Annotated in this window: 48 protein-coding genes and 2 pseudogenes (1 of these 50 running past the window's edge); 23 read left to right on the plus strand and 27 right to left on the minus strand. The window is 69.3% G+C overall.

Annotation, left to right across the window (positions count from 1 at the left end):
- From QM772_RS00005 to QM772_RS00025, 5 genes and pseudogenes are all read left to right on the plus strand, one after another.
- Window positions 1-626, plus strand: a pseudogene (locus QM772_RS00005) (P-type conjugative transfer protein TrbL); the annotation flags it as partial.
- 12 nt (window positions 627-638) lie between these two features.
- A complete protein-coding gene (trbF, locus tag QM772_RS00010) occupies window positions 639-1,343 on the plus strand; it encodes a conjugal transfer protein TrbF (RefSeq protein WP_415132913.1) in 705 nt (234 codons plus the stop codon).
- Window positions 1,340-2,335: a P-type conjugative transfer protein TrbG gene (gene trbG / locus QM772_RS00015; protein WP_415132915.1), complete on the plus strand. Its 996-nt coding sequence runs from the start codon at window positions 1,340-1,342 to the stop codon at window positions 2,333-2,335. The genes trbF and trbG overlap by 4 nt, the downstream gene beginning before the upstream one ends.
- 2 nt (window positions 2,336-2,337) lie before the next feature.
- On the plus strand, window positions 2,338-3,606 hold the full coding sequence (locus QM772_RS00020; protein ID WP_415132917.1) for a TrbI/VirB10 family protein: 1,269 nt from the start codon (window positions 2,338-2,340) through the stop codon (window positions 3,604-3,606).
- Window positions 3,603-3,845, plus strand: coding sequence for a DUF2274 domain-containing protein (locus QM772_RS00025; RefSeq protein ID WP_415132919.1), 243 nt, complete (start codon window positions 3,603-3,605; stop codon window positions 3,843-3,845). Before QM772_RS00020 ends, QM772_RS00025 begins: the two co-directional genes overlap by 4 nt.
- Before the next feature lie 353 nt (window positions 3,846-4,198).
- On the opposite strand, the gene cphA (QM772_RS00030) is transcribed toward QM772_RS00025, so the two are convergent.
- Both cphA (QM772_RS00030) and cphA (QM772_RS00035) read right to left on the minus strand, forming a co-directional pair.
- Window positions 4,199-6,886, minus strand: a complete 2,688-nt coding sequence (gene cphA, locus QM772_RS00030; RefSeq protein WP_415132921.1) for a cyanophycin synthetase — start codon at window positions 6,884-6,886, stop codon at window positions 4,199-4,201.
- Window positions 6,887-6,935: 49 nt separating this feature from the next.
- Window positions 6,936-9,092, minus strand: a complete 2,157-nt coding sequence (gene cphA / locus QM772_RS00035) for a cyanophycin synthetase (protein WP_415139404.1) — start codon at window positions 9,090-9,092, stop codon at window positions 6,936-6,938.
- Window positions 9,093-9,326: 234 nt separating this feature from the next.
- On the opposite strand from cphA (QM772_RS00035), the gene QM772_RS00040 reads away from it, so the two are divergent.
- The 6 genes from QM772_RS00040 (at window position 9,327) to QM772_RS00065 (ending at window position 16,052) form a co-directional block, all read left to right on the plus strand.
- Window positions 9,327-11,621 carry an ABC transporter ATP-binding protein gene (locus QM772_RS00040; RefSeq protein WP_415132923.1) on the plus strand — a complete coding sequence of 765 codons (2,295 nt, stop codon included), beginning with the start codon at window positions 9,327-9,329 and terminating at the stop codon, window positions 11,619-11,621.
- The gene (locus tag QM772_RS00045; RefSeq protein WP_415132925.1) at window positions 11,618-12,088 is read left to right on the plus strand and encodes a DUF1854 domain-containing protein; all 471 of its coding nucleotides are present in this window, start codon (window positions 11,618-11,620) and stop codon (window positions 12,086-12,088) included. The genes QM772_RS00040 and QM772_RS00045 overlap by 4 nt, the downstream gene beginning before the upstream one ends.
- A gap of 113 nt (window positions 12,089-12,201) precedes the next feature.
- On the plus strand, window positions 12,202-13,308 hold the full coding sequence (locus QM772_RS00050; RefSeq protein ID WP_415132927.1) for a PA0069 family radical SAM protein: 1,107 nt from the start codon (window positions 12,202-12,204) through the stop codon (window positions 13,306-13,308).
- A 195-nt stretch (window positions 13,309-13,503) separates the two neighbouring features.
- Complete coding sequence (locus QM772_RS00055) at window positions 13,504-14,832, plus strand: dicarboxylate/amino acid:cation symporter (protein ID WP_415132929.1); 1,329 nt, start codon at window positions 13,504-13,506, stop codon at window positions 14,830-14,832.
- A 16-nt stretch (window positions 14,833-14,848) separates the two neighbouring features.
- A complete protein-coding gene (locus QM772_RS00060) occupies window positions 14,849-15,784 on the plus strand; it encodes an amino acid ABC transporter substrate-binding protein (protein WP_415132931.1) in 936 nt (311 codons plus the stop codon).
- Window positions 15,785-15,893: 109 nt separating this feature from the next.
- Entirely contained in the window at window positions 15,894-16,052 is a 159-nt protein-coding gene (locus QM772_RS00065; protein WP_415132933.1) for a hypothetical protein, read from the plus strand.
- Between the two features lie 104 nt (window positions 16,053-16,156).
- Here the strand turns inward: QM772_RS00065 and dnaJ are convergent, their stop codons facing one another.
- From dnaJ to QM772_RS00125, 12 genes are all read right to left on the minus strand, one after another.
- Window positions 16,157-17,296, minus strand: coding sequence for a molecular chaperone DnaJ (gene dnaJ, locus QM772_RS00070; RefSeq protein ID WP_415132935.1), 1,140 nt, complete (start codon window positions 17,294-17,296; stop codon window positions 16,157-16,159).
- Window positions 17,297-17,384: 88 nt separating this feature from the next.
- On the minus strand, window positions 17,385-19,328 hold the full coding sequence (dnaK, locus tag QM772_RS00075; protein ID WP_415132937.1) for a molecular chaperone DnaK: 1,944 nt from the start codon (window positions 19,326-19,328) through the stop codon (window positions 17,385-17,387).
- Window positions 19,329-19,496: 168 nt separating this feature from the next.
- Complete coding sequence (grpE, locus tag QM772_RS00080; RefSeq protein ID WP_415132939.1) at window positions 19,497-20,060, minus strand: nucleotide exchange factor GrpE; 564 nt, start codon at window positions 20,058-20,060, stop codon at window positions 19,497-19,499.
- A 130-nt stretch (window positions 20,061-20,190) separates the two neighbouring features.
- Complete coding sequence (locus QM772_RS00085; protein WP_415132941.1) at window positions 20,191-20,535, minus strand: FKBP-type peptidyl-prolyl cis-trans isomerase; 345 nt, start codon at window positions 20,533-20,535, stop codon at window positions 20,191-20,193.
- 66 nt (window positions 20,536-20,601) lie between these two features.
- Complete coding sequence (locus QM772_RS00090) at window positions 20,602-20,910, minus strand: winged helix-turn-helix transcriptional regulator (RefSeq protein WP_415132943.1); 309 nt, start codon at window positions 20,908-20,910, stop codon at window positions 20,602-20,604.
- 160 nt (window positions 20,911-21,070) lie between these two features.
- Entirely contained in the window at window positions 21,071-21,526 is a 456-nt protein-coding gene (locus QM772_RS00095; RefSeq protein WP_415132945.1) for a MarR family winged helix-turn-helix transcriptional regulator, read from the minus strand.
- Window positions 21,527-21,610: 84 nt separating this feature from the next.
- Window positions 21,611-22,747 carry an ABC transporter substrate-binding protein gene (locus QM772_RS00100; protein ID WP_415132947.1) on the minus strand — a complete coding sequence of 379 codons (1,137 nt, stop codon included), beginning with the start codon at window positions 22,745-22,747 and terminating at the stop codon, window positions 21,611-21,613.
- Window positions 22,748-22,799: 52 nt separating this feature from the next.
- Window positions 22,800-23,213 carry an acyl-CoA thioesterase gene (locus QM772_RS00105; RefSeq protein ID WP_415132949.1) on the minus strand — a complete coding sequence of 138 codons (414 nt, stop codon included), beginning with the start codon at window positions 23,211-23,213 and terminating at the stop codon, window positions 22,800-22,802.
- A gap of 7 nt (window positions 23,214-23,220) precedes the next feature.
- Complete coding sequence (locus tag QM772_RS00110; protein WP_415132951.1) at window positions 23,221-23,985, minus strand: SDR family NAD(P)-dependent oxidoreductase; 765 nt, start codon at window positions 23,983-23,985, stop codon at window positions 23,221-23,223.
- 69 nt (window positions 23,986-24,054) lie between these two features.
- Window positions 24,055-25,305, minus strand: a complete 1,251-nt coding sequence (locus QM772_RS00115) for a thiolase family protein (protein WP_415132953.1) — start codon at window positions 25,303-25,305, stop codon at window positions 24,055-24,057.
- Between the two features lie 150 nt (window positions 25,306-25,455).
- Window positions 25,456-27,345, minus strand: coding sequence for a feruloyl-CoA synthase (locus QM772_RS00120; RefSeq protein ID WP_415132955.1), 1,890 nt, complete (start codon window positions 27,343-27,345; stop codon window positions 25,456-25,458).
- A 90-nt stretch (window positions 27,346-27,435) separates the two neighbouring features.
- A complete protein-coding gene (locus QM772_RS00125; protein ID WP_415132957.1) occupies window positions 27,436-28,227 on the minus strand; it encodes a crotonase/enoyl-CoA hydratase family protein in 792 nt (263 codons plus the stop codon).
- A gap of 139 nt (window positions 28,228-28,366) precedes the next feature.
- On the opposite strand from QM772_RS00125, the gene QM772_RS00130 reads away from it, so the two are divergent.
- The 5 genes from QM772_RS00130 to QM772_RS00150 all read left to right on the plus strand — a co-directional run bounded on the left by QM772_RS00130 (window position 28,367) and on the right by QM772_RS00150 (window position 33,485).
- Window positions 28,367-29,326, plus strand: a complete 960-nt coding sequence (locus QM772_RS00130; protein ID WP_415132959.1) for a Bug family tripartite tricarboxylate transporter substrate binding protein — start codon at window positions 28,367-28,369, stop codon at window positions 29,324-29,326.
- Between the two features lie 100 nt (window positions 29,327-29,426).
- Entirely contained in the window at window positions 29,427-30,326 is a 900-nt protein-coding gene (locus QM772_RS00135; RefSeq protein WP_415132961.1) for a LysR substrate-binding domain-containing protein, read from the plus strand.
- A 108-nt stretch (window positions 30,327-30,434) separates the two neighbouring features.
- Window positions 30,435-31,133 carry an RraA family protein gene (locus QM772_RS00140; protein WP_415132963.1) on the plus strand — a complete coding sequence of 233 codons (699 nt, stop codon included), beginning with the start codon at window positions 30,435-30,437 and terminating at the stop codon, window positions 31,131-31,133.
- The gene (locus QM772_RS00145) at window positions 31,130-32,494 is read left to right on the plus strand and encodes an MmgE/PrpD family protein (RefSeq protein ID WP_415132965.1); all 1,365 of its coding nucleotides are present in this window, start codon (window positions 31,130-31,132) and stop codon (window positions 32,492-32,494) included. Before QM772_RS00140 ends, QM772_RS00145 begins: the two co-directional genes overlap by 4 nt.
- Window positions 32,495-32,510: 16 nt before the next feature.
- Window positions 32,511-33,485: a Bug family tripartite tricarboxylate transporter substrate binding protein gene (locus QM772_RS00150; RefSeq protein WP_415132967.1), complete on the plus strand. Its 975-nt coding sequence runs from the start codon at window positions 32,511-32,513 to the stop codon at window positions 33,483-33,485.
- A gap of 92 nt (window positions 33,486-33,577) precedes the next feature.
- Here the strand turns inward: QM772_RS00150 and QM772_RS00155 are convergent, their stop codons facing one another.
- The gene (locus QM772_RS00155; protein WP_415132969.1) at window positions 33,578-34,189 is read right to left on the minus strand and encodes a TetR/AcrR family transcriptional regulator; all 612 of its coding nucleotides are present in this window, start codon (window positions 34,187-34,189) and stop codon (window positions 33,578-33,580) included.
- A 169-nt stretch (window positions 34,190-34,358) separates the two neighbouring features.
- On the opposite strand from QM772_RS00155, the gene QM772_RS00160 reads away from it, so the two are divergent.
- Window positions 34,359-34,988, plus strand: a complete 630-nt coding sequence (locus tag QM772_RS00160) for an SRPBCC family protein (protein ID WP_415132971.1) — start codon at window positions 34,359-34,361, stop codon at window positions 34,986-34,988.
- A gap of 151 nt (window positions 34,989-35,139) precedes the next feature.
- Here QM772_RS00160 and QM772_RS00165 read toward each other — a convergent pair.
- Together QM772_RS00165 and QM772_RS00170 are read right to left on the minus strand one after the other, a co-directional pair.
- Window positions 35,140-35,220 (minus strand): annotated as a pseudogene (locus tag QM772_RS00165) (toxin-antitoxin system protein); the annotation flags it as partial.
- Window positions 35,221-35,312: 92 nt separating this feature from the next.
- A complete protein-coding gene (locus QM772_RS00170) occupies window positions 35,313-37,631 on the minus strand; it encodes a penicillin acylase family protein (RefSeq protein WP_415132973.1) in 2,319 nt (772 codons plus the stop codon).
- A 346-nt stretch (window positions 37,632-37,977) separates the two neighbouring features.
- Between QM772_RS00170 and QM772_RS00175 the strand changes: the two genes are divergently transcribed.
- Entirely contained in the window at window positions 37,978-38,997 is a 1,020-nt protein-coding gene (locus tag QM772_RS00175) for a class I SAM-dependent methyltransferase (RefSeq protein WP_415132975.1), read from the plus strand.
- Window positions 38,998-39,128: 131 nt separating this feature from the next.
- Window positions 39,129-40,370 (plus strand): MFS transporter, encoded by a 1,242-nt coding sequence (locus QM772_RS00180; RefSeq protein ID WP_415132977.1) that lies wholly within the window; start codon window positions 39,129-39,131, stop codon window positions 40,368-40,370.
- Between the two features lie 106 nt (window positions 40,371-40,476).
- Here the strand turns inward: QM772_RS00180 and map are convergent, their stop codons facing one another.
- The 10 genes from map to QM772_RS00230 form a co-directional block, all read right to left on the minus strand.
- A complete protein-coding gene (map, locus tag QM772_RS00185; protein WP_415132979.1) occupies window positions 40,477-41,223 on the minus strand; it encodes a type I methionyl aminopeptidase in 747 nt (248 codons plus the stop codon).
- Between the two features lie 43 nt (window positions 41,224-41,266).
- The gene (locus QM772_RS00190) at window positions 41,267-41,590 is read right to left on the minus strand and encodes a hypothetical protein (RefSeq protein WP_415132981.1); all 324 of its coding nucleotides are present in this window, start codon (window positions 41,588-41,590) and stop codon (window positions 41,267-41,269) included.
- Window positions 41,591-41,626: 36 nt separating this feature from the next.
- Window positions 41,627-42,082, minus strand: a complete 456-nt coding sequence (locus QM772_RS00195; RefSeq protein WP_415132983.1) for a hypothetical protein — start codon at window positions 42,080-42,082, stop codon at window positions 41,627-41,629.
- 93 nt (window positions 42,083-42,175) lie between these two features.
- Window positions 42,176-42,748 (minus strand): DUF1697 domain-containing protein, encoded by a 573-nt coding sequence (locus QM772_RS00200; RefSeq protein WP_415132985.1) that lies wholly within the window; start codon window positions 42,746-42,748, stop codon window positions 42,176-42,178.
- Complete coding sequence (locus tag QM772_RS00205) at window positions 42,709-43,191, minus strand: EVE domain-containing protein (RefSeq protein ID WP_415132987.1); 483 nt, start codon at window positions 43,189-43,191, stop codon at window positions 42,709-42,711. Before QM772_RS00205 ends, QM772_RS00200 begins: the two co-directional genes overlap by 40 nt.
- A 44-nt stretch (window positions 43,192-43,235) precedes the next feature.
- The gene (locus tag QM772_RS00210) at window positions 43,236-43,856 is read right to left on the minus strand and encodes a glutaredoxin family protein (RefSeq protein ID WP_415132989.1); all 621 of its coding nucleotides are present in this window, start codon (window positions 43,854-43,856) and stop codon (window positions 43,236-43,238) included.
- A gap of 15 nt (window positions 43,857-43,871) precedes the next feature.
- Entirely contained in the window at window positions 43,872-45,932 is a 2,061-nt protein-coding gene (locus tag QM772_RS00215) for a M3 family metallopeptidase (protein ID WP_415132991.1), read from the minus strand.
- A 30-nt stretch (window positions 45,933-45,962) separates the two neighbouring features.
- On the minus strand, window positions 45,963-46,817 hold the full coding sequence (folD, locus tag QM772_RS00220) for a bifunctional methylenetetrahydrofolate dehydrogenase/methenyltetrahydrofolate cyclohydrolase FolD (RefSeq protein ID WP_415132993.1): 855 nt from the start codon (window positions 46,815-46,817) through the stop codon (window positions 45,963-45,965).
- A 76-nt stretch (window positions 46,818-46,893) separates the two neighbouring features.
- Window positions 46,894-47,520, minus strand: coding sequence for a response regulator transcription factor (locus QM772_RS00225; protein WP_415132995.1), 627 nt, complete (start codon window positions 47,518-47,520; stop codon window positions 46,894-46,896).
- A complete protein-coding gene (locus QM772_RS00230) occupies window positions 47,517-50,051 on the minus strand; it encodes a PAS domain S-box protein (protein ID WP_415132997.1) in 2,535 nt (844 codons plus the stop codon). Before QM772_RS00230 ends, QM772_RS00225 begins: the two co-directional genes overlap by 4 nt.
- Before the next feature lie 155 nt (window positions 50,052-50,206).
- Here QM772_RS00230 and aceE point away from each other — a divergent pair, with 155 nt between their 5' ends.
- From aceE to QM772_RS00250, 4 genes are all read left to right on the plus strand, one after another.
- The gene (aceE, locus tag QM772_RS00235; protein WP_415132999.1) at window positions 50,207-52,909 is read left to right on the plus strand and encodes a pyruvate dehydrogenase (acetyl-transferring), homodimeric type; all 2,703 of its coding nucleotides are present in this window, start codon (window positions 50,207-50,209) and stop codon (window positions 52,907-52,909) included.
- Window positions 52,910-52,927: 18 nt separating this feature from the next.
- Window positions 52,928-54,565, plus strand: a complete 1,638-nt coding sequence (aceF, locus tag QM772_RS00240) for a dihydrolipoyllysine-residue acetyltransferase (protein WP_415133001.1) — start codon at window positions 52,928-52,930, stop codon at window positions 54,563-54,565.
- A 93-nt stretch (window positions 54,566-54,658) separates the two neighbouring features.
- Complete coding sequence (lpdA, locus tag QM772_RS00245; protein WP_415133003.1) at window positions 54,659-56,476, plus strand: dihydrolipoyl dehydrogenase; 1,818 nt, start codon at window positions 54,659-54,661, stop codon at window positions 56,474-56,476.
- A 305-nt stretch (window positions 56,477-56,781) separates the two neighbouring features.
- A protein-coding gene (locus QM772_RS00250; protein WP_415133005.1) for a LysM peptidoglycan-binding domain-containing protein crosses the window boundary here: on the plus strand, window positions 56,782-57,083 show its 5' end (the start). It continues 2,728 nt past the right edge of the window; 302 of the gene's 3,030 nt are visible here — the first part of the coding sequence; the start codon lies at window positions 56,782-56,784; its stop codon lies off the right edge, out of view.

Below are 57,083 nucleotides of genomic sequence, written 5' to 3' on the forward strand. Positions count from 1 at the left end.
CCTTGCTGGCGCTCGGGATCTTCGGCCCCGGCATTGCCACGGGCCTTGTGTCCGGTGCGCCACAGCTCGGCGCGGGCGCGATGGCCGGTGCCGCCATCGGCGCAGCCGGAACGGCGGTGGCCGTCGGTGCTGCCGCGACCGGCATGGGCGGTGCGGTGGCCGCTGGTGCGCGCATGGCCCCGGCTGCCGCCAAGCTGGCCGGCAGCGGTGCCCGTGCCGCCACGTCGGCGGCTGGCAGCGCGAAGTCGGCGTTCCAGGCCGGTTCCGCCGCAGCAGGCGGCGGTGCCAAAGGCGCGATGGCGGGCCTGGGCAACGTCGCCAAGACCGGCGCGCAGTCCGCCGGACGCACTGCCGCGTCCCGCGCTTCCGCTGCCGGGCAGCGCATGGCTGCGCCGTTTCGCGCGGGCTGGAACGGCGACGCTGGCGCGTCAGCCGGCCAGGCCGCCACCAGCGCTTCCCCCGCAGGCGCTGCCGCCGCGCAGACGCCCGAGCAACCCGCTTGGGCCAAGCGGCTGCAACGCCGCCAGCAGCTCACCCATGCCGCGACTACCACCGCCCACACGCTGCGCGGTGGCGATGGCGGCGGCTCCGGCCAGGGGCCGAGCCTGCGCGATTCCGATTCATAAGGAGAACTGACCATGCGATTCAAGAAACCGCAGGTGCGCTACGCCGACACGCCGCAGCCTGCCACGCCGTACCAAGCCGCCGGCCAGGTATGGGACGACCGTATCGGCACGCCGCGTGTGCAGGCGAAGAACTGGCGCTTGATGGCGTTCGGGTGCCTGACGCTCGCGCTGCTGATGGCCGGCGGCCTGGTGTGGCGCTCGGCGCAGTCTATCGTGACGCCCTACGTCGTGGAGGTGGACAACGCGGGCCAGGTGCGTGCCGTGGGTGAAGCCGCCACGCCGTACCGGCCCAACGATGCGCAGACCGCTTACCACCTGGCGCACTTCGTGACGCTGGTGCGCTCGCTGTCCATCGATCCCATCGTCGTCCGGCAGAACTGGCTGGACGCCTACGACTACACGACCGACAAGGGCGCGGCCGTGCTCAACGACTACGCGCGGGTCAACGACCCGTTTGCGCGCATCGGCAAGGAGTCGGTGACGGTGCAGATCACCAGCGTCGTGCGCGCCAGCGAATCGTCGTTCCAGATGCGGTGGACGGAGCGCCGCTACGTCAACGGCGCGGCGGCTGGCCTGGAGCGGTGGACGGCCGTGGTGTCCATCGTGCTCCAGCCGCCGCGCACCGAAGAACGCCTGCGCAAGAACCCGCTGGGCATCTACGTCAACGGCCTTTCCTGGAGCCACGAGCTGGATTCTTCCGAAGGAGCAAAACCATGAACCTGTCTTTCCGCTTTTACGCTTTGCCGTTGATGCTTGTTGCCCTGGCGGGCTGCGCCACGCAGGGCAAGCCGCCGCCGACCATCTCGCTCGATGAGCCGGTGCCGGTGCAGGCCCAGCCGATGCCGGAGCCGCCTGCGCCCGTGGAGGTTGTGGCCGTGCCCGAAGTGCTGCCGATGCCGGCGCAGTTGATGCCGGCCCCCGAGGCCGAGGAAGCCAAGCCCACGCCCGAGCCGGCCGACGAGAAGGTGCGCGTCTCGCGCGCCAATGCCGAGGCCCGTGTCGCGCCCACGCGCGAGGGCTACTTCAACGCGATTCAGGTGTGGCCCTTCACCGATGGCGCGCTGTATCAGGTCTATGCGGCCGTGGGCCGCGTGACCGTGGTGTCGCTCCAGCCTAGCGAGGAACTGGTGACGGTGGCCGCTGGCGATACGGTGCGCTGGATCGTGGGCGACACGTCCAGCGGCAGCGGTGCCGACTTGCGCGTCAACGTGCTGGTGAAGCCCATCCGCTCGGGCCTGAAAACCAATCTGGTCATCACCACCAGCCGCAGGACGTACTTGCTGGAGCTGACTTCCACGGACAAGACGTGGATGGCGTCGGTGTCCTGGGAGTACCCGCGCGACCGGATGCTGGCCTTGCAGCGCCAGGCGCAGGCGGCCAGCGCCGCCGCGCCGGTCGATAGCGGCCTGTCGCTGGAGAACCTGCGCTTTCGCTACGCGATCAGCGGCAGCAATCCGCCGTGGAAGCCGCTGCGCGCCTTCGACGATGGCGCGAAGGTCTATATCCAGTTTCCCGCAGGTATCGCGCAAGGCGACCTGCCGCCGCTGTTCGTGATCGGGGCCGAAGGTGACGGGCAACTGGTGAACTATCGCTTCCGCTCGCCGTACTACATCGTGGATCGCCTCTTTGGCGCGGCGGAGCTGCGCCTGGGCGGTGACAAGGGCGACGTGGTGCGGATCGAGCGCACGGACGGCACGCGGAGGAACTGACCATGAGCCAGGACGACACCCCCGACCGTGCCGCGCCGCAGGCGGGCAAGGTCGCGCCCGAGGCGGTGGCGCTGCGCGCCCAGCCGCGCCCGGTCACGCGCCTGAACCGGCGCACGCTGGCGATGCTCATGGGCGGCCTGTCGGTCGCCGTGCTGGGCGCCACTATCTGGTCGCTCCAGCCGCACCGGCGCGGCGCGGGCGAGCAGACCGAGCTTTACAACGTCGATCGCGTGAGCAAGTCCGAAGGGCTGGACGGCCTGCCGGCCGACTACTCCAAGCTGCCTCAGAAGGTGCCCGAGCTGGGGCCGCCGCTGCCGGGCGATCTTGGCCCCGCCATTGTGGCCTCGCAGCAGCCAGTGACGCCGACCTATGCGCCGCCTGGCCATGACCCGGCGGATGCCTTGCGCAAGGAGGCCGAAGCGGCGGCGGCCTCGGCGGTGTTCTTCCGCTCGGGCCAAGGCAAGGGCACAGCGCCGGCCACAGCCCAGGTCGCTGCGGCTGCGCCGGGTAGCGTCTTGGCGAGCTTCGACCCGCTGGCGGCCGGGCCTGCCTCGACGGCGGCCCAACCTGCCGACTCGACCTCCACGCAGAACCGGCAAGACCAGAAAGAGGCGTTCCTGAAAGGCGGCTCTACGGAAACCCGCAATTCCGGCCATCTGCAAATGCCGGCCTCGCCATATCAGGTCATGGCCGGGACGGTGATCGCCGGGGCGCTGGTGACGGGTATCAAGTCGGACTTGCCGGGCGACGTGATCGGCACGGTGACGGAGCCGGTCTATGACTCGGCCACAGGCAAGTTCCTGCTGATCCCACAGGGTTCGCGCATCCTCGGCAAATACAACAGCCAGGTCAGCTACGGGCAGAGCCGGGTTCAAGTGGTCTGGAACCGGATCATCCTGCCGGACACGTCTTCGCTGACCATCGACAACCTTGTGGGCACCGATCCGGCGGGCTATTCCGGCCTCGAAGACGGCGTGGACTACCACTGGAGTCGCATCATCGCCGGCGCGGCGCTGACGACGCTGCTGGGTGTCGGTGCCGAGTTGGCCGCGCCGGAGAACCGGCAGGACGGCAACCGCATCGTCATCGCCGGACGCGACAGCGCGCAGGACAGCATCAATCAGGTCGGCCAGGAGATGACCCGGCGCAACATGAACATCCAGCCGACTTTGACTGAACGGCCGGGCCTGCCGGTGCGGATCATCGTCAACCGCGATTTGGTGCTGCGACCGTACCAGCCCTTGTTCTACCAGCGCGGCGGCCAGCGATGAGCGCACGAAAACTACGCCTTGGGCCGTTGCCGTCCACCGCCAGCGTCAAGCTGACCTTCGCGTGCCCGGCCAGCCTGAAAGCCGACCTTGACCGCTACGCCGCGTTGTACTCGCAGACGTATGACGAAGTGGTCGATTCGGCGACGTTGATCCCGCACATGCTTGAAGCCTTCATGGCCGGGGATCGTGGATTCAAGAAAGAAACGACGGCCAAGGCGATGCCACCGAAGCAGCCTTGACGATGCGGATACTTCCGCTGCCATCGACCGTCACGAAAGCGCAGCCCACGGGCTGCGCTTTCGTTTTGGGGCGAGAACACCACAGGCCGGGCTATGATGAAGTTGCGACCTTGCCCGCTGCGGTGCCCTTGGGCTTTCCACCGCAAAGCGCCTATGTGGCACCTGGCTAAAAAAGCGGCAACGGCACGCGGAGGCCGAAATCTAGCCTAACCTATTGCCCCATAAGACCTTTTGCACCGCTGCCCGGCCTCACAAAGAACTTGACAGCGGACATTTTTCATCTTGGGGCGGCCCGGCGATGAAAATGTCCGCCTTGGCGGGTTTTCCTGGCTGGGGCCTTCCCAGGGGGGGCGTCAGATCCGCATCCCGAGCGCCACGGTCGTATCCATCTTGCGGCGCTTGGACCTGCCGGTCGTGGTTTTGCGTGCCGACCGCTTGACAGCAACGGGCGCCGCCTCGTTCACGCGCTGCTGGATGTGGGCCAGGGCTTCTTCCACCTGGTCGATCAGGATCAGGCACAGATCGCCCGCCTTCAGGCGCGCGAGGGCGCGGTCGATGGCGGCGAATTCGCCTTGGATTTCCTCGACGTGGCGCGTGCGGCGGGCGCCTTCCAGGCCCTGGCGCAGCAGGGCCAGCACCTCGCCGTCGGCGCGGCCGCGCTGGCAGGCGTCCTGATAGAGGATGACCTCGTCGAATGCGCCGCCCAGGATCCGGGTCTGCTCGCGGATGTCCTGGTCGCGCCGGTCGCCGGCGCCGCTGATCACCACCGCGCGGCGGCGTGCCGGCATGTTCTCGACGCTGGCCGCCAGGGCGGCGATGGCGTCGGGGTTGTGGCCGTAGTCGGCGATCAGGGTGGCGCCGCGGTAGTCGAACACGTTGAAGCGGCCCGGCACGCCGTGCTGGTCGCTGATGAAGGTGGCCAGGCCCTTCTGGATGGCTTCCCACGGCACGCCGACGGCCCAGGCCGCCGCCACCGAGGCCATGCAGTTCTCCACCTGGAAGCCGATCTGCCCCTTGCGCGTCAGCGGCACGCGGGCCAGCGGCAGGCGCTTCATGAACGCGCCCTCGACGCAGACGATGTCGCCGCGATCCACGAACACCACCCGCTTGCCCTGAGCCATGTGCGTGGCGATGACGGGGTGGTGGCCGTCCTGCGCGAAGAAGGTGACCTTGCCCGGGCAGTGCGGCGCCATGGCGGCCACCGCCGGGTCGGCGGCGTTCAGCACGGCGGTGCCGGTGGGCGCCACGTTCAGCACGATCACGCGCTTGAGTACCTTGAGGTCTTCCAGCGTGGTGATGTAGTTCAGGCCCAGGTGGTCGCCCGCGCCCAGGTTGGTGACCACCGCCACGTCGCACTGGTCGAAGGCCAGACCCTCACGCAGCAGGCCGCCGCGCGCGGTTTCGAGCACGGCGGCGTCCACGTCGGGGTGGGCCAGCACGTTGCGCGCGCTGCGTGGGCCGGAGCAGTCGCCGGAGTCGATCTGGCGGCCGCCTACGTACACGCCGTCGGTGTTGGTCATGCCCACGCGCAGGCCGCTGGCCTTGAGCAGGTGGGCCGCCAGCCGCACGGTGGTGGTCTTGCCGTTGGTGCCGGTGACGGCGATCACGGGGATGCGGCCGTTGCCGCCGTCCGGGTACATGTGGTCGATGACCGCCTGGCCCACGTCGCGGCCCTTGCCGAACGAGGGGCTGATGTGCATGCGCAGCCCGGGCGCGGCGTTGACCTCGACGATGCCGCCGTTCTGCTCTTCCAGCGGCTTGATCACGGTCTCGCACACCACGTCCACGCCGCAGATGTCCAGGCCCACGGTCTGCGCCGCCTCGATGGCGCGCGCGGCCACGTCGCGGTGCACGCTGTCGGTGACGTCGGTGGCGGTGCCGCCGGTGGACAGGTTGGCGTTGTGGCGCAGCACCACGCGCTGGCCCTTGGCGGGCACCGCGTCGGGCGTCAGGCCCTGGGCGGCCAGGCTGGCCTCGGCGATGGCGTCGATACGGATCTTCGTCAGCGAGGTGCCGTGGCCTTCGCCGCGGCGCGGGTCCTTGTTGACCTCGGTCACCAGCGCGCGCACGCTGCGCTCGCCGTCGCCCACCACCAGAGGCGGGTCGCGCCGCGCGGCGGCTACCAGCCTGTCGCCCACCACCAGCAGGCGGAAGTCATGGCCGGGCAGGTATTTCTCGACCATCACGCCGCCGTATTTGGCGGCGGCGGCGTAGGCGGCGTCGAACTGGTGGCGCTCGCTGATGTCCACGGTCACACCCTTGCCCTGGTTGCCGTCCTGCGGCTTGACGACGACCGGCAGGCCGATCTCCTGCGCGGCGGTCCAGGCGTCCTCGATATCGTTCACCGGGCGGCCCAGCGGCACCGGCACGCCGGCGGCGTGCAGCAGCTTCTTGGTCAGGTCCTTGTCCTGGGCGATGGATTCGGCGATGGCGCTGGTGCCATCGACCTCGGCGGCCTGGATGCGGCGCTGCCGGCTGCCCCAGCCCAGTTGCACCAGGCTGCCGCTGGTCAGGCGCTTGCAGGGGATGCCGCGCCGCAGCGCGGCTTCGACGATGGCGCCGGTGGAGGGGCCCAGGCGCTCGTCTTCGTCCAGCTCGCGCAGCTCGGCCAGGGCGGCGGCCAGGTCGAAATCGCCCGCCGTGGCAGCCGGATCGGAATGGCCGCTTGCAGCGGCGTGGCATAGCTGCCGCGCCTTCTCGAACGCCAGGCGGCCGACGGCTTCCTCGGTGTACTGCACGGCGACCTGGAAGGTGCCTTCGATCTCGGTCGGCGTGGTGCGGCTGAAGGTGACCGGGCAGCCGGCCTCGGCTTGCAGGGCCAGGGCGGTCAGCTCCAGCGCGTGGGCCATGGTGATGGGGGTGCTGGGCTTGTGGGCGTGCAGGGCGCCGATGCCGGGGAACAGTTCGCGCAGGCGCTTTTCGAAGGCCGGGGTACTGCCGAGGTCGCGCTCGGCGCCGTCGCAGGTGACAACGGCTTCGATGGCCGTGTGGCGGCTCCACAGGTTGGGGCCGCGCAGGGCGCGAATGCGGGTGACTTCCATGAAATATCCTGGTAGCGAAACTGAGGTATGCAACGGACGAGCGGGCCGGTCAGTAGACAGCCGCGGCCACCGGCGGCTGGCCAAATCGCAACAAACCTGCGCGGATCAGGTCGACCGGTATGCCCAGCGCCCAGGCGGCGGCCACGGCGGCCAGCACCTGCGGGCGTGCGTCCTGTTGCGTCTGGTTGCCAATAGCGGGCAGGGCGGTGGTGCCCAGCTTGAGCAGCGGCACCTCGCCGGCGCCCTGCGCCAGCACGATGCCGTCGCCCCGCGCCAGCACCGCGCGGCCCTTGCGGGCGCGGTGCTGGGCGACGGCGGGGTTGTGAGGGTCCAGGCTGTAGAGCAGCACCTCGCCGTCGGAGTAGGCGGCCAGTTCCAGAACCTCGGCGTCGTCGGCGTTCAGCACCGCCGCGCCCTGGGGCAGTACCACATCCACCTGGGTGCGCACGATGCCCGGCATCTGCTCGGCTTCGGTGATGAAGAGGTCTTGCAGTCCCTCGGGGCCGGGCATGGCCGTCACCACGCCGACCTGGCAGCGGTCATAGGGCAGGCCCTCGGTCAGGATGTGGCGCGGCGAGGTCTCGAACACCGCTGCCTGCACCGTGCGGTTGATCAGCATGCGCTCGCCCGCCGCGTAGCCGAGCGCGCTCTCGCTGGAAAGCTGGCGAGCGCCCAGGAACAGGCCGTCGCCGCAGGCCAGGGCGGTCTGGCGGCCGTGCAGCTGCAGCAGCGCGGCGATCAGGCGCGAAGCCAGCGAGCCGCGGCCGTCGCCGAGCAGGCCGACGATCGGCACGCGGCCCGCCTCGCCGCCCGGGAACAGGTGGCGGACGATGGCTTCGCCCACCGGCTGCGCGCGGCCGACGGCCGGCTTCAGGTGCATCAGCAGGCCGGGGCCGGCGTTGACCTCGACGATGGCGCCGCCCTGCGGAGCCAGCGGCTGGCCGATGTCCTCCACCACCAGGTCGATGCCGGCGATGTCCAGGCCCACCACGCGGGCGGCCAGGGCGATCTGCTCGGCGATGTCGGGGTGCACCTGCTCGGTGACGTCGATCGACATGTTGCCGGTGCGCTGCACCTCGGCGGACTGGCCGCGCGGCAGCACGCTGGCCGGCGTCAGGCCCTGGCGCTGCAGCAGGAGCAGCACCACCGGGTCGTCGAGGCGCACGATGTCGAGCGGGAATTGCTCCTCCTCGCCGCGGCGCGGGTCGGTGTTGACGTGGGTGGCGATCAGCTGCGCGATGGTGGAGCGGCCATCGCCGCTGACACGCGTGATCTCGCCGCGCGTGGCCGCCACCACCTGGCCGCCCACCACCAGCAGGCGGTGCTCCTGGCCGGGGATGAAGCGCTCCACCAGAACCTCGGATCCTTCCTTCTCGGCGGCGACGAAGGCGTTGACGACTTCCTCGCGCGTGGTCAGGTTGAGCGATACGCCGCGCGCGTGGTTGCCGTCCGAAGGCTTGACCACCACCGGCAGGCCGATGTCCTCGGCCGCTTCCCAGGCTTCGTCGGCCGTCTCGACCGTGCGGCCCTCGGGCACCGGCACGCCAGCGGCCGACAGCAGCTGCTTGGTCAGATCCTTGTCGCGCGAGATGCCTTCGGCGATGGCGCTGGTGCGGTCGGTCTCGGCTGTCCAGATGCGGCGCTGGGCGGCGCCGTGGCCGAGCTGCACCAGGTTGCCTTCGTTCAGCCGGATGGCGGGAATACCGCGTTCGCCGGCCGCGTCCACGATGCAGGCGGTGCTGGGGCCGAGGCACTGGCGGTCGACCATGTCGGTCAGCCGGGCGATGGTGGCGCCGACGTCGTAGGGGCGGTCGTTGATGGCGGCCATGACCAGGTCGCGCGCCGACTCGATGGCCAGCTGGCCGATCGCCCCGTTGCGGGTGCGGATGACCACCTTGTAGACGCCGTGCTCGCCCGTCATGCGGGCCTTGCCGAAGCCGGTCTTCATGCCGGCCTGGGTTTGCAGCTCCAGCGCCACGTGCTCCAGGATGTGGCCGGGCCAGGTGCCGTCGCGCAGGCGCATCAGGAAGCCGCCGCGGCGGCCGACGCTGCAGCGGTGCTCGATCAATCCCGGCAGCCAGGATGTGAGCCGTTCATAGAAGCCCGGCAGGGTATTGGAGGGGAAGTCTTCCAGCTCGCCGATGTCCACCACCGCCTCGATCACCGCGCGGTAGGTCCAGACGTTGGGCCCCCGCAGGTGCGCCATGCGGCGGATGACGATGTCGGGGAAGGTGCGCCCCGGCTGCGCGGCCGATGGCGGGGCCAGTTCGGCGGTGGCCGAAAAAGTGGACGGATACAATCCGCCACCGTTTGCCGAGCCAAGCTCGTGCTGATCGATTCGCCTCATATGGAGTGCGCTCGCTTTCCGTGACCGTTGTCTTCTGCGGGCCACCCGGGTGCGTTCAGGTTGAATGCATCGGCCCGCTGTTTCTGGATTCCCATGTCGCTCGTGATCCCCCCCGCATCCGCCGCTGCCGGATCGGCCGCGCCGCTGTTGGCTGCCGAGGGGGCGCCGCTGCAACCCTCAGAGAACGTGCTGGGGTCGCTGGAAGTTGACCTGGACCGCCATCTGCGCTTCGCGCGTGGCACGGTTCTGATTACAAATCAACGGCTTATTACCCAGTTTCCGGATGAAACAGGCTGGCACGCCTGGGCGCTGCGTGCCGACCTCTCGCTGGCGCATCACGACCACGCCGGCGTCGGCGCGCTGGCACTGCAGGACGCCAACGGCGAGCTGGCCGTCTGGCGCTATACCCTGGGGCGCAATCCGGCGGCACTGAAGCTGCTGGGCCAGTTCGAGCAGGCGCTGGCGGCCGCCACGGGCGGGCCGGCGGCACCGGTGCCGGAGGAGGAGCCGGCACCGGAATCCGACGACCTGGACGCGCCCGCCGACGACCGCCCGCCCTCCACCTGGACGCTGCTGCGCCTGTGGCGCTTCGCCCATCCGTACCGCTGGCAGCTGCTGGCCGGTTTCTTGCTGACGCTGGCGGCGACGGCCGCCACCCTGGTGCCGCCCTACCTGACCATGCCGCTGATGGACGAGGTGCTGATCCCGTTCCAGAACGGGCGGCGGATCGACACCCACCTGGTCGCGCTGCTGCTTTCAGGGCTGCTGGGCTCGGCCTTGCTGGCCTGGGTATTGGGCTGGATCAAGACCTACATCCTGGCGCTGGTGTCGGAGCGCATCGGCGCCGACCTGCGCACAAGCACTTACGAACATCTGCTCAAACTTTCACTTGAATACTTTGGTGGCCGGCGCACGGGCGACCTGATGGCGCGCATCGGCTCGGAGACCGACCGCATCAACATCTTCCTGTCGCTGCACCTGCTGGACTTCGCCACCGACGTGCTGATGATCGCCATGACGGCCGTCATCCTGTTCACCATAGATCCCACGCTGGCGCTGGTTACCCTGGTGCCGCTGCCCGTCATCGGCTGGATGATCCACGTGGTGCGCGACCGCCTGCGCACCGGCTTCGAGAAGATCGACCGCGTCTGGTCCGAGGTGACCAACGTGCTGGCCGACACCATCCCCGGCATCCGCGTGGTCAAGGCCTTCGCGCAGGAAGACCGCGAGGCCCAGCGCTTCAAGGAGGCCAACCGCCACAACCTGCTGGTCAACGACAAGCTGAACAAGCTGTGGTCGCTGTTCTCGCCCACCGTCACGCTGCTGACCGAGATCGGCCTGCTGGTGGTGTGGGCGGCCGGCATCTGGCTGGTGAGCCAGGGGCGCATCACCGTCGGTGTGCTGACGGCGTTCCTGGCCTACATCGGGCGCTTCTACACCCGGCTGGACTCGATGAGCCGCATCGTCTCGGTGACGCAGAAGGCCGCCTCGGCCACCAAGCGCATTTTCGAGATCCTCGACCATGTTTCCAGCGTGCCCGAGCCGAAGAGCCCCGTGGCGCTGGCGCACGTCGAAGGCCGCATCGAGGTGCGCAACGCCGCGCTGCGCTACGGCAACCGCTCGGTGATCCGCGGGCTGAATCTGACCATCGAGCCGGGCGAGATGATCGGTCTGGTGGGCCACAGCGGCTCGGGCAAGAGCACGCTGGTCAACCTGATCTGCCGCTTCTACGACGTGACCGAGGGCGCCATCCTGCTCGACGGCGTGGACCTGCGCCAGCTGCGCGTGGCCGACTACCGGCGCCACGTCGGCCTGGTGCTGCAGGAGCCGTTCCTGTTCTTCGGCACCATCGCCGAGAACATCGCCTACGGCCGGCCCGGCGCCACGCGCGAGGAGATCGTGGCCGCCGCCCGCGCCGCGCACGCGCACGAGTTCATCCTGCGCCTGCCGCAGGGCTACGACTCGCTGGTGGGCGAGCGCGGGCAGGGCCTGTCGGGCGGCGAGCGCCAGCGCATCAGCATCGCCCGCGCGCTGCTGATCGACCCGCGCATCCTGATCCTCGACGAGGCCACGGCCTCCGTCGATACCGAGACCGAGCGCGAGATCCAGAAGGCGCTGGACAACCTGGTGCGCGGGCGCACCACCATCGCCATCGCCCACCGCCTGTCCACGCTGCGCAAGGCCGACCGCCTGGTGGTGCTGGACAAGGGCGTGAAGGTGGAGGAGGGCACGCACGATCAATTGATCGCCCGTCGCGGCGCCTACTGGCGCCTGTACGAAGCGCAGGCGCGGCAGGAGAAGGCCGAGCGCGAGCGCATGCTGGTGGTGGACGAGGCCGAGCTGGCCGCCGAGCCAGCCCCCGCGCCGGCGAGGGAGGAGCGCCCATGACCGCCACCGTGTTCGACCTGCGCCGCGACGCCTTCGGCCGCCTGGTGCTGACCGACGCCGAGGGGCGCGGGCACGTGGGCGTGCTGGCCGTGCGCGCGTTCCCCATCGCCGCGCCCGACGAGGGCGTCAGCGTGGTCGATGCCGACGGCCACGAACTGGCCTGGGTGCCGCGCCTGTCCGCTTTGGACGAGCCGCGCCGCGCGCTGCTGGCCGAGGCGCTGGCGCAGCGCGAGTTCATGCCGCGCCTGCTGCGCGTCAAGGCCGTGAGCAGCTTCGCCACGCCCAGCACCTGGGACGTGGAGACCGACCGCGGGCCGGCCAGCTTCGTGCTGAAGGGCGAGGAGGACATCCGCCGCCTGGGCCCGGGCCTGCTGATCGTCAACGACGCGCACGGCGTGCAGTACCTGATCCGCGACCTGGCGGGCATGGACAGGCACAGCCGCAAGCTGCTCGACCGGTTCCTCTGATTTTCAAGCCAAATCGGGCTCCAGCGCTTGGTGGACAAGCGATGGCAGCTATCGATTCAGTAGTATTCGGCAATACTTGCGCCACCCATTTGACTGTATAAAAATACAGTCAAATGGAAGCCCGCGAACACCCCATCCACCCGCAACCCGTCAAAGGCCGGGGGGCGCTGTCGCGCCTGCCGCACCGCTTCACCATCGATGCGCGCGACACCTTCGACGACGGCTGGGGCGAACCCGGCGCCGACGACGGCACCCCGCCGCCCGTGACCGAGGTGCTGCTGGAAGACGCCCGCAGCGCCATCAGCGCCAACGACTCGCCCGACATCCCGTTCGACTACTCCGTCAACCCCTACCGCGGCTGCGAGCACGGCTGCATCTACTGCTTTGCCCGGCCCACGCACAGCTACCTGGGCTTTTCGCCGGGGCTGGACTTCGAAACGAAGATCGTCGCCAAGCGCAACCTCGCCGCGCTGCTGGCGCGTGAACTGGCGGCGCCGCGCTACCGGCCGGCGCCGATCAACCTCGGCTCGGCCACCGACGCCTACCAGCCGGTGGAGCGCGCGCTGCGCCTCACGCGCGGCGTGGTCGAGGTGCTGGCGCGGGCGTGCCACCCGTTCACCGTGGTCACCAAATCCAGCGGCGTCGAGCTCGACCTGGACCTGATCGCCCCGATGGCCGCACAGCGGCTGGCGGCGGTGTACGTCACCATCACCACGCTGGACGCGCGCCTGGCGCGCATCCTGGAGCCGCGCGCCGCCATGCCCGCGCGGCGGCTGGCCACCGTGCGCGCGCTGGCCGAAGCCGGCGTGCCGGTGGGCGTGAGCGTGGCGCCGCAGATCCCCTTCATCACCGACGACATGGAGCAGGTGCTGGCCGCCGCCCATGCGGCCGGCGCGCGCCGCGCCTTCTACACCGTGCTGCGCCTGCCGTGGGAGCTGTCGCCGCTGTTCCGCGAGTGGCTGGCCGCGCACTTCCCCGACCGCGCCGAGCGTGTGATGGCGCGCGTGCGCGAGATGCGGGCTGGCCGGGACTACGACAGCGCCTGGGCCCAGCGCATGCACGGCCAGGGCGTGTGGGCCGAGCTGCTGCGCCAGCGCTTCGCCACCGCCTGCCGGCGCCTGGGCCTCACGGGCGAGCGCAGCGGGTTGACACTGGCGCGCTTCGACCCTGGCGCGCTGCGGGCGCAGGGGGATCTGTTCGGCCCCGATGGGTTCTCATGAGAAGAATGGGCTTCCAGTGCCCATCCAGAAAGCGCTGGCAGATATGAATGGCATAGTAATCTCTGTCCGTGCGGGATTGGCTGGAGTCGTGTTGGGCGGTCTCATGGCTCAGTTTTTGCTTGACTTCCGTTCGCCCTGCGGACTGCGAATCAACGCCATCCCGATTGTCCTAGCCTGCCCTATGGAGATATAGAGATGAAAAGAAAATTTCCACCCGTCGCCTGGATCCTGATCGCCATGGTGATCGGCATCGTGATCGGCCACATGATCTTCACCAACTTCCCGGACAAGAAGGCCGCGGCCGAGATGGCGGGTTACATCTCCATCCTGTCCGACATCTTCCTGCGCCTCATCAAGATGCTGATCGGCCCGCTGGTGTTCTCCACGCTGGTGGTGGGCATCGCGCACATGGGCGACGCCTCCGCGATCGGGCGGGTGTTCTTCAAGTCCATGGCCTGGTTCATGAGCGCCTCGCTGGTGTCGCTGCTGCTGGGCATGGTGCTGGTCAACCTCTTCCAGCCGGGGGCCGACTTCGGGCTGCCGCTGCCCGAGATCGGCACGGCCACCAACCTGGCCACCGGCAAGTTCACGCTCAAGGACTTCATCGCCCACATGGTGCCCAAGTCCTTCGCCGAGGCCATGGCGCACAACGAGATCCTGCAGATCGTGGTGTTCTCCATGTTCTTCGGCATCGGCCTGGCCGCGCTGGGGGAAAAGGGCCGGGTGCTGTTCGACGCCATCGAGCAGCTCTCGCACGTCATGCTCAAGATCACCGGCTACGTGATGAAGCTGGCCCCCGTGGCCGTGATGGCCGCCATGGCCGCCACCGTGGCCACGAACGGGCTGGGCGTGCTGCTCAAGTTCGCCGTGTTCATGGGCGAGTTCTACATCGCGCTGGCCGTGCTGTGGTGCGTGCTGATCTTTGCGGGCTTCCTGTTCCTGGGCCCGCGCATCGGCCGCCTGCTCAAGCTCATCCGCGAGCCCTTCATGATCTCCTTCGCCACCGCCAGCTCCGAAGCCGCCTACCCCAAGATCCTGGACGCGCTGGACCGCTTCGGCGTCAAGCGCAGGATCTCCAGCTTCGTGATGCCGCTGGGCTACTCGTTCAACCTCGACGGATCCATGATCTACTGCACCTTCGCCGCGCTGTTCATCGCGCAGGCGTATGGCATCGAGCTGTCGCTGGGCACGCAGATCACCATGCTGCTGGTGCTGATGGTCACCTCCAAGGGCATCGCCGGCGTGCCGCGCGCCTCGCTGGTGGTGATCGCCGCCACGCTGAACCAGTTCAACATCCCCGAGGCCGGGCTGCTGCTGATCCTGGGCGTGGACAGCTTCCTCGACATGGGCCGCTCGGCCACCAATGCCGTGGGCAACTCCATTGCCAGCGCCGTGGTCGCGAAATGGGAAGGGGCCTTGCTGCCGGAGGCGGAGGCCGCCGCCAACGCCGAGCGGCTGGATGCCGAGGCCGCCGCGGCCGCCCAGGCCGGCGCGCAGGCAAACCCTCACGCCGCCCATGCCTGATGCACGAGGAGCAGCCGTGAAGCCACAACCACGACTCGCCCTGCTCGCCGCCTGCGCGCTCATGCTCGCGGGCGCGGCCCAGGCGCAGAACATGATGGGCAGCCCCGCGCGCGGGGCCGACGCCGAGCTGCGCGGCACGCTCGCCAAGGTGCGCACCAGCGGCACCATCGCGCTGGGCTACCGCGAAAACTCCGTGCCCTTCTCGTACCTCAGCGCGCGCAAGGAGCCCATCGGCTACACCGTCGAGCTGTGCAAGGCACTGGTCACTTCCATTGAAGACGCCATCAACAAAAGCCTGAAGATCGACTGGGTGCCCGTCACCGCCGAAAGCCGCATCGACGACGTGGCCACCGGCCGCATCGACCTGGAATGCGGCTCCACCACCGCCAACCTGGAGCGCCAGAAGCGCGTGGCCTTCTCGCCCATCATGTTCGTGGCGGGCGTGAAGGTCATGGTCAAGCAGGGCAACAAGTCCATCGGCAACAGCTTCCGCGATCTGGCGGGAAAGAAGGTGGCCGTGGCCACCGGCACCACGGCCGAGACCGCGCTGCGCAACCTGAACGCCCGCTTCAAGCTCGGCATCCAGGTGCAGGTGGAGCCGGATTACGCCGAGAGCTTTGCCCAGGTGGCCAGCGGCCAGGCCGACGCCTTCGCCACCGACGACGTGCTGCTCTACGGCCTGATCGCGCAGGACGCGGGCAAGAGCGGCAAGTTCCAGGTCGTGGGCGACTACCTCTCCTACGACCCCTACGGCATCATGTTCCGCAAGGATGATCCGCAACTCGCCCAGGTCATCAAGGACAGCTTCCAGATGCTGGCCGAGGACGGCGAGATCGAGCGCCAGTACAAGCGCTGGTTCCTGCGCAAGCTGCCCACGGGCGAGAGCCTGAACCTGCCCATGAGCCCGCAGATGCAGACCGTGCTCGAAACCATGGCCGTGCGGCCGCAATGAAAGCAGGCGCTGCCAGCGTTTGGCGCAAGCCGTGTCCAGCATGTTTTTCATCTGAATCCGGCCTGTTGAAAAACCTCGAAAACCGTCATCTGCCCCCATTTTCCCGCGCATGCACGGCCAGGGCGTGTGGGCCGAGCTGCTGCGCCAGCGCTTCGCCACCGCCTGCCGGCGCCTGGGCCTCGCGGGCGAGCGCAACGGGCTGACACTGGCGCGCCCCAATCCGGGGGGCGCCGCGGGCACGGGGCGAGCTGTTTGGCCGCAGCGGTGATTTATGAGCCGAATTGGCCTCCAGCGCCCGCCCGATAAGCGCTGGCAGCTATCGATAAGATAGCGTTTGAGGTCTGGGCTTTGCGGCCGTCCCGCGCGGTGATCTCAAGCCCCGAAGAAGCTCTTGAGCCGATCCGTCCAGCTCTCGGCGCTGGGAGAGTGCTTGGCGCCGCCCTTGCGGATCGATTCGTCGAACTCCTTGAGCAGCTTGCGCTGGTGCTCGGTCAGCTTGACGGGCGTCTCGATGCTGATGTGGCAGTACAGATCGCCCGGGTAGCTGGAGCGCACGCCCTTGATGCCCTTGCCGCGCAGGCGGAACTGCTTGCCGGCCTGCGTGCCCTCGGGGATGTCGATGGCGGCCTTGCCGTTCAGCGTGGGCACCTCGATCTCGCCGCCCAGCGCGGCGGCGGCGAAGCCGATGGGCACCACGCAGTGCAGGTCGTCGCCGTCGCGCTCGAAGATGTCGTGCTTCTTCAGCCGGATCTCGATGTACAGGTCGCCCGGCGGCCCGCCGTTGGTGCCCGGCTCGCCGTTGCCGGCCGAGCGGATGCGCATGCCGTCGTCGATGCCGGCGGGGATCTTCACCTCCAGCGTCTTCTGCGTCTTGACCTGGCCCTGGCCGTGGCAGGTGGTACAGGGGTCCTTGATGAGCTTGCCGGTGCCGCGGCAGTGCGGGCAGGTCTGCTGCACGCTGAAGAAGCCCTGGCGCATCTGCACCACGCCCTGGCCGTGGCAGGTGCCGCAGGTGGTGGCGCTGGTGCCGGGGCGGGCGCCGCTGCCGTGGCAGGTGTCGCATGCTTCCCAGCTGGGGATGCGGATCTGCGCCTCTTTGCCGGCGGCGGCCTCTTCCAGCGTGATCTCCATCGCGTAGCTGAGGTCGGCGCCGCGGTAGATCTGCCGGCCGCCGCGCCCGCCGCCCGCCCGCGCGCCGCCGAAGATATCGCCGAAGATGTCGCCGAAGGCTTCGGCGAAGCCGCCGAAGCCTTCCTGGCCAGGGCCGCCACGCATGTTGGGGTCCACGCCCGCGTGGCCGTACTGGTCGTAGGCGGCCTTCTTCTGCGGCTCGGAGAGGATCTCGTAGGCTTCCTTGGCCTCCTTGAACTTCAGCTCGGCGTTCTGCGCGTCACCCTGGTTGCGGTCGGGGTGGTACTTCATCGCCAGCTTGCGATAAGCCTTCTTGATCTCTTCGTCCGAGGCGTTCTTGGGAACGCCCAGCACTTCGTAGTAGTCGCGCTTGGTGGCCATGGTGGGGTGGTTTGCGTCGTGGCGATGAAACGGGAAGAGGCTGGAACACCGCGAGCGGGTGTGCCAGCCTCCGGGTCAGGGCAGGGCGTCAGTCCTTCTTGACTTCCTTGACTTCGGCGTCGACCACGTTGTCGTCGGCCGCCGCGCCCGCGCCCTGCTGGGCGCCGGCCCCCGGCGCCGCGCCCGCGCCGGCTGCCTGGGCGGCGGCCTGCGCGTCGGCGTACATCTTCTCGCCGAGCTTCTGGCTGGCGGCCAGCAGCGCTTCGGTCTTGGACTCGATGGCGGCCTTGTCCTCGCCCTTCAGGGCTTCTTCAAGGTCCTTGATGGCGGCCTCGATCTTGTCCTTCTCGCCGGCGTCCAGCTTGTCGCCGTGCTCGGCGAGCGACTTGCGCACGCTGTGCACGGCGCCGTCGCCCTGGTTGCGCGCCTGCACCAGCTCCACCTTCTTGTGGTCCTCGGCGGCGTTCAGCTCGGCGTCCTTCACCATCTGCTGGATCTCGGCCTCGGACAGGCCCGAGTTGGCCTTGATGGTGATCTTGTTCTCCTTGCCGGTGGCCTTGTCCTTGGCGCCCACGTGCAGGATGCCGTTGGCGTCGATGTCGAAGGTGACCTCGATCTGCGGCAGGCCGCGCGGCGCGGGCGGGATGCCCTCCAGGTTGAACTCGCCCAGCAGCTTGTTGCCGCTGGCCATCTCGCGCTCGCCCTGGAAGACCTTGATGGTCACGGCCGGCTGGTTGTCGTCGGCGGTGGAGAAGGTCTGCGCGAACTTGGTCGGGATGGTGGTGTTCTTGGTGATCATCTTGGTCATCACGCCGCCCAGGGTCTCGATGCCCAGGGAGAGCGGCGTCACGTCCAGCAGCAGCACGTCCTTGCGGTCGCCCGAAAGCACCTGGCCCTGGATGGCGGCGCCCACGGCCACCGCCTCGTCGGGGTTCACGTCCTTGCGCGGTTCCTTGCCGAAGAACTCTTTCACCTTGTCCTGCACCTTGGGCATGCGCGTCATGCCGCCGACCAGGATCACGTCGTTGATGTCACCCACCGCCACGCCGGCGTCCTTGATGGCGGTGCGGCAGGGCGCGATGGTGCGCTCGATCAGCTCCTCGACCAGGCTCTCCAGCTTGGCGCGGGTGAGCTTGATGTTCAGGTGTTTCGGCCCCGAGGCGTCGGCGGTGATGTAGGGCAGGTTGATGTCGGTGGAGGCGGCGCTGGACAGCTCGATCTTGGCCTTCTCGGCCGCTTCCTTCAGGCGCTGCAGGGCCAGCACGTCCTTGGACAGGTCCACGCCCTGGTCCTTCTTGAACTCGCCGATCACGTAGTCGATGATGCGCTGGTCGAAGTCCTCGCCGCCCAGGAAGGTGTCGCCGTTGGTGGAGAGCACCTCGAACTGCTTCTCACCATCGACGTCGGCGATCTCGATGATGGAGATGTCGAAGGTGCCGCCGCCCAGGTCGTACACCGCGATCTTGCGGTCGCCCTTGGCCTGCTTGTCCAGTCCGAAGGCCAGCGCGGCGGCGGTGGGCTCGTTGATGATGCGCTTCACGTCGAGGCCGGCGATGCGGCCGGCGTCCTTGGTGGCCTGGCGCTGGCTGTCGTTGAAGTAGGCCGGCACGGTGATGACGGCCTCGGTCACGGGCTCGCCCAGGTAGTCCTCGGCGGTCTTCTTCATCTTGCGCAGGATCTCGGCGCTGACCTGCTGCGGCGCCAGCTTCTCGCCGCGCACCGAGACCCAGGCGTCGCCGTTGTCGGCCTTGGTGATCTCGTAGGGCATCAGGTGGATGTCCTTCTGCACCTCGGGCTCGGTGAACTTGCGGCCGATCAGGCGCTTGATGGCGTACAGCGTGTTCTTGGGGTTGGTCACGGCCTGGCGCTTGGCGGGCGCGCCGACCAGCACCTCGCCGCCGTCCTGGTAGGCCACGATCGAGGGCGTGGTGCGCGCGCCCTCGGCGTTCTCGATCACCTTGGTCGTGTTGCCTTCCATGATGGCCACGCAACTGTTGGTGGTGCCCAGGTCGATGCCGATGATTTTTCCCATGTTCGTTCTCCGTGAAAGCGTGAAAGTTGAATTGCTGAGAAGCTGTGGATAAGGCGCCGGCTTTTCAAGTGGGCGTCGTGCCAGTCGTTTCGCCGCCGGGCCGCCCCAAGGCGAAACAGCCCCCTCGGGGGGCAGCGGACCTCGCGAAGCGGGGGAGCGTGGGGGTCGTCATTTCGGGGCCGCCACCGTGACGAGGGCGGGGCGCAGCACGCGGTCGGCGATGGTGTAGCCCTTCTGCAAGACACTGACCACGGTGTTGGGCTCCTGCTCGGCCGGCACCATGCTGATGGCCTGCTGGGTGGCGGGGTCGAACCTGGCGCCGGCGGGTGGATCGACGGCGAGCACCTTGTTGCGCTCCAGCGCCGACTGCAACTGGCGCAGCGTGGCCTCGGTGCCCTCGCGCAACTGCCCGGCGCTGGCGTTGTCGATCCTCAGGCCGGCTTCCAGGCTGTCGATGACGGGCAGCAGGCTCTCGGCGAAGGATTCGACGGCGAACTTGCGGATCTTGGCGATCTCGTCCTCGGCGCGGCGGCGGGCGTTCTGCGCCTCGGCCTGGGCGCGCAGGGCCTGGTCGGTCAGCTCGGCCACCTGGGCCTTCAGGGCGTCGGCCTCGGCCTGCGCGTTGGCGAGCTGGGCGATGACATCGGCCTCATTGGCGGCCGCGGCGGCTTCCAGTTCCTCGGGGCTGGGGGGATCGTCGGGGTTGAGAAAGGAGTTCTGCGGATCGGTCATGCTCGGTTCTTCGGGATGGACGGGCTATTGGCCCTCCAAATGGGTACCCCGGAGCCGATTTCAAGCCGGAAACGAAACGGCCGCCGGGAGCGGCGGCCGTGGCGGGCGGGCGTTTTCAGCCGCCGGCGGGTCAGGGCGAGACGCCGAGCAGTTCGACGTCGAACTTCAGCGTGGCGTTGGGCGGAATCACGCCGCCGGCGCCGCGCGCACCGTAGCCCATCTCGGGCGGGATGACCAGGGTGCGCTGGCCGCCCACCTTCATGCCGGCCACGCCTTCGTCCCAGCCCTTGATGACCATGCCGGCGCCCAGGGTGAACCTGAACGGCTGGCCGCGGTCGCGGCTGGAGTCGAACTTGGCGCCCTGCTGGCCGTTGTTGTAGAGCCAGCCGGTGTAGTGCACGCTGACCGTCTGGCCCTTGCGGGCCTCGGCGCCGGTGCCGGGCTGGGTGTCGGTGATCTGCAGGCCAGTGGTCATGGTGGGAATACTACGGTTTCAATAGCTGCCCGCGCTTGTCTGGCGGGCGCTGGAGGCTTGTTGGGCTTATTTTTTCTTGGCCTGCGCCGCGACCCACTTGGCGGCGAATGCCTGCAGGTCGGACAGGCGCTTGACCAGGTCGGCGCCGCTCATGGTCAGGCTGTAGCCGTCCGAGCCGTGGGTGACCAGGCCGGCCGCGCGCAGCTCTTTCAGGCGGGTGTTCAGCGTGTTGGGGGTGATGCCGCCCACGCTGTCCTGCAGCAGGCGGAAGGTCTGGGGGTGGCCGTCGCGCAGGGCCCACAGCACCCGGATGGCGTAGCGTGCTTCGAGCAGCGCAAGCAGTTGGCCCGTGGCGGTGTTTTCTTTGGAACTCATGTCAGGCTTCTCCTCAAGGCGCATCAGGATGCAAGGGACTGGAGCTGACTATATCCCAAAATCTGTAGCACGCTAGCACTTTCATAGCTCCCCAGGCTTCCCAGCCGTGGGTGCGGCGCTACAGAATCCGGACTCACCCGAAGGCGGTGCTGGAAAACCCTTATGCCTTGTAAACCTTTTGCAGCAGCCGCAGCAGGGTCTTGTGCTCGGCCGCCGTGAGGGCGCTGGCGACGTCTCTTTCCAGCTCGGCGGCGGTGGCTTCGGCCTTCACCATCAGCCCGTGGCCGTCCTCGGTCAGGTGCAGGCCCTGCGCCCGGCCGTCCAGCGGGTGGGGCCGGCGCACCAGCAGGCCGCGCTTTTCCAGCGCGCCGATCTTGCCGACCAGGTTGGGCGGCAGCAGGTTCAGGGCATCGCAGAGCTGGCGGGACGTGACGCCCGCGTTGTGCCGGATGACGGAAAGTATCGAGAATTCGACCGGCCGCAGCCCGTAGCGGGCCATGCGCGGCAGGAATTCGCTGATCACCGCCAGCGCCGCGCGGCGCGCGTTGTAGCCCAGCAGGGTTTGCAGGTAGGCGGTGTCCACGTGGTCGATGACGGGGGGACTTTGAACTCTCATTTCAATAGCTGCTGGCGCTTGCCTGGCAAGCGCTGGAGGCCAAAAAGGCTTGAAAGCCGGCGGGCACCACCCCGCCGGCCGCGTTCACTCGACCTTGAACTCGCCGTTGGTGACTTTCATCATCACGCCGGTGTCGTTGGTGTAGCCCCAGTGGTCGGCGGTCGTCCAGTTGAGCACGCCGTGGGACACCACGGTGCGGCCGATGGCCTCGAAGGCGTCGCGCAGGGCGGCGCGGAATTCGGGCGTGCCGGGCTTGGCCTTCTTCAGGGCGAGGGGCACCGCCTTCTCCATCACGATGAGCGAGTCCCAGGCGTGGCCGGCGAACTGGTTGCGCGAGCCGGGGCCGTAGGCTTTCTCGTACTGCTGCACGAACTTGATGGCCTCGGGCTTGGAGGGGTGTGAGTCCGGCAACTGCTCCGCCAGCACGGCGGGGCCGGAGACGACGAAGGTGCCTTCCACCGCCTTGCCGCCCACGCGCATCAGGTCGCGCGTGGCGGCGGCGTGGGTCTGGTAGACCTTGCCCTTGAAGCCGCGCTCGCGCAGGGCCATCTCGGGCATGGCGGCGCCGCTGCCGGAGGCGACGACGAGGATCGCGTCGGGGTTGGCCGACACCAGCTTGAGCGCCTGGCCGGTGACGCTGGTGTCGGCGCGGGCGAAGCGCTCCACCGGGCCGAACTTGATGCCGGCCTTCTCGGCCTGCGGCTTGAAGTCGTTCAGCCAGGTCTCGCCGTAGGCGTCGCTGTAGCCGAGGAAGCCGACCGACTTGATGCCCTGCTTCTTCATGTGCTCGATGACGGCGTAGCCCATCACGTTGTTGGACTGCGGCAGGCGGAACAGCCACTTGTCCTTGCCCGCCGGCACCGCCACCGGCGCCCACGCGATCTGCGGCGTGCCCGACTCCTCGGCCACCTGGGCCATGGCCGCGGCCACCGGCGTGGCGACCGAGCCCATCAGCACGTCCACCTTGTCGGCGGCGGTCAACTTCTTGGCGTGCTGCACGCCCTGGGTGGGGTCGGAGGCGTCGTCCATCAGGATGACGTTGAGCTTCTCGCCGGCGAGGGTCTTGGGCCACAGCTTGACCTGGTTGCCCACCGGGATGCCCAGCCCCGAGGCCGGGCCGGTGAGCGGCGCGACGACGCCGATGGTGATGTCGGCCAGCGCCGCGCCGCTGGCGGCGACGAGCGTGGCGGCCACGAGGGCCTTGATCTGGAAGCGTTGCATGGGTTGTCTCCTGGGTGGATGGCGCGTTGGGAAAACGGATGGGAGTGCGCGGCTAGCTGCACTTTTCCTTGACGAAGTCGGGCACCGGAATGGCTTGCAGGCGCCCGCCCTCGGGGTGCACGCAGAAGGCGCGCGTCTCGCGGCCCTCGCACAGCAGCACGCCGCCATTCATCACGCGGTGCAGCTGCACGAAGGTCTTGGCGCCCCAGGTCTCGATGCTGGTGTGCACGTGCAGCGTGTCGCCGTAGGTGGCGGGGCGCATGAACCTGGTGTGGATCTCCAGCAGCGGCGTGCCGATGATGCCGGTGGCCTTCCTCAGCTCGCGCCAGGGCGGCACGCCGCACTCCATGAAGAAGTGCAGCGAGGCGGCGTCCATCCATTTGCTGAAGTTGGGGAAGAACACGATGCCGGCGGGGTCGCAGTCGCCGAACGTCACTTTCACGTCGTAGACGGTGGTCTTGCTCATGGGACTCTCAACGGGGGGCCATGCGCAGCGCGCCGTCCAGGCGGATCACCTCGCCGTTCAGGTGGCCGTTGGTGACGACGTGGCAGGCCAGCTCGGCGAACTCCTCGGGCTTGCCCAGGCGCTGCGGGAAGGGGATGGAGGCGGCCAGCGATGCCTGCACAGGTTCCGGCAGCGTCTTCATCAGCGGCGTGGCGAACAGGCCGGGCGCGATGGTGCACACGCGGATGCCGTGCTGCGCCAGGTCGCGCGCCATCGGCAGCGTCATGCCGACCACGCCGCCCTTGCTGGCCGAATAAGCCTGCTGGCCCACCTGGCCGTCGAACGCGGCCACGCTGGCGGTGAACACCATGGCGCCGCGCTCGCCGTCTTCCAGCGGCGCCAATTTGGCGCAGGCGGCGGCGAACAGGCGCGCGGCGTTGTAGGTGCCGATCAGGTTGACGCTGACGACGCGCGCGAACTCCTCCAGCGGCGCGGCGCTGCCGTCCTTGCCGATCACGCGCTTGGCGGTGCCGATGCCGGCGATCTGCATCAGGATGCGCGCCGGGCCGTGCGCGGCGGCCGCCTGGTCGATGGCGGCCTGCATGCTGTCGCCGCTGGTCACGTCGGCCTGGACCGCCAGGCCGCCGATGTCGGCGGCCACCCTTTTGGCGTTGTCGAGGTTCACGTCCAGCACGGCGACTTTCGCACCCAGGCGCGCCAGCTCGCGCGCCGTGGCCTCGCCCAGGCCGGAGCCGCCGCCGGTGACCAGTGCCGCTTGTCCTTGGATCTTCATGGGGTGTCCTTTGCTTTCGTATTGATAGCTGCCAGCGCTTGCCAGTCAAGCGCTGGAGGCCGATTTGACTCAAGAAGCCGCGGGGTTCTCCAGCAGCAGAGCGATGCCTTGGCCGCCGCCCACGCAGGCCGAACTGATGCCGTACCGGAGGCCCGCGCGCCGCATCTCGCGCGCCACGGTGATGGTCAGGCGCACGCCGGTGCAGGCCAGCGGGTGGCCCAGCGCGATGGCGCCGCCGTTGACGTTGAGCTTGTCCAGGTCGAGCCCCAGTTCCTTGGCGACGGCCAGCGTCTGCGCGCCCTGCGCCTCGTTGATCTCGAAGCGGCCGATGTCCTGAAGCTTCAGCCCGGCGCGCTCCAGCAGCAGGCGGATGGCCGGCGCGGGGCCGATACCCATGATCTCCGGCGGCACGCCCACGGCGGCGGCGGCGGCCACGCGCGCCAGCGGCTGCTTGCCGTGGGCCTTGGCGTAGGCGCCCGAGGCGACCACGGCGGCCGCCGCCGCATCCACCAGCGCCGACGAGTTGCCGCCGGTCTGCACGCCGCCCTCGAACACGGGCCGCAGCCTGGCCAGCACCTCGATGGGCGAGGGGCGCGGGTGCGTGTCCTGCGCCACCTCGGCGAGCTTGCCTTGCAGCTTGATGCCGCGCGGCTTGTAGCCCTCGATCTCGAACTTCTCGCTGACCACGGGCGCGATCTCGCCGGCCAGGAAGCCGCTGGCCTGCGCCGCCACCGCGCGCGCGAAGGAGCTGGCGGCGAAGCGGTCCACTTCCTCGCGCGTGATGCCGTATTTCCTGGCCAGGTTCTCGGCCGTCTGGATCATGTTGATGCCGGGGGCCGGGTCCTTCAGCGCCTCCCACATGTAGTCCCTGAAGCCCACCGGCGCGCCCAGTTTGAAGCCGGTGCGGTGGTCGAAGGCGGCGATGGGGTTGCGCGTCATGCTCTCGGTGCCCACCACCAGCGCCGCCTCGCAGGCGCCGCCCTGGACGTGCTCGCCGGCCTGGCGGAACAGCTCGAAGCCGGTGCCGCAGATGCGCTGGACCATGATGGCCGGCACCTCCACCGGCACGCCGGCATACAGGCCGATGTGGCGCGGCAAAAAGAACTGGTCGAAGTCGCCCGGCGCCATATTGCCGGCGACGACCGAGCCGACGTCGGCCGCCGGCACGCCGGCGCGCTTCAGCGCCTCGCGCGCGGCCTTGATGCCCAGGTCGGTCGGCGACACGTGGCCCAGCGCGCCGCAGTAGTCCACCATCGGCGTGCGCACGCCGTCCAGCATCCACACGTCGTCGAAGGCGCTGAAGAATCCTTTACCGGCCATGAACGATTTCCTTTCAGTGTTCAGTGCTCTACCGCATCGAGCCGCCCGCAACGCGGCGGCGAGTGCGCGGGGCCTGCGTGGCCGGGGTTCCCCCGGCCGCCGCAGGCGTCCCCCTCAGGGGGATGGCGCGCGCAGCGCGACTCAGGGGGGTCATAGATCGGTGCCGGGCTTGATGACCACGTGCCCCGGCGTCTCGTCGTACAGCGCCTGCACCAGGTGGTCGCGGTGCTGGAGCACGGCGCGCTGGTTGATGCTGCCCTTGTCGGTGACTTCGCCCAGGTCGATGGAGGGGGGCCCCTCCATCAGCATCAGCCGCGCCACGCGGTTGGCGCTGCCGGTGGCGCTGAGCGAGAGGTCGGTCACCAGGCTCTGGAACTTGCGCAGCACGGCGGGATGGGCGAGCACGCCGGCCATCGGCGCGTCGGGCGGCAGATCGGTGAGCGTGCGCACGGCCGGCGTGGGGAACACCAGCGCGCCGACTTCCTTGCGGTTCAGCCCGGTGACGACCACGTCCTGCACGTAGGGCGCGCCGCCGGCGATCACGCGCCCGCGCAGCGGCCCCACGCTGACGAAGGTGCCGGTGGCCAGCTTGAAGTCTTCCGCGATGCGGCCGTCGAAGCGCAGGCCCTTGTGCGGGTCGGCGGGGTCGATCCACTGCACCGCGTCGCCGGTGCGGAAGAAGCCTTCCTCGTCGAACGCCTCGGCCGTGGCCTCGGGGCCGCGCCAGTAGCCGGGGGTGATGTTGGGGCCGCGGTAGCGGATCTCGACCTTGCCGCCCTCGGGCACCAGCTTCAGCTCCAGCCCGGGCGTGGGCAGGCCCAGGTCGCCCGCCTTCACGTCGTGGCTGGTCACGAACAGGCCGAAGGGGCCGGATTCGGTCATGCCCAGGCCGCAGGTCATGACGATGCGCTCGCCGACCTCGCGCTCCTCGCTGGCGAACAGGCTGTCCCACACCGGCTGCGCCAGCGCCGCGCCGGCGTAGAACAGCATGCGCACGCGCGAGAGGAAGGTCTTGCGGAGCAGCGCGTCCGTCTGCATCGCATGGGCGATGGCCTCGAAGCCCGTGGGCACGTTGAAGTACAGCGTGGGCGCGATCTCGCGCAGGTTGCGCAGCGTCTCGTGGATGAGCGCGGGCGTCGGCTTGCCCTCGTCGACGTAGAGCGTGCCGCCGTTGTTCAGCACCATGCCGACGTTGTGGTTGCCGCCGAAGGTGTGGTTCCAGGGCAGCCAGTCGACCAGCACCGGCGGCTCCTCGGCCAGCACCGGCATCGACTGGCGCATCTGCTGCTGGTTGGCGCACCACATGCGGTGGGTGTTGATCACCGCCTTGGGCAGTTTGGTGGAGCCGCTGGTGAACAGGAACTTGACGATGGTGTCCGGCCCGGTGGCGGCCTGCGCGGCATCCACCGCCGGCGTGGGCGTGGTGGCCAGCAGCTCGGCCAGCGGAGTGGCGGCGCGCCCGTTCAGGTGCGCGTGGCCGGCATTGCGCGAGAGCACCACCTCGGCGCCGGCCGGCGCCACGGCGGCGATGGCGGGGCCGTAGCGCGCGCCGTCCTCGGCGTAGATCAGGCCGGGCGTGAGCGTGTCGATCACGTGGCGCAGCTTGCCGTAGTCCTTGCTGACGGTGGAATAGGCCGGCGAGGCGGGCGAGTAGGGCACGCCGGCCAGCATGCAGCCCAGCGCGAGCAGCGCGTGGTCGATGCCGTTGTCGCTGAGGACCACCACCGGCCGCTCGGCCGACAGGCCGCGGTCGAGCAGCGCCTGGGCGATGCGGCGGGCGGCGTCCAGCGCCTGGGCGTAGCTGACGCGGCGCCAGTCCCCGGTCTTGCCGTCGGCCGTGCGCTCGCGCTGGGCGATGAAGATGGCCTCGGGCGTGGCGGCGGCCCAGTGCAGCAGGCGGTCGGACATGCGCTCGGCGCCGCCTTGCAGGGCCTGGTCGGCGCTGAGGTACTGCACGCCGCCGGCGCCCCGGCGCACGCTGGCGCGGGTGACGCCGAAGGTCAGCGGACGGTATCGGGGCGGGGCCGCCGTGGTGCTCATGCCTGTCTCCACTCTATTTTTGATAGCTGCCAGCGCTTGTCTGGTAAGCGCTGGAGCCGTAAAACGCTTGAAAACCCTGACGCGCCCTGGCTAGCCGCGCTTGACCTTGGTGCCGGCCTTGCCGGCCAGGAAGTCGCGCACGCGGGCCTTGGCCTCGGGTGCGGACTGGGCGATGGCGCTGATCAGCGCCTCGGTCATGAAGCCGTGGTCGGCCGGCTGCTCGGCGATGCGCGGCAGCGCGTGCATCAGCGCGTAGTTGGTCAGCGGCGCGTTGGTGGCGATGCGCGCGGCCAGCTCCATCGCCTTGTCGAAGGCGCCGCCGGCCGGCACCCGGTACTGCGCGAAGCCCACGCGCTCGCCGTCCTCGGCGTTGTAGACGCGGCCGGTGAGCATCATGTCGGTCATGCGCGCCACGCCGATCAGCTTGGGGATGCGCACCGAGCCGCCGCCGCCGACGAAGATGCCGCGCGTGCCCTCGGGCAGGGCGTAGAAGGTGGTGTCGTCGGCCACGCGGATGTGCGCGGCGCTGGCCAGCTCCAGCCCGCCGCCGACCACCGCGCCGTGCAGCGCGGCGATCACCGGCACCGGGCCGAACTGCACCGCGTCCAGCGCGGCGTGCCAGCTGCGCGAGTGGTGCAGGCCCTCGCCGGCGTCGCGCTCCTTCAGCTCCGACAGGTCGAGCCCGGCGCAGAAGTGCTCGCCCGCGCCGTCGATCACGGCGGCGCGCACGCTGGCGGGCAGGTTCTGGAAGGCGTCGCGGATGCCGGCGACCAGGCCGTCGGACAGCGCGTTGCGCTTGGCCGGGCGCGTCAGGCGCACGACGGCGATCTCTTTCTTCTTGCCGGTGATCTCGACCGACAGATCCTTGCTGGATGGGGTCATGTTGTCTCCTGATGGATGATTATGGTTATCGTAGATAATCAAATGCAAGCCTTTTCTGTGTGTCGATGGCTAGGTGTTTACCCGTAGTCGGGCAGGCATGCTCACAATATTCCTTCACCTCGACGGAGACGACACCCTCATGAACCGAAGACACCTCATCTGCGCGCTGGGCGCGGCCTTCTCGCCCTGGGCGCGCGCCCAGGGCTTTCCCAGCAAGCCCATCCGCATCGTGGTGCCCAACGCGCCGGGCGGCGCGGCCGACATCACGGCGCGCGCGGTGGGCGAGCACATGGCGCGCACGCTCGGCCAGCCGGTGGTGGTCGACAACAAGCCCGGCGCCGGCGGCGTCGTGGCTGGCCAGGCGGTGGCCAGCGCGGCGCCCGACGGGCACACGCTGCTGCTGATCTCCAGCGGCACCGCGGTGAGTCAGGCGCTGTTCAAGTCGCTGCCCTACGACGCGCTGAAAGCCTTCGCGCCGGTGGCGCCGCTGGCCACGTTCGACCTGGTCATCGTCGCCCGCGAAGGCGGCCCGTTCGGCACGCTGGACGATCTGCTGGCCTTCGCCAAGGCCCACCCCGGCAAGCTGAACCTGGGCACACCCAGCATCGGCACCACGCAGCACCTGGCCGCCGAGCTGTTCAAGAGCGCCGCCGGGCTCGATTTGCAGGTGGTGCCGTTCAAGGCCACGCCGGACGTGGTCACGGCCATCCGCGGCGGCGAGCTGCACGCCGGGCTGGACATCCTCAGCCCGCTGCTGGCGCAGATCCAGGGCAAGGCGCTGCGCGCGCTGGCGGTGACGGGCACCAAGCGCTCGCGCGTGCTGCCCGGCGTGCCGACCGCGCAGGAGGCGGGCGTGAAGGGCCTGGACGCCGCCTCGTGGAACGGCCTGGCCGCGCCGGCCGGCACGCCGCCGGCGGTGGTGGCGCGGCTGGGCCAGGCGGTGAACGCCGCGCTGGCCGACGCCGCCGTGCGACAGAAGCTGGAGGCGCTCAATCTCGATCCGCATCCCGGGTCACCGCAGGACGCCGCCGCCCTGCTGGCGGGCGACATCCGGCGCTGGGGCGGGGTGATTGCCGCGGCCGGTATCGAGCGGCAGTGATTTATGGGTCAAATCGGCCCCCAGCGCTTGCTGGACAAGCGCAGGCAGCTATTCAATCAATAGCTGACGGGCGCCGGGGACTGATCCGACGCCCCACGCGATGAAACGCACCCGCCTGCCCTCCACCGCCACGCTGGCGGCCTTCGAGTGCGCCGCGCGGCACCTCAACTTCCGCCGCGCCGCCGATGAGCTGCACCTGACGCAGGGCGCCGTCAGCCAGCAGGTGCGGCTGCTGGAGGCGCAGCTCGGCGTGGCCCTGTTCGCGCGCGTGCGCCAGCGTGTGCTGCTCACCAGCGCGGGGGAGAGGTACCTGCGCGAGGTGCGGCGCATCCTGCGCGAGCTGGGCGAGGTCACGCACCAGGCCATGGCCAGCGGCGACAAGGAACTGCTCAACCTCGCCGCCGTGCCCACCTTCGCCGTGAAGTGGCTGGTGCCGCGCCTGCCCCGGTTCTTCGCGGCGCACGGGCACGTCAACCTGAACCTCGTGTCGCGCAGCGCGCCGTTCAACTTCGAGGCGGAGGCGTTCGACGCCGCCATCCACTACGGCGAGCCCTCGTGGCCCGGCGCCATGTGCACGCCGCTGTTCGAGGAGGACATGCGCCCCGTGTGCAGCGCGCTCTACCAGCACCGGCTGCGCCTGCGCGCGCCCGCCGACCTGGCGCGCGCCACGCTGTTGCAGCAGTTCACGCGGCCTTCCGCGTGGCAGGACTGGTTCACCCACGTGCAGGCCGAGCCCGCCAACGCCTTCCAGGGGCCGCGCTTCGACAGCTTCAGCATGATCCTGGAGGCCGTGCAGGCGCACATGGGCGCGGCGCTGCTGCCGCGCTTCATGGTGGCGGGCGGCATCGCGCGGGGCGAGCTGGTGCAGCTCGCGCCCCAGGGCCTGCCCAGCACGCGCGGCTACCACCTGGTCTGCCCCGAGGCGCGCCAGGACGCGCCCGCCGTGGCCGCCCTGCGCGGCTGGCTGCTGCGCGAGGCGGCGGCGGATCTGGCGGGTTGATCAACCGTTCTATTCAACTGATCATTAATCATCGCTTTCTCCACGGGGAGGCGGCCGGGACAATGCCGCGCAGACAGCAATAAAACTTGCTTGCGGAGTTCCCGAACCATGCCATCCCTGCCTGCCGACCGCCGCTGGAAGAAGCCGATCCCGCCCTTCGTCTTCAACCGCGATTTCGAGCGCCCCGCCTTTGATGACGTGGCCACGCTGGCCGCTGCCGAAGTCACTCGCGTGAGCGACCTGGCGGGCCGCATGTACACCTGCCATCCGGCCATCCGCTCGCTCGTCGCGCCTGCCGTGCCGATGTGCGGGCCGGCCTTCACCGTCAAGTGCCCGCCGGGCGACAACCTGGGCGTGATGGCCGCCGTGCGCGCCGTGGGCCGGGGCGACGTGCTGGTGGTGGACGGGCAGGGCTTCACCCAGTGGTGCATGGGCGGCTTCGAGCTGCTGAAGTACGCCCGCGACGAGCGCGGCATGGCCGGCCTGCTGGTGCACGGCGCCTGGCGCGACGTGCTGGAGGCGCAGGCCGAGGGCCTGCCGGTCTATGGCCTGGCCGTGTCGCCGCACTCAGGCCCCAAGTTCGGCCCGGCGGAGGTCAACGTGCCCGTGTCCTGCGGCGGCGTGGTGATCAGCCCCGGCGACGTGGTCTGTGCCAGCGCCGAGGGCGTGGCCGTGGTGCCGCGCGCCAGCGCCGCGGCGGTGGCCCAGGCGCTGCGCGGCAGCCCGGGCGGCCACGGCATCGAGCACTTCCTGAAGGAGATGGACGAGCACGTCGCCGCCTGGTTGCAGGACGGCAGCGGCACATGAGCGGCGGCGGCCTTACCCAGGCGCTGGCCGCCTTCGCGGCCGGCCTGCGCCCCGAAGACGTGCCGCCCGCCGCGCGCGCGGAAGCCCGCCGCGCCCTGGCCGACTGCCTGGGCGGCGCGCTGGCCGGCGCGCGGGACGAGGTGGCCCGCATCGCCGCCGCCGCGCAGGCGCGGGAAGGCGGCGCCTGCGCCCTGTGGGGCACGGCGCTGCGCGCCGACGTGGCCGATGCCGCGCTGGCCAACGGCTGCGCCGCCCACGCCCACGCGCTGGACGACACCAACGAATCCATGCGCGGCCACCCCTCGGCCCCGCTGGTGCCCGCCATCCTGGCCGTGGGCGAACTGGTGGACGCGGGCGGCGACGACCTCATTACCGCCTACATCGCCGGCACCGAGGTGGCCTGCCGCCTGGGCCGCAGCGTGAACGACCGGCATTCGCAGATCGGCTGGCACACCACCGGCACGCTGGGCCCCGTGGGCGCGGCGGCCGCCTGCGCCCGGCTGCTGCGGCTGGACGCGCGGCGCACCGCCCACGCGCTGGGCATCGCCGCCTCCATGGCCGGTGGCCTGCGCGCGAACTTCGGCACCATGACCAAGGCGCTGCACGCCGGCCTGGCCGCCCAGCACGGCGTGCTGGCCGCGCGCCTGGCCGCCGGCGGCATGGCGGCCAGCGCCACCGCGCTGGAAGGGCACGAGGGTTTCCTGCAACTGTTCTGCGACGACGGCAGCCAGGACGCGGCGCGCGCGCTGCACGGCCTGGGCGAAAGCTTCGACGTGCTCACGCCCGGCATCGTCTACAAGCAGTACCCCACTTGCTCGATGATGCACGCGCTGATCGACATGGTGTTGCAGGCGCGTTTGCTGGGCTTTCTTGATCCCACGGACGGGTTGGAGCTGCGCTGCGCCATCAGTCAGCGGCTGGAGGCCGCGCGCGGCAAGGCGTGGCCTGAAAGCGGGCTGGCCGCCAAGTTCTGCGTCGAGTACTGCGTGGCCGTGGCCGCGCGGGAGGGCACGCAGGGCATCGCCGACTTCACCGACGAGACCATCCGGCGCCCCGGCCTGCGCGAACTGGCGCAGCGTGTGCATCTCTCGCCGGGGCAGGACTTCCCGCCCGGCAACGGCGACTTCGCCGAGCTGGTGGTGCTGCGGGGCGGCCGCGAAGTCTTCCGCCAGCGCCAGGCCAAGCCCTTCGGCCACCCCAGCATGCCGCTGTCGCCCGCGCAGCACCAGGCCAAGTTCATGGCCTGCGCCGCGCCGGTGCTGGGTGTGCAGCGGGCGCGAAACCTGCTCGAAATTCTCCAGGCCCCCCAACCCGGTTCGGCGCGCGCGCTGGCACGGGCACTTGCTCTTCCCTCCGATTGAAAAAAGGAACCGCCCCATGCTCTCCATCTCCCGCCGCCAGCTCCTCGTCAGCGCCGCCGCGCCCCTGGCCGCCCACGCCGGCCTGGCCCAGGCGCAGGGCAAGGACACGACCATCATCGTCGGCTACCCGCCCGGCGGCTCGCTGGACGCCATGGCGCGCGTGCTGGCGCAGCGCCTGGGCGCGCGGCGTGGCCAGACGGTCATCGTGGACAACAAGCCGGGCTTCTCCGGCAACATCGGTGCGCAGTACGTCGCCAAGGCCGTGCCCGACGGCAGCACCCTGCTGATGACCGCCCTGACCACCTACGCCATCAACCAGGAGCTGATGGGCGCCAGCATGGGCTACGACCTGCTCAAGGACTTCCAGCACGTGGCCATCGTGGGCTACCTGCCCAACGTGCTCATCGTGCCGGCCAGCCTGCCGGTGAACAGCGTGCAGGAGTTCGTCCGCGCCGCCAAGGCCAAGCCGGGCAGCCTCTCCATCGCCACCACCGGCAACGGCTCGCTGGAGCACATCGCCGGCGAGATGTTCAAGCGCGCCACCGGCACCGACCTGCTGGCCGTGCCCTACAAGGGCTCCACGCCCGGCGTCACCGATCTGATCGGCGGGCAGATCCAGGCCATGTTCGTGAACACCACCACGGCCATCAACAACCTCAAGACCGGGCGCATCAAGGCGCTGGCCATCGCCGGCCCGAGCCGCGTGGCGGCGCTGCCGGGCGTGCCCACGCTGGCCGAGCAGGGCGTGAAGATGAGCAACGACGTGGTCTCCATCTTCGGCATCGCCGCGCCGGCCGGCACGCCGGCGGCGGTGGTGGACAAGCTCAACGCCGACCTGAACGCGGTGCTGCGCGAGCCCGAGGTGAACGCCCGGTTCTCCGGCCTGGGCGTCGACGTGGCCACCGAGAGCGCCGCCCATGCGCGCGAGCGCATCGCCCGGGAAGTCGCCGTCTGGGACAAGGTGATCCGCGAGACGGGGATTTCCCTCTGAGCCGTGCCGCGGAGAAAAAGCGCAGCCGTGGCTGCGCTTTTTGCTTCTGATTCGATAGCTGCCCGCGCTTGCTGGACAAGCTCTGGAGGCCATTAGTTCATATTTTTTAGCCGAGGTGACGCCGCCTTCGAAGGCGTGCTTCTCGGCATCGAGCTGGCGAGCAGATAGGCTTCGGCCATCGTGGTCAGGTGCCTGTGCACGGCATCGACCACGGGCGCAGGTGCGTCGGCCATCAGCAGCCCCTGCACGGGCCCCACCAGCGCGCCGGCGAGGACGCAGGACACGGTGTCCAGGTCCTCGAACCGGCGATCGCTGGCCGACGCGAGCAGGCGACTCAGCGATTGCCGGGAACGGTCCGAGCATCGGGCCACCAGCTCGGAGCCGCCGAGTTCCGCCGCGACGCCATAGAGTGCGCGCGATGCCGACACGTCGGCGAACTTGGCTCGCATGAACGCGGCGACCAGTGCGGCGGCCATGTCTGCCACGTCCAGTTCTTGGCATGTCAGGCAGGCCTCCTCCACCGATTCGACCACGCGCAGAAGATGCTGCTCCAGCACGGCGGCCAGCAAGGCGTGCTTGTTGGGGAAGTACTGGTAGAGCGTGCCGACGGACACGCCCGCCCGCTCCGCGACACGCGTGGTCGTCAAACGGGCGGCGCCAACCTCCACCAGAACCTGAATACAGGCCTCGTGGATGGCACCCACGGTGTGAACCGATCGCGCTTGAACCGGCGTCTTTCTTGGGTTTCGCTGGGGTGGCGGCGTCATGCGGAAAAGCGAATTTCAAATCTGAAGCAAGCTTCATACGATAGCGCCATCGCTTCATGCTGAACAGGAAAGGTGGATGGTGGCTATGTCGATGCGAGATTGCGTCATGGGAACGCAGCGTTCCGCCCAGCATCTGGCCGTGGTGATCACCACGATGGCCGCCGTCCTCTCATGCGGCTGCGCGTCGGTGAAAGCCGTCGATACTGCCGGATCGGAGCCAGGGGCGCACGCGACGAACTACGAGGTGGCGATCACGCGAAAGGCGGTCCTTCCTCATCCAGCCAGGCGCGTTTTCGACTACGTGGCCGCGGAAGACGTCTTGCCCAAGGTGCTGACCGGCTACGGCCCATTGCCGGCGGTGATCGGCACCTCGGGAAACACCGGTCCGTGGGACACGCCGGGCTCGGCCCGGATCGTCCATTTGGCCGACGGTACCGCCCTGCGGGAGGCGATCACGCATTACGCGCCTCCGGCCGAATTCGCCTACCGCGTCTGGGATTTCGATCACCCGATCATCCGCCGGCTGGCCAGGCACGGGCGTGGCGAATGGACTTTCACCGAAGCCGATGGGTCCACCCACGTGACGTGGACCTACACGTTCACGGCCCGCGGCGCCGTGGCCGTTGTGCCGCTGTCCGCCGTCGTCGGATGGCTCTGGCGTGGGTACATGCAAGCCTGCCTGGACAACGTGCTGTACCACATGGCAACTGCTCCGACTGCGCCGAGAAACCCATGATCGAGCTGCCCTGGTGTCGCGGCGCCCAGCGGCAGATGCCGGGCCCTGTCAGCAGCACGGCGGGAATCGGCTTCGGCAGGCTAAAACGCACCGTCGAGCGCACGTCGCGCGCCCGGTCGCGGGCCGCTTCGAGCAGGAGGTCGGAGCGGCTTTTGCGCAGCAGGCTGGCGGCGTGGTCGATCAGTTCGCGTTGCTCGGGCAAAGCTCGCAGACGGACCACGCAGGTTCGCATGATGGTCTGCTTTTCTTTTTCTGCTTCGCAGGGTGGCTATATGTTTGATAGCTTCTAGCGCTTGCTGCTCAAGCGCTGGCGGCCATTTTTTATCAAGGCAGCACCAGCCTCAACGGCTCCCCGATGCGCGCACGCGCCACGTCCTCGGCGTGGAAGGGCAGGCTGTGCCAGCGCTTGGCGGAGAACTCGCGCAGCTGGTCGGTGGCGTGCGGCGAGGCCGGGTCGGTGGACTGGCCGTAGGTCAGGATGGCCTGGGCCACCGGGCCGCGCTCGTCGAAGGTGACGGTCTGCACGTAGCTGGTGCCGTAGTCGATGCGGGCGCCGGCGTTGGTCAGCGGCGCGGGCTCCTGGCGGCCCAGGTTGTTCAGCACGCCCTCGAACTCCTCGCCGCCGTGCAGGGCGATGGGCTGGTCGGTGACGGCGGCGTCGGGGCGCTGCACGCTGCCCAGCGGCGCGTCGAGCGCGATGCCGCTGCCCTGGATCAGTTTGACGGCGCCGGCCAGCGATTCCCACACCTTGGCGGCGACGGCGGCATCGCTCATCTTCAGGCCGTTCGGCGTGGCCGCGGGCTGGCTGGGGTCGAAGGGCACGCGCCACACGCCGGGGAGGTTGCGGGCGGTGCGCCAGAACTCGCGGAACAGGTGGGCGCCGCGCGAATCCAGGTTGTCGCGCCGGTCCCAGCCACGCAGCGCGGCGCAGCCAGCCTGGGCTTCGGCGTTGGGCGCCTGGGCGCAGGCGGCCAGCAGGTCGGGCACGACCACCGAGGCCATGAAGTTGCGGTTCTGGAACAGCTGGTTCTGGATGCTTTCCAGCGTCACCTTGCCGCGCGACAGCATCTCGGGGATTTCGACCAGGCCGGCGCGGGTGCGCGGGCGCGTGAGGCTCGCGTCGCCCACCAGGGGCGAGACGCCTTCGAACTTCTGCCCCGGGTGGGTGTAGAAGAAGCTGTCGTTGCTGTTGTGCACCCAGTCGGTGCGCACGGCCACGGGCATGCGGCCGATGGGGATGAGGCCGGGCACCGGCGAGCCTGGGTCCTGGCGCCACGCGCAGTCGCTGCGCGCGCCGTTCAGCACCACCAGGCCGGCGGCCTGGCGCAGCGCGGCGGCGGGCTTGCCGGGGGCGCAGCGTTCGAGCTGGGCGGCATCCACGTCGGGCACCACGCTCACGTCGGCGTACAGGGCGCGGCCGTGGCGGTCGGCGGCCAGGGTGTTGACCCAGGGCAGGCCCAGGCCGGCGTGGGCCTTGTGCACGTCGTCCACCGATTTCGCGCGGGCGAAGTCGAGCGTGGGCTGGGTCATGCGCGCGTTGCCGGCGTTGGCGTCGCGCAGGGCGTAGGCGGTCCTGACGTTCCACGTGAGGCCGGCGCGCGGGATGACCAGCAGCGGGCCCCAGCGGGTGGACCACAGGGTGCGGCCGCCCACGGTGCGCGAAGTCATCTTCTCCGGCTTGCCGTCGACCAGGTAGCTGGTGGGGTCGCCCTCGGCCAGCGTCAGCTCGTACAGCGTGAAGCGCTTGCCGGTGGAGACGGTGTGCGACCAGGCGATGTCCTTGTTGAAGCCGATGGACACCATGGGCGAACCGCCGATGCCCACGCCCATCACGTCGAGCTGGCCGGGCACGGTGAGGTGCATCTCGTAGAAGCGGTTCGGGCCCGTCCAGGGGAAGTGGGGGTTGCCCAGCAGCATGCCGTGGCCGTTGGCCGTCACGTCCTTGCCGAAGGCCCAGGCGTTGGAGCCCAGGGGCGAGTCGAGCAGGCCGATGTCGCGCAGCGCCTGGGCGGCGTCGGCCAGGTTCGTGGCGGCCGGGGCTTGCGCGGCCTTGGCGGCGGGCGGCTGCGCGCCCAGGATGGCGTCGGCCAGCGCGGCGGCGCCGGCCTGCACGGCGCTGATCTCGGTGAAGCGGTAGTAGTCGCGCAGCGTCATCGGCGTGACCCAGGGCTGGCCCTTGCAGGCGGCGGGCAGGCGCGGCGCGTGGTCGGCCAGGTAGCGGTTGTAGCCGGCGACGTAGCCGCGCGCCAGGGCCTGCACGTCGGGGCTGGTGGCGGCCCACTGGCGCGCCAGGTGGGCGTCGTCCATGTGGGCGGCGACGAACAGGTCGATCTGCTCGTTGGGCAGGTAGCGGCGGCCCAGCAGGCCGATGGCCTTGGGGCCGAAGGCGGCGCTGCGCTGGCCGCGCGCGGTGACCACGCGGTCGGCCGCCATGCACACGTTGTCCTGCGCGTAGGCGTAGGCGACGCCGTAGGCCAGCGATTCGAGGTCGCCGGCGACGATGTGCGGGATGCCGTAGGTGGTGCGCGTGATGGTGACGGCGCGTTCGCCCACGCTGGCGGGGCCGCCCGCGCAGCCGGCGGCGAGGACGGCCGCAGCGGCCAGGGTGCCGAGCGCCGGGCGGCGGTATCGAGAGATCGTCATGAGGTGTCTCCTGTTTCTTGTGGGAATCGCGCCGGTCGTTGGCGTGCGTGCCCTGGCATGCTATCTCCACCGGGATGGCAAGATCGCAGCGTCGGCGGCAGCGCGGACGGCTGCCGGCGATTTTGCTGCCCATGCCGGGCACGGGCGACACAGCGGCCGGGATCCCGGAATCTAAGTCCGTTCACGCTGAGCTTGTCGAAGCGCCGCGTAGGGCTTCGACAAGCTCAGCCCGAACGGCTTATCGATGAATGCGAATCCATATGAGAGCAACGCAATAACTATTAAAAATATAGCTTCCAGCGCTTAATCGGTGCGGTCTAGAGGCTAAAAAATCTATAAATCTTCCATGCAGGCCCTGCTCGACGCCATCGCCGCCATGCCCCTGCCGGGCGATGCGCAGCGCATCTTCCACGGCCGGGGCGGGCGCCATCCGGGCTGCGAGCAGTGGGTGCTGGATGCCTATCCGCCGGTCTTCGTGCTGACCAGCTTCGCCCCCGTGGGCGATGCGCAGCTGGCCGCCGCCGGCGCCGCGCTGCAAGCGCGCTGGGACGTGCTGGCGCCGGGCCGGCCGCTCGACTGGGTGTTCCAGCACCGGGGCGCCGGCCAGGCCGAGACGCGCCTGATGGCCGGCAGCGTGCCCGAGCCGCACGTCGTCACCGAGGCCGGCGCACGCTACCTGGTGCACGTGCTGCGCGGGCAGAACCACGGCCTGTTCCTCGACATGGCCGAGGGCCGCCGCTGGGTGCGCGAATTTGCCGCCGCGTTCAGCGCGCGCGAGGGCAGGGGCGCGCGCGTGCTCAACCTGTTCGCCTACACCTGCGCCTTTTCTGTCGCCGCGCTGCTGGGCGGTGCGGCGCACGCAGTGAACATCGACATGGCGCGCGGCGCCCTCGCCACCGGGCAGCAGAACCACCGGCTGAACGGTATCGCCAGTGGTGCGGGTGTTTTGCCGCCGGGCCGTCCCAAGGCAAAAACGGCCCCCCTGGGGGGCAGCGGACCACGCGAAGCGGGAGAGCGTGGGGGCAATTTTCTGGCGCACGACATCTTCAGTTCGTGGGGCAAGATCACGCGCGGCGGCCCCTACGACCTGGTCATCATCGACCCGCCCAGCTACCAGAAGGGCAGCTTCGTCGCCACCAAGGACTACGCCCGCATCCTGCGCCGCCTGCCCGCGCTGCTGGCCGACGGCGGCCACGCGCTGCTGTGCCTGAACGCGCCGGAGCTGGGCATGGACTTCCTGCGGCGGCAGGTGAGCGAACAGGCGCCGGACCTGGCCTTCGTGCAGCGCGTGGCCAACCCGGCGGCGTTCGCGGACGTGGACGAGGACCGGGCGCTGAAGGTGGCGGTGTTCCGCAAAGGCGCGTAGCGGCTTCATGGCGGAAACTCGGCAGGCCATGGCAGGTTTGCGGGGGAGGGCGATGCTGCGCTGCATTACGCTCGTGAGTTCCGCCCCATTTGAAGCGCGGACGCCGTTTCAAGCCCTGTCCAGCTCCTTTCATGACCGCCCAAACCGCCACCGCCGAAGCCTCGGCCATCCCGGCCGCCCCGCCCGCCGCTGAAGAACACGAGCCCCAGGGCTTCCTGCTGCCCATCGTGGGCGGCGCGGCGCTGGCGCACCTGCTCAACGACATGATCCAGGCGATGCTGCCTGCGGTCTTCCCGATGCTCAAGGCCAACTTCTCGCTGAGCTTCGCGCAGATCGGCCTCATCGCGCTGGTCTACCAGGTCACGGCCTCGCTGCTGCAACCGTGGATCGGGCTGTACACCGACAAGCACCCCAAGCCCTACCTGCTGCCCTGCGGCATGGGGATGACGCTGATCGGCATCGGGCTGCTCGCCACCGCCGGCAGCTACCCGATGCTGCTGGTCGCGGCGGCCGTCGTGGGGGTCGGCTCCGCCACCTTCCACCCCGAGGCGTCGCGCATCGCGCGGCTGGCCTCGGGCGGGCGGTTCGGCACCGCGCAGTCCACCTTCCAGGTGGGCGGGAACACGGGCTCGGCCATCGGCCCGCTGCTGACGGCGGCCATCGTCATCCCGTACGGCCAGCCGGCCATCGCGTGGTTCATGGTCGTGGCCCTGGCGGCCATCTTCGTGCTGTACCGCCTGACGGTCTGGGTGCTGCACCACGGCAGCGCCAAGGCCAAGGGGCTGGCGAAGCGCCACGGCGAGGGCCTGAGCCGCGCGGGCGTGGTCCGCGCCGTGGCCGTCATCTGCGTGCTGATGTTCGCCAAGTTCGTCTATATCGCCTCGTTCACGAACTACTTCACCTTCTACCTCATCGAGCGCTTCGGCCTGAGCGTGCGGCAGAGCCAGCTGTTCCTGTTCATGTTCCTCGCGGCGGTGGCCGCCGGCACCTTCGCGGGCGGGCCGGTGGGCGACCGCATCGGGCGCAAGGCGGTCATCTGGATCTCGTTCCTGGGCGTGGCCCCCTTCGCGCTGGCGCTGCCCCACGTCGGCCTGGTGTGGACGGCGGTGCTGGCCATCGTCATCGGGCTGGTGATGTCCTCGGCCTTCGCCGCGCTGGTGGTCTACGCGCAGGAGGCCGTGCCCGGCCGCGTGGGTTTGGTGTCCGGCCTGATGTTCGGGCTGATGTTCGGCATCGGCGGCATCGGCGCCGCCGCGCTCGGCGAGCTGGCGGACAAGCACGGCATCGTGTGGGTCTATGGGGCCACGTCGTTCCTGCCGCTGCTGGGCCTGGCGACGGCGTTGCTGCCTGATACGCGGAAGAAGAGGCGCTGAGGCGTCGGGTGGGTTGATCGATAAACATGCTGTTTATCGATCAAGTCGATCCAGGGGAATTCCCTGCCGGGCCCCAGGTTTGCGACGGTCGGTCGCCCATGCGCACTCAGTGCTGCGTGACGACGATGGGCGCCCCCTTCGTGATGATCATCGTGTGTTCGTACTGCGCCGACAGGTTTCCGCTGGCGCCCGCCAGCGTCCAGCCGTCGGCGGTCTCGGCGACGAGGCGGCTCTTGGTCGACAGGAAAGGCTCGATGGTGATGACCATGCCCTCCTGCAGGACACGCTTGTCCGACGGGTCGAAGTAGCCTGGGATGTGCTCCGGCGCCTCGTGCAGCGCGCGGCCCACGCCGTGGCTGCCGAGATTCTCGATGACCTTGAAGCCATACGCCTTCGCGGTGCGCTCGATGGCGGCGCCGATGCCGTTGATCGGCTGCCCTGCCCGGGCGCGCTTCATGGCTTCGGCCAGCGCCGTGCGGGTGGCGTGGCACAGGCGTGTCTTCTGCGGGGTGGCGGGGGGGACCACGATCGTTCCGCCGGTATCCGCGAAGTAGCCGCCGAGTTCCGCCGACACGTCCACGTTCAGCACGTCTCCAGCCCGGATGACTCTGCCCCCGGGAATGCCATGCGCTGCCTCTTCATTGATGCTGATGCACGTGGCGCCAGGAAAGCCGTAGGTCAGCCTGGGCGCGGACCGCGCGCCGTGTTCTTCCAGTAGCCGCTCGCCGAGCCGGTCGAGATCGCGGGTGGTCATGCCGGGTTGCGCGGCGTCGAGCATGCGCTGCAGCGTCAGCGACACGATTCTGCCGATGCGTTTCAGAGCTGCTACGTCATCTTGCGTTTCGATGGTCATGCGGAATCCTTGTGAAAAAGATAGCAGTGTGAGGGCCCCATGGTCATTTTGAATCCTGAAGCGCCCCCAGCCTTGCCATGACCAGCAGCACGGTAGGCCAGAAAAGCGTGTTGAGCACGTCGTGCAGGCTCGCTGCCCAGCGCCGGTACCCGAGGCTGGCCATGTCGTCCCGCATGTCGAGCCCCTCAGCCGCTGCCGCCACGGCTGCCGCCGCAAGCCAGGGGATGGCGGACCGGAGGGGTTTGCGCAATGCGACCGCGGTCAGCAGCAGGACGGCGAGGCCGGCATAGACGTGAAGCGCGTCCTTGGACAGCCCGGTGTCTGAAACGATCGCGAGCTTGAGGGATTGGACGGCGGACGTTTCCATGGATTTCCCGGGTCATCGATGGATCGGGCTGCGTCGTCAGGCGTTTCCAAGATGCCGCCGCAAGACCGCATGGCGATGCGTGAACAGCCGCTGGATGAACCACTTCAGCAGGTTTGAAGCAAAGCGAGGCTGGAAGGTGAGCACGTCGGTGACCGCACAGCCGGGCTCCGCGGCTTCGATGCGCCGCTCATGGCGCCACAGCCGCATGGAGCCCATGGGGGACTGCTCGACGAACCCGATACCGTCCTTCAACTCGATGAGCGTGAGGTCCGAGTAGTCGACGGGCAGCAGGCCGAGCAGATAGATCCGGCTCCTGAACAGCGGCTTGCCTGGCTCGATGCCTGAAGCGGGCAGCCCGGAGACACCGCGCGGCACGCTCATCCTGAGGATGGGCCGAAGCTCCGTCGAGATGCCCTTGACCGACGTGATCCAGTCCCACGCCTCGGCGCGTGATGCCCGGAGCGCGGAGCGGAATTCAAGCTGGTGCGGCATGACAAGGTCCTTGATGGACGGGGGGAATTTAGGAGGTTGAATGTGGCTGTGCATCGCAAAGAGGCGCGATTTCAGGCCCCATCGGCTGCGGTTTCAAGCCGCCACGCACTTCCTGTCCGTGTCCCACGTGCGCGTGGTCACGTTCTTGCCGAACGTTTTTTCGATCAGCGTCATGAACACCGGGCCCCGCTCGCCGGCTGCGTAGGCTGAGAATACCTCGTCGCTTTTCACGGCCAGGATCCTCGCGCCATCCAGTTCGATGGGGAGCGGCGGCGGTTCGCGGCACGGCTGGCCCAGAAAGGTGACGACCCGCTTTTCCTTCGGCGTGAGGTGGAAGGCCGCATACGGGTCCGCTTCCAGCAGAGCCGCCAGGTGATCCCTGCTGCGCACGATGACCGCAAAGCTCCTCGGCAGATATCGGCCCATGCCGGACTCGATGGCTTTGGCCAGTTGCGGCTCCGCCTTTCTGGCGCTGTTGAACACCACGTTGCCGCTGGACAGCACCGTCCCAACATCGCCGAAGCCCATCTGCTCGAAGCACGCCTTCAGCTCGGGCATCCGTGCGTTCATGGGGCTGACGCCGCGAAGAAGCGCTACATAGCGAGGCACCGGTCGCTCCTGGGGCGCTAACGCTCGCCCTCGGACATCGCCAGGATCGCCTCCCATTCGCCGTGTTCCACCGGCGTGATCGACAGCCGGTTGCCGCGTTGCAGCACGCGCATGCCGGCCAGTTCAGGGTGCGCGCGCAGTTCGGCCAGCGGGATCAGCCGCGTCTTGCGCTGCGCCTGCACGTCCAGCAGCAGCCAGCGCGGTTTGTCGGGGGTGGACTTGGGGTCGTGGTAGGGCGAGCCGGGCTCGAACTGCGTCGGGTCGGGCCGCACGCCGGAGGCTACGCGGGCGATGCCGGCGATGCCGGGCTCAAGGCAGCTGGAGTGGTAGAACAGCACGCCGTCGCCCACCCGCATGGCGTCGCGCATGAAGTTGCGCGCCTGGTAGTTGCGCACGCCGGTCCAGGGCACCGTGGCGTTAGGCGCGGCCAGAGCGTCGTCGATCGAGCACTCGTCGGGCTCGGACTTCATCAGCCAGCAGCGGCGCGGTTTTTGAGCCATTTTGGCCTTCAGCGCCCGTCCAGCAAGCGCTGGCAGCTATTGTTTTAGAAGCGCAGGCCGGTCGGGTTGCTGGTGTTGCGCGCCGGCGCGATGCTGGGCTCGGGCGGCTGCGCGGGCGCCGAGGCGGCGGCCTGGGCTGCGGGCGCGGGGGCGCGGGCGGCGACCAGCGGCGTGGGGCTGGGGCGGCGGTAGCTGCCGGGCAACTGCGAGGTCTTGGGGTAGCCGGCCGCGTCGAGGTACTGGCTCCAGTCCTGGTCGGAGAAGCCGGTCAGGCGCTGCTGGCCGATGGTGACCACCGGCAGCGAGGTGCCGCCGGCCAGGCGTTGCAGCGCGGCGAGGTCGTCGTTGGACTCCACGGTCTTCTCGGTGAACGGGATGCCGCGGTTGACCAGCAGGTTGCGGCCGGCGTTGCAGCCCGCGCAGTCCTTGCTGCTGTAGAGCGTGACGGGGTAGCGCTGCGCGGTCTGGTTCAACTGGTAGGGCAGCGCGCCGCCGCTGCTCTCGCCGCCCGCCGCCGCGCTGCCGCCGGCGGCGCGCGCGCCGGCCGCCGGGGGCTGGTCGGAGTAGGTCACGCGCCCGTCGGGCCCGACGTTGCGGTACACCTGCGCCTGGGCGGCGCCAGCCGCCAGCAGGGCGAGCAGGGCGAACGTTTTCGGTGGTGTCATGAAAGCTCCTGTGGATCAGGCCATGCCCTGGTGGCGCAGCAGCGCGTCCAGGGTGGGCTCGCGGCCGCGGAAGGCCTTGAACGATTCCATCGCCGGGCGGCTGCCGCCGGCCTCGAGGATGGCCTGGCGGTATTTTCGCCCGGTCTCCACGCTGGGCAAGCCCTCGGGCGTGGCGGATTCCTCGAAAGCGGCGTAGGCGTCGGCCGACAGCACCTCGGCCCACTTGTAGCTGTAGTAGCCGGCCGCGTAGCCGCCGGCGAAGATGTGGCTGAAGGTGTGCGCCATGCGGTTGAAGGCTGGCACCGGCAGCACGGCGACCTCGGCGCGCACCTGCTCCAGCAGGGCCTGGATGTCGGTGCCGCCATCGCCCTGGGTGTGCAGCAGCATGTCGAACAGGGCGAACTCGATCTGGCGCAGGGTCTGCATGCCGGCCTGGTAGTTCCTGGCGGCCAGCATCTTGTCGAACAGGGCGCGCGGCAGCGGCTCGCCGGTGTCGACGTGCGCCGTCATGTGGCGCAGCACGCTCCATTCCCAGCAGAAGTTCTCCATGAACTGGCTGGGCAGCTCCACCGCGTCCCACTCGACGCCGCTGATGCCGGACACGTCGTGCTCGTTCACCTGCGTCAGCAGGTGGTGCAGGCCGTGGCCGAATTCGTGGAACAGGGTGGTCACGTCGTCGTGTGTCAGCAGCGGCGGCTTGCCGTCCACGCCGTCGGCGAAGTTGCACACCAGCTGCGCCACCGGGGTTTGCAGCGCGCCGGTGTCGGGGCGCAGCCAGCGGGCGCGCACGTCGTCCATCCAGGCGCCGCCGCGCTTGCCGGCGCGCGCGGTGGGGTCGAGGTAGAACTGGCCCAGCAACTGGGCGCCCTCGTGGGCACCCTCCGGGTGCGTGCGCTCGATGCGGTAGAACTCGACCGAGGGGTGCCAGACGGGCGCCGAGTCCTTGCGGATGGCGACCTCGAACAGCGTCTCGACGATCTTGAACAGCCCGGCCAGCACCTTGGGCGCGGTGAAGTAGGGCTTGACCTCCTGTTCGCTGAAGGCGTAGCGCGCTTCCTTGAGCTTCTCGCCGACGTAGGCCCAGTCCCAGGGCTGCGGGTCGGCCAGGCTCAGTTCCTTGGCGGCGAAGTCGCGCAGGTCCTGCACGTCGCGCTGGGCGTAGGGGCGCGCCTTGGCGGCGAGCTGGCGCAGGAAGTCGATCACCTGCGCGGGCGAGTCGGCCATCTTGGGCACCAGCGACACCTCGCCGAAGCTGGCGTAGCCCAGCAGGCGGGCCTCTTCCTGGCGCAGCGCGAGCAGCTCGCGCATGAGGGCGGTGTTGTCGTACTTGACGGCCTCGCCCTCGGCCTGGTCGGAGGCGCGGGTGACGTAGGCGCGGTACAGGCGCTGGCGCAGCGTGCCGCTGGCGGCGAACTGCATCACGGGCAGGTAGCTGGGCAGCTTGAGCGTCAGCTTGTAGCCGCTCTGGCCGTCCTTCTCGGCGGCGGCGCGGGCGGCCTGGCGCACGTCGTCGGGAACGCCCGTCATTTCTGCCTCGGTGGCGTGGTAGGCGAAGCTGTCGGTGGCGTCGAGCGCGTTCTCGCTGAACTTCTGCGCCAGCTCGGCCTGCCGCTCCTGGATGGCGGCGAAGCGCTCTTTCGCGGCGCCTTGCAGCTCGGCGCCGCCCAGCACGAAGCCGCGCAGCGCGTTCTTCAGCGCCTGGCGCTGCTCGGCGTTGAGCGTGGCGGGGTCGATGGCCTTGTACTTGGCGTACAGGCGCTCGTCGGCGCCCAGCCGCGTATAGAACTCGGTGACCCTGGGCAGCGCGGCGTTGTAGGCGGCGCGCAGCTCGGGCGTGTCGGCGACGGCATTCAGGTGGCTGACGGCGCCCCAGGCGCGGCCCAGGTGCTCGGTGGCGACGTCCAGCGCGCGCGCGATCGCCGCCCATTCGGCGGGGAAGCCGGGCGCCACCACGCGCTCCAGCGCGGCGTCGGCGCCGGCCAGCAGTTCATCGACCGCGGGCGCCACGTGTTCGGGGCGGATGCGGTCGAAGAGGGGGAGGTCGGTGAAGTCGAGGAGGGGGTTGGCGCTGCGCATAGGGGGCATTTTGAGGCGGTGCGCCGCGCTTCAAGCGCTGGCGCGTTCCGCCGCTTCGAGGGTGTTGACCAGCAGCATGGTGATGGTCATCGGGCCGACGCCGCCGGGCACGGGGGTGATCCAGCCGGCCACGTCTTTCACGCCGGCAAAGTCCACGTCGCCGCAGAGCTTGCCGGCGTCGTCGCGGTTCATGCCTACGTCGATGACCACGGCGCCGGGCTTGACCATGCCGGCGGTCAGCACGCTGCGCTTGCCGACGGCGGCGACCACGATGTCGGCGCCGCGCGTGAAGGCGCCCAGGTCGGCCGTGCCGCTGTGGCAGACGGTGACGGTGGCGTTGGCCGCCAGCAGCATCAGCGCCATCGGCTTGCCGACGATGTTGCTGCGGCCGATGACGACGGCGTGCTTGCCGCGCAGGTCGTTCATGCCGATGGCTTCGAGCATCTTCATGCAGCCGTAGGGCGTGCAGGGGCGAAAGCCCGGCTGGCCCACCACCAGCGCGCCGGCGCTGGCGACGTGGAAGCCGTCCACGTCCTTGGCGGGCGAGATGGCCTCGATGACCTTCTGCGCGTCGATGTGCGCGGGCAGCGGCAGCTGCACCAGGATGCCGTGGATCGACGGGTCGGCGTTGAGCGCGGCGACGCGCGCGAGCAGCGCGGCCTCGGTCAGCGTGGCGTCGTACCTTTCCAGCACCGAGTGCAGGCCCGCGTCCTCGCACGCCTTGACCTTGTTGCGCACGTAGACCTGGCTGGCCGGGTTGTCGCCCACCAGCACCACGGCCAGGCCGGGGGGGACGCCGCGCGCCGTCAGCGCGGCGGCGCGCGCCTTGACTTCGGCGCGCAGCTGGCGCGAGAGGGCGTTGCCGTCGATCAGTTGGGCGGTCATGATTTTATGAGTCAAATCGGCCTCCAGCGCAGGCGGGGCAAGCGCTGGCAGCTATGAAACAAATAGCAATCGAGGGTCAGGGCTTGGGCGCGCTTTGCCCCAGGGCGATCTTCAGCAGATCGGCCACGGTGTTGGCGCCGAGCTTTTCCATGATGTTGGCGCGGTGCGCCTCCACGGTCTTGATGCTGATGCCCAGGTCGTCGGCGATCTGCTTGTTCAGCCGGCCGGCGACGATGCGCTCCAGCACCTGCGCCTCGCGGCCCGTGAGCTTGGCGAGCAGGGCGTCGCGGCTGGCGGCCTGCTGGTGCTCGGCGAAGCTGGCGCGCGCCTGCGCCAGCATGCGCTCGACCAGGGGCACGAGCTGCTCTTCCTTGAACGGCTTCTGGATGAAGTCCATCGCGCCCTTCTTCATCGTGCCGACGGCCAGCGGCACGTCGCCGTGGCCGGTGATGAAGGCCAGGGGCAGCGGCGAATGGCGCTCGACCAGGCGGTCTTGCAGGTCGAGCCCGCTCATGCCGTCCATGCGGATGTCGATCAGCGCGCAGGCCACGTCGCGCGGGTCGTAGCGGGCCAGGAAAGCCTCGGCCGACTCGAAGCAGCGCACGCGGAAGTCCTGGCCTTCCAGCAGCCACTGCACCGAGTCGCGAACCGCCTCGTCGTCATCGACGACGTACACCGTGCCTCGCTTGGGGATCAGGCTCATGCCACTACCTTACTGCTGTTGCCGGACGGCTTCGGCGCGTCCAGGGAGGGGCCGACCGGAATCCAGAAAACGAAGCGGCAGCCCACGATCTGGCCGGCATTGTAGAGGTTGTCGGCCTCGATCCGGCCCTGGTGCGACTCGATGATCGAGCGGCACAGGTTGAGCCCGATGCCCAGGCCCTCGCTCTTGGTGGAGAAGAAGGCTTCGTACAGGCGGCTGAGCGCCTCCGGCGCCAGGCCGCGCCCGGTGTCGGCCACCGCGAACTGCACCGCCGCCACGCCGGCCACCTCGCGCGGCGTCACGCGCAGGTTGACCATGCGGTTGCCCGGCGCGCGCTGGGCCGCCTCGATGGAGTCGGCGCCGTTCTTGATCAGGTTCAGCAGCACCTGCTCGATCAGGATCGGGTCGGCGAACAGCGCCGGCAGGCGCGGATCGACGTGGTGCGTCAGCCGCACCTGGCGGCGGCGCAGTTCGATCTCGGCCAGCTCGACCACCTGCTCGACGATGGCCGGCACCTCGGCCCACTGCCGGCGCGGCTCGCTGCGCTTGACGAAGCTGCGGATGTGCTGCACCACCTGGCCGGCGCGCTGCGCCTGGCGGGCGGTCTTGTCGAGCGCGCCCAGCAGGTCGTCCTGGCTGATGGAGCCGTTGCGCACGCGCGAGATCATGCCGGTGCAGTAGTTGTTGATGGCCGTCAGCGGCTGGTTCAGCTCGTGCGCCACGCTGGAGGCCATCTCGCCCATGGTGATGAGGCGGCTGGCGGTCTGCGCGCGCTCGGCCTGCGCGGCGGCCTGCTCCTCGGCGCGGCGGCGCGCGGTGATGTCGGTGGCGATCACCATCTGCGCCAGCCGTCCGTCCACCCAGTTGAGGTAGCGCGAGCGCACCTCCAGCCACTTGTCCAGGCGCTCGATGTAGACCTCGGCCTGCTCGGCGACGGGCGATTCGGCCAGACTCTCCAGCGGCAGGCCGGCGAAGGAGTCGACGGCATCCAGGCTTTCGTCGGAGCTGGTGGTCTCCGGCGTGCCGGCGCGCACCACCAGCTTCATGTGGCCGGCCGTGGTGCCGCCGAACCACTGGCGGTACAGCTTGTTGGCGAACAGCAGTTCCTCGCTGCCCAGCGGCGCCACCGATACCGAGGCGTCCAGCGCCTCCAGCACGGTGGTGAAGCGCTCGTAGGATGCCGAGAGCTGCCGGCGCACGCGGTTGGGCTCGGTGATGTCGGTCATCGAGGCCATCCAGCCGGTCTGCTTGCCGGTGGCGTCGATCAGCGGCGAGACGTACAGGCGGGCGTCGAACAGCGCGCCGTCCTTGCGCTTGACGCGCATCTGGAAGCCCGAGGGGTCGGACGCGCCCCCCAGTTCCTCGACCAGCCGCGCGGCCAGCGCCTCGCGGTCCTCGGCGGGCCAGTAGGAGAACGGTTCGGACTGGCCGATCAGTTCCTCCTCGCTCCAGCCGGTCATCTGGCAGAAGGCGGGGTTGACGTAGATGATGCGGCCGTGCAGGTCGAGCGCCCGCATGCCGGTGAGCATGGAGTTCTCCATCGCGCGGCGGAAGCTGGTCTCCGCCTGCAGCGCCTGTTGCGCCTGCTGCCGGCGCTGCGACTGGCGCCAGTTGGCCAGCAGCATCCAGGTGGTCATGGCCGCCAGCGCCGCCACCAGCCACAGCAGCGTGCCGCCCACCACGCCCTGCGAGGTGCGCCAGGCCTGCGCGCGCAGGATCAGGCCGTTGCCGACCGGCGAGACCGGGATCTCGAATTCGTTGACCTTGCCCGTCCACGGCAGGCGCTCGGAGAGGCCGGGCCGGTCCGGGATGCTCTGGCCGGCCAGCACCTGGCCCCTGCTGTCGAGCAGCGCGGTGGCGTACTTGGCCAGGATCTCGGCCGGCACGCCGTAGCGCAGCAGGGCATCGACGGAATACTCCGCCAGCAGCTCGCCCGCGAACTGGCCGCGCGGCGTGACCGGCACGTGCAGCTGGAGCACCGTCTCGGCGTCCTTCACCGCCACCGGCTGGGCATACACCGGCTGCAGCAGGTCGCGCGCCAGGCCGTAGCCGGTCTCGACCTCGCCGGCCTTCAGCACGCCGTCGTCCATCCAGTCGCGCGCGGCGCCGGCGCTGGGCGACGCCTGGATGGCGACCACGCGGCGGCGTTCGTCGATCCAGCTCAGGGCCAGCAGCTCGGGGTACTGCGCCACCAGCGACTCGGCGCGCACCTCGAACTGCGCCGGATCGATCTCGCGGTTGGCGACGTCGCGCGCCAGGCGCATCAACTGCTCCTGCCGCTCCAGCAGGCGCAGGCGCAGGCGCTGCTGGCTGTACTCGACGTCGCGCTTGACGGCTTCCTGTTCGCGCCGCACCTCCTCCAGCCGCAGGTACCAGAAGGCCGACACGATGGCGGCCAGGAACAGCAGCACGGCGGCCAGCGGCGCCAGGTGCATGACGCGGTCCTGGCGCAGCCCGGGCAGGCGGCGCCACCACGGCGCGGCGGCATCGCCGGCGCCGTCGGGCAGGACCGGCGGGGGAACAGGGTGCATAGGCTGGCAGTTTAGGCGACTGCTCTTGTGCTATCGCTTTTAAATTCCATAATATAAAAATATAAATCACTACTTGAAATTAAAACCAAGTTGTGGAATGATCGAGGCATTCGTTCACAATGCCCGTCATCACTACACCAAAAGGAGACAAGACGATGTCCGCAGAGTCCCAGGTTCCGGCCGGTCCGGCCAGCGATACCGACACCCAGGAAACGCGCGAGTGGAAGGACGCGCTGGCCGCGGTGATCCAGAGCGAAGGCCCGGCGCGTGCGCACTTCCTGCTGGAGGAACTGCTGGAGCACGCGCGCCAGCATTCCATCGACCTGCCGTTCTCCGCCACCACGGGCTACGTCAACACGCTGGAGCCCGAGCAGGAGGCGCGCTGTCCCGGCAACATCGCCTTGGAGAAGCGCCTGCGCGCCTACATGCGCTGGAACGCCATGGCCATGGTGGTCCGGGCCAACCGCCTGCACCCGGCCGATGGCGGCGACCTGGGCGGCCACATCGGCTCCTTCGCCTCGCTGGCCAGCATGTGGGGCGCCGGCTTCAACCACTTCTGGCACGCCGAGAGCGCCGACCACGGCGGCGACTGCATCTACTTCCAGGGCCACAGCGCGCCTGGCATCTACGCCCGCGCCTTTCTCGAAGGCCGCATCACCGAGGACCAACTGGAGAACTTCCGCCAGGAGGTGGATGGCAAGGGCCTGTCCAGCTACCCGCACCCCAAGCTGATGCCGGGCTTCTGGCAGTTCCCCACCGTCAGCATGGGCCTGGGGCCGATGATGGCGATCTACCAGGCCCGCTTCCTGAAATACCTGCACGCGCGCGGCATCGCCGACACGGCCAAGCGCAAGGTGTGGATCTTCCTGGGCGACGGCGAGATGGACGAGCCCGAGAGCAAGGGCGCCATCGGCCTGGCGGCGCGCGAGAAGCTGGACAACCTCGTCTTCGTGATCAACTGCAACCTGCAGCGCCTCGATGGCCCGGTGCGCGGCAACGGCAAGATCATCCAGGAGCTGGAGGGCGACTTCCGCGGCGCCGGCTGGAACGTGATCAAGGTGCTGTGGGGCAAGGGCTGGGACGAGCTGCTGCGCCGCGACACCAGCGGCAAGCTCAAGCAGCTCATGATGGAAACGCTGGACGGCGACTACCAGACCTTCCGCGCCATGGACGGCGCCTACCTGCGCAAACACTTCTTCGGCAAGTACCCCGAGACGGCCAAACTCGTCGAGCACATGACCGACGACGACATCTGGGAGCTGCGCCGCGGCGGCCACGACCCCGAGAAGGTGTTCGCCGCCTTTCACGCCGCGCAGCACCACCAGGGCCAGCCCACGCTGCTGCTGGTCAAGACCGTCAAGGGCTACGGCATGGGCAAGGCCGGCGAGGCCAAGAACACCGTGCACCAGACCAAGAAGCTGGCGGACGAAGACATCAAGTACATCCGCGACCGCTTCAACATCCCCATCCCCGACAGCGAGCTGGAAAAGCTGCCCTACTACAAGCCGGCCGACGACACGCCGGAGATGAAGTACCTGCACGAGCGCCGCAAGGCCCTGGGCGGCTACCTGCCGCACCGCCGCCAGCAGGCCGACGAGCACTTCACCGTGCCCGCGCTCGACACCTTCAAGGCCGTGATCGAGCCCACGGCCGAGGGCCGCGAGATCAGCACCACGCAGGCGTACGTGCGCTTTCTCACGCAACTGCTGCGCGACAAGGCGCTGGGCCCGCGCGTGGTGCCCATCCTGGTCGATGAGGCGCGCACCTTCGGCATGGAGGGCCTGTTCCGCCAGATCGGCATCTACAACCCGGCGGGCCAGCTCTACACCCCGGTGGATCGCGACCAGGTGATGTACTACAAGGAGCAGACCGACGGCCAGATCCTGCAAGAGGGCATCAACGAGGCGGGCGGCATGTGCTCGTGGATCGCGGCGGCCACGTCGTACTCCACCAACAACCGCATCATGATTCCGTTCTTCGTGTACTACTCGATGTTCGGCTTCCAGCGCTTCGGCGACTTCGCCTGGGCCGCGGGCGACATGCAGGCGCGCGGCTTCATCCTGGGCGGCACCTCGGGCCGCACCACGCTCAACGGCGAGGGCCTGCAGCACGAAGACGGCCACAGCCACATCCTGGCCGGCACCATCCCCAACTGCGTCAGCTACGACCCCAGCTTCGCGCACGAGGTCGGGGTGATCATGCACCACGGCCTCAAGCGCATGGTGGAGAAGCAGGAGAACGTCTACTTCTACATCACCCTGCTGAACGAGAACTACGCCATGCCCGGCCTGAAAGCCGGCACGGAAGAGCAGATCATCAAGGGCATGTACCTGTGCAACCCGGGCGCCGAGGGCGACAAGCGCGTGCAGCTGCTCGGCTCCGGTTCCATCCTGCGCGAGAGCCTGGAGGCGCAGAAGCTGCTGGCGGCCGACTGGGGCGTGCAGGCCGACGTGTGGAGCTGCCCCAGCTTCAACGAACTCACCCGCGAGGGCCAGGACGCCGACCGCTGGAACCTGCTGCACCCGCTGGAGAAGCCCCGCGTGTCCTTCGTCGCCCAGCAGCTCGGCAAGACCACCGGCCCGGTGGTCGCCTCCACCGACTACATGAAGAACTACGCCGAACAGATCCGCTCCTTCATCCCCGCCGGGCGCGCCTACAAGGTGCTGGGCACCGACGGCTTCGGCCGCAGCGACTTCCGCAGCAAGCTGCGCGAGCACTTCGAGGTCAACCGCCACTACATCACCGTCGCCGCGCTGTCGGCGCTGGCCGACGAGGGCAAGCTGCCCAAGGCCAAGGTGGCCGATGCCCTCAAGAAGTACGGCATCAAGACCGACAAGATCAACCCGCTGAACGCCTGAGGCCAGGAGGAGACGAACATGGCATTGGTGGAAGTCAAGGTCCCGGACATCGGCGACTTCAAGGACGTGGCCGTCATCGAGCTGCTGGTCAAGCCCGGCGACACCGTGAAGGTGGAGCAGAGCCTGATCACCGTCGAGAGCGACAAGGCCAGCATGGAAATCCCTTCCAGCGCCGCCGGCGTGGTGAAGGAGATCAAGGTCGGCATCGGCGACAAGGTCAACGAGGGCTCGCTCGTGCTGCTGCTGGAAGCCGCTGGCGGTTCAGAGAAAAAAGCGGCCCCAGCGCCCGCCCAGCCTGCGCAAGCAGCTATTGAATCGGTAGCTACGCCGCTTGCCGCCGCGCCCGCCGCGAGCGGCCCGGTGGAGGTGCGCGTGCCCGACATCGGCGACTTCAAGGACGTGGCCGTGATCGAGGTCTTCGTCAAGCCCGGCGACACGGTGAAGGTGGAGCAGTCGCTCATCACCGTGGAGTCGGACAAGGCGTCGATGGAGATCCCGTCGAGCCACGCGGGTGTGCTCAAGGAGCTGAAGGTCAAGCTGGGCGACAAGATCAACCAGGGCGATCTGCTGGCCATCCTGGAAGGTGTTGCGGCCGCCGCGCCCGCTGCGGCTGCCCCATCGCCGGCGCCCGCGCCGGCTGCCGCACCGGCTGCTGCGGTGCCTGCGGCCAGCGCGCCGACCGCTGCCGCCGCGCCGCACCAGCCCGGCGCCGCGCCCATCGGCCTGCCGCATGCCAGCCCTTCAGTGCGCAAGTTCGCGCGCGAGTTGGGCGTGCCGCTCGACGAACTCAAGGGCACCGGCCCCAAGGGCCGCATCACCCAGGAAGACGTGCAGAACTTCACCCGCGCCGTCATGGCCGGCACCGCGCGCACCAAGGCGCAGGGCGCCGCTGGCACGGGCGGCGGCGTCACCGGCGGCGGCGAGCTGAACCTGATCCCCTGGCCCAAGGTGGACTTTGCCAAGTTCGGCCCCATCGAGCGCAAGGAGCTGTCGCGCATCAAGAAGATCAGCGGCGCCAACCTGTTCCGCAACGCCGTGATGATCCCGGCCGTCACCAACCACGACGACGCCGACATCACCGACCTCGAAGCCTTCCGCGTCTCCACCAACAAGGAGAACGAGAAGAGCGGCGTCAAGGTCACCATGCTCGCCTTCCTCATCAAGGCCAGCGTCGCGGCGCTCAAGAAGTTCCCCGAGTTCAACAGCAGCCTGGACGGCGACGCCCTGGTCTACAAGAACTACTGGCACATCGGCTTCGCCGCCGACACGCCCAACGGCCTGGTGGTGCCCGTCATCAAGGACGCCGACAAGAAAGGCGTGCTGCAAATCAGCCAGGAGATGGGCGAACTCGCCAAGAAGGCGCGCGACGGCAAGCTCGGCCCCGCCGACATGAGCGGCGCCACCTTCACCATCAGCAGCCTGGGCGGCATCGGCGGGCGCTACTTCACGCCCATCATCAACGCGCCCGAAGTCGCGATCCTGGGCGTGTGCAAGAGCCAGACCGAACCCCGGTGGGACGGCAAGGCGTTCCAGCCGCGCCTGATGCTGCCGCTGTCGCTCACGTGGGACCACCGCGTGATCGACGGCGCCGCCGCCGCGCGCTTCAACGCCTACCTGGGCCAGATCCTGGCGGACTTCCGCCGCGTGCTGCTGTGAAAGGAAAGAATGTGACCCCCCAAGCTCATATTCATTCGCGGCCCCCTGAGGGGGCGCAAGCCTCCTTTGAGGCGGCTCGGCAGGAGGCTTGACATGGCAGTGATCGACATCAAGGTGCCCGACATCGGCGACTTCAAGGACGTCGCCGTGATCGAACTGCTGGTCAAGCCCGGCGACACGGTGAAGGAGGAGCAGAGCCTCATCACCGTGGAGTCCGACAAGGCCAGCATGGAAATCCCCTCCAGCCACGCCGGCGTGGTGAAGGAGCTCAAGGTCAAGATCGGCGACAAGGTGAACGAAGGCTCGGTGGTGCTGTCGCTGGACGCGGCCGGCGCCGCCGCGCCCGCGCCCGCCGATTCAGCGCCAAAACAGGCTCCAGCGCCCGCCAAACAAGCGCCGGCAGCTCCTGTTCCTGTAGCGGCCAGCTACGGCGGCGGCACCGACCTGGACTGCGACGTGCTGGTGCTCGGCGGCGGCCCCGGCGGCTACTCGGCCGCTTTCCGCGCCGCCGACCTGGGCCTGAAGGTGGTCATCGTCGAGCGCTACGCCACCCTTGGCGGCGTGTGCCTGAACGTCGGCTGCATCCCCTCCAAGGCGCTGCTGCACGTGGCCGCCGTGATGGACGAGGTGGGTCACCTGGCCGCCCTCGGCATCGACTACGGCGGCGCGCCCAAGCTGGACATCGACAAGCTGCGCGCCCACAAGGAAAAGGTCATCGGCAAGCTCACCGGCGGGCTGGGCGCCATGGCCAAGATGCGCAAGGTCACCACCGTGCGCGGCGTCGGCAGCTTCGTCGGCCCGAACCACCTGGAGGTGGAAGAGACCTCCGGCACTGGCCAGGAGAAGACCGGCGCCAAGAAGGTGGTGCAGTTCAAGCGCGCCATCATCGCCGCCGGCAGCCAGGCCGTGCGCCTGCCCTTCATGCCCGACGACCCGCGCGTGGTGGACAGCACCGGCGCGCTGCAACTCAAGAGCGTGCCCAAGCGCATGCTCATCCTGGGCGGCGGCATCATCGGCCTGGAGATGGGCACGGTGTACAGCACGCTTGGCGCGCGCCTGGACGTGGTGGAAATGCTCGACGGCCTGATGCAGGGCGCCGACCGCGACCTCGTCAAGGTGTGGCAGAAGCTGAACGCGCCGCGCTTCGACAACATCATGCTCAAGACCAAGACCGTCGGCGCCAAGGCCACCAAGGCGGGCATCGAGGTCAGCTTCGAAGGCGAGGGCGCTCCCGCGCCGCAGACCTACGACCTGGTCTTGCAGGCCGTCGGCCGCAGCCCCAACGGCAAGAAGATCGGCGCCGACAAGGCCGGCGTGGCCGTCACGGACCGTGGCTTCATCGACGTGGACGTGCAGATGCGCACCAACGTGCCGCACATCTTCGCCATCGGCGACATCGTCGGCCAGCCCATGCTGGCGCACAAGGCGGTGCACGAGGCGCACGTGGCGGCCGAGGTGATCGCTGGCGAGCTGAAGGGCGACGAGGCCCTGGCCCGCGCCGCCTTCAACGCCCGCGTGATCCCCAGCGTGGCCTACACCGACCCCGAGGTCGCCTGGGTCGGCCTGACCGAGGACCAGGCCAAGGCCCAGGGCATCAAGGTCAAGAAGGGCCTGTTCCCCTGGACGGCCTCCGGCCGCGCCATCGCCAACGGCCGCGACGAGGGCTACACCAAGCTGCTGTTCGACGACAGCCCCGAGGCGCACGGCCACGGCCGCATCCTGGGCGGCGGCATCGTCGGCACGCACGCCGGCGACATGATCGGCGAGGTGGCCCTGGCCATCGAGATGGGCGCCGACGCCGTGGACATCGGCAAGACCATCCACCCGCACCCCACGCTGGGCGAGAGCATCGGCATGGCGGCCGAGATCGCGCATGGCTCTTGCACGGACGTGCCGCCGCAGCGGAAATAGACGCTACTGAATCCGTAGCTGGCCGCGCAGGCTCCGAAAGGACTGCGCGGTTTTTTGTGGATCAAGCACCCTCGTGGTGGAACGCACGTCAAATATGACAAAGGGGAGGCCGACCAAGAGAGGCCAATTCTGTTCCCGATTCAATAGCTGCCCACGCTCGCCTGCCACCAATTTAATACCAAAGCATATAAGTAACCTTCCCATCCGTAACCATCCCAGCTAGCCCCGAGGGCGCCGCCCTGCCAAGCTTCACGCACAGGGCGCGCCATGCAAGGCGCCTTGATCGACACACAAGGCCCCATCTGATGCAAGTCACGTCCACCCCCGCCGGCCTGGGCTGGGACAACCCCGTCCCCCCCGCCGACCCGCAGCCGCAGGAGCAAGCCCAGCCCCAGCCCGAGCCCGCCGCCCCCGCCACCACCACGCTCGGCGCGCTGATGCACCCCGGCCAGCCCCTGCCCACAGGCAACGGCAACCCCTGGCAAGGCTTCGAGACCAGCCAGCACAAACCCCAGCCCAGCCCCCTGCTGGACTACCCGCCCGACACCGCCATCGCCCTCCAGCTCAAGCCCCTCCTGCAAGAACACGCCCAGCCCGAGGCCGACAC

Source organism: Ottowia sp. (assembly GCF_047601385.1).
GTDB lineage: Bacteria > Pseudomonadota > Gammaproteobacteria > Burkholderiales > Burkholderiaceae_C > Ottowia.

Coding starts and splice junctions, on each gene's coding strand:
- trbF (WP_415132913.1), top strand. CDS start 639: ATGCGATTCAAGAAACCGCAGGTGCGCTACGCCGACACGCCGCAGCCT.
- trbG (WP_415132915.1), top strand. CDS start 1,340: ATGAACCTGTCTTTCCGCTTTTACGCTTTGCCGTTGATGCTTGTTGCC.
- QM772_RS00020 (WP_415132917.1), top strand. CDS start 2,338: ATGAGCCAGGACGACACCCCCGACCGTGCCGCGCCGCAGGCGGGCAAG.
- QM772_RS00025 (WP_415132919.1), top strand. CDS start 3,603: ATGAGCGCACGAAAACTACGCCTTGGGCCGTTGCCGTCCACCGCCAGC.
- cphA (WP_415132921.1), bottom strand. CDS start 6,886: ATGGAAGTCACCCGCATTCGCGCCCTGCGCGGCCCCAACCTGTGGAGC.
- cphA (WP_415139404.1), bottom strand. CDS start 9,092: ATGGCGCACCTGCGGGGGCCCAACGTCTGGACCTACCGCGCGGTGATC.
- QM772_RS00040 (WP_415132923.1), top strand. CDS start 9,327: ATGTCGCTCGTGATCCCCCCCGCATCCGCCGCTGCCGGATCGGCCGCG.
- QM772_RS00045 (WP_415132925.1), top strand. CDS start 11,618: ATGACCGCCACCGTGTTCGACCTGCGCCGCGACGCCTTCGGCCGCCTG.
- QM772_RS00050 (WP_415132927.1), top strand. CDS start 12,202: ATGGAAGCCCGCGAACACCCCATCCACCCGCAACCCGTCAAAGGCCGG.
- QM772_RS00055 (WP_415132929.1), top strand. CDS start 13,504: ATGAAAAGAAAATTTCCACCCGTCGCCTGGATCCTGATCGCCATGGTG.
- QM772_RS00065 (WP_415132933.1), top strand. CDS start 15,894: ATGCACGGCCAGGGCGTGTGGGCCGAGCTGCTGCGCCAGCGCTTCGCC.
- dnaJ (WP_415132935.1), bottom strand. CDS start 17,296: ATGGCCACCAAGCGCGACTACTACGAAGTGCTGGGCGTTCCCAAGAAC.
- dnaK (WP_415132937.1), bottom strand. CDS start 19,328: ATGGGAAAAATCATCGGCATCGACCTGGGCACCACCAACAGTTGCGTG.
- grpE (WP_415132939.1), bottom strand. CDS start 20,060: ATGACCGATCCGCAGAACTCCTTTCTCAACCCCGACGATCCCCCCAGC.
- QM772_RS00085 (WP_415132941.1), bottom strand. CDS start 20,535: ATGACCACTGGCCTGCAGATCACCGACACCCAGCCCGGCACCGGCGCC.
- QM772_RS00090 (WP_415132943.1), bottom strand. CDS start 20,910: ATGAGTTCCAAAGAAAACACCGCCACGGGCCAACTGCTTGCGCTGCTC.
- QM772_RS00095 (WP_415132945.1), bottom strand. CDS start 21,526: ATGAGAGTTCAAAGTCCCCCCGTCATCGACCACGTGGACACCGCCTAC.
- QM772_RS00100 (WP_415132947.1), bottom strand. CDS start 22,747: ATGCAACGCTTCCAGATCAAGGCCCTCGTGGCCGCCACGCTCGTCGCC.
- QM772_RS00105 (WP_415132949.1), bottom strand. CDS start 23,213: ATGAGCAAGACCACCGTCTACGACGTGAAAGTGACGTTCGGCGACTGC.
- QM772_RS00110 (WP_415132951.1), bottom strand. CDS start 23,985: ATGAAGATCCAAGGACAAGCGGCACTGGTCACCGGCGGCGGCTCCGGC.
- QM772_RS00115 (WP_415132953.1), bottom strand. CDS start 25,305: ATGGCCGGTAAAGGATTCTTCAGCGCCTTCGACGACGTGTGGATGCTG.
- QM772_RS00120 (WP_415132955.1), bottom strand. CDS start 27,345: ATGAGCACCACGGCGGCCCCGCCCCGATACCGTCCGCTGACCTTCGGC.
- QM772_RS00125 (WP_415132957.1), bottom strand. CDS start 28,227: ATGACCCCATCCAGCAAGGATCTGTCGGTCGAGATCACCGGCAAGAAG.
- QM772_RS00130 (WP_415132959.1), top strand. CDS start 28,367: ATGAACCGAAGACACCTCATCTGCGCGCTGGGCGCGGCCTTCTCGCCC.
- QM772_RS00135 (WP_415132961.1), top strand. CDS start 29,427: ATGAAACGCACCCGCCTGCCCTCCACCGCCACGCTGGCGGCCTTCGAG.
- QM772_RS00140 (WP_415132963.1), top strand. CDS start 30,435: ATGCCATCCCTGCCTGCCGACCGCCGCTGGAAGAAGCCGATCCCGCCC.
- QM772_RS00145 (WP_415132965.1), top strand. CDS start 31,130: ATGAGCGGCGGCGGCCTTACCCAGGCGCTGGCCGCCTTCGCGGCCGGC.
- QM772_RS00150 (WP_415132967.1), top strand. CDS start 32,511: ATGCTCTCCATCTCCCGCCGCCAGCTCCTCGTCAGCGCCGCCGCGCCC.
- QM772_RS00160 (WP_415132971.1), top strand. CDS start 34,359: ATGGGAACGCAGCGTTCCGCCCAGCATCTGGCCGTGGTGATCACCACG.
- QM772_RS00170 (WP_415132973.1), bottom strand. CDS start 37,631: ATGACGATCTCTCGATACCGCCGCCCGGCGCTCGGCACCCTGGCCGCT.
- QM772_RS00175 (WP_415132975.1), top strand. CDS start 37,978: ATGCAGGCCCTGCTCGACGCCATCGCCGCCATGCCCCTGCCGGGCGAT.
- QM772_RS00180 (WP_415132977.1), top strand. CDS start 39,129: ATGACCGCCCAAACCGCCACCGCCGAAGCCTCGGCCATCCCGGCCGCC.
- map (WP_415132979.1), bottom strand. CDS start 41,223: ATGACCATCGAAACGCAAGATGACGTAGCAGCTCTGAAACGCATCGGC.
- QM772_RS00190 (WP_415132981.1), bottom strand. CDS start 41,590: ATGGAAACGTCCGCCGTCCAATCCCTCAAGCTCGCGATCGTTTCAGAC.
- QM772_RS00195 (WP_415132983.1), bottom strand. CDS start 42,082: ATGCCGCACCAGCTTGAATTCCGCTCCGCGCTCCGGGCATCACGCGCC.
- QM772_RS00200 (WP_415132985.1), bottom strand. CDS start 42,748: ATGGGAGGCGATCCTGGCGATGTCCGAGGGCGAGCGTTAGCGCCCCAG.
- QM772_RS00205 (WP_415132987.1), bottom strand. CDS start 43,191: ATGGCTCAAAAACCGCGCCGCTGCTGGCTGATGAAGTCCGAGCCCGAC.
- QM772_RS00210 (WP_415132989.1), bottom strand. CDS start 43,856: ATGACACCACCGAAAACGTTCGCCCTGCTCGCCCTGCTGGCGGCTGGC.
- QM772_RS00215 (WP_415132991.1), bottom strand. CDS start 45,932: ATGCGCAGCGCCAACCCCCTCCTCGACTTCACCGACCTCCCCCTCTTC.
- folD (WP_415132993.1), bottom strand. CDS start 46,817: ATGACCGCCCAACTGATCGACGGCAACGCCCTCTCGCGCCAGCTGCGC.
- QM772_RS00225 (WP_415132995.1), bottom strand. CDS start 47,520: ATGAGCCTGATCCCCAAGCGAGGCACGGTGTACGTCGTCGATGACGAC.
- QM772_RS00230 (WP_415132997.1), bottom strand. CDS start 50,051: ATGCACCCTGTTCCCCCGCCGGTCCTGCCCGACGGCGCCGGCGATGCC.
- aceE (WP_415132999.1), top strand. CDS start 50,207: ATGTCCGCAGAGTCCCAGGTTCCGGCCGGTCCGGCCAGCGATACCGAC.
- aceF (WP_415133001.1), top strand. CDS start 52,928: ATGGCATTGGTGGAAGTCAAGGTCCCGGACATCGGCGACTTCAAGGAC.
- lpdA (WP_415133003.1), top strand. CDS start 54,659: ATGGCAGTGATCGACATCAAGGTGCCCGACATCGGCGACTTCAAGGAC.